This is a genomic window from Polyangium jinanense (assembly GCF_028435365.1).
In genome coordinates, this window is sequence record NZ_JAGTJJ010000070.1 from 1 (window position 1) to 52,106 (window position 52,106).

46 protein-coding genes are annotated in these 52,106 nt (G+C 67.9%); 27 read left to right on the forward strand and 19 right to left on the reverse strand.

Annotated features, from left to right (window positions below; genetic code table 11):
- The 3 genes from KEG57_RS48045 to KEG57_RS48055 all read right to left on the reverse strand — a co-directional run.
- A partial coding sequence (locus KEG57_RS48045; RefSeq protein ID WP_272459768.1) for a hypothetical protein occupies nucleotides 1-189 on the reverse strand: 189 nt, incomplete at its 3' end.
- A gap of 94 nt (nucleotides 190-283) precedes the next feature.
- Nucleotides 284-412 (reverse strand): hypothetical protein, encoded by a 129-nt coding sequence (locus KEG57_RS48050; RefSeq protein ID WP_272424543.1) that lies wholly within the window; start codon nucleotides 410-412, stop codon nucleotides 284-286.
- 468 nt (nucleotides 413-880) lie between these two features.
- Complete coding sequence (locus tag KEG57_RS48055) at nucleotides 881-1,009, reverse strand: hypothetical protein (protein WP_272424543.1); 129 nt, start codon at nucleotides 1,007-1,009, stop codon at nucleotides 881-883.
- Nucleotides 1,010-1,564: 555 nt separating this feature from the next.
- On the opposite strand from KEG57_RS48055, the gene KEG57_RS48060 reads away from it, so the two are divergent.
- The 5 genes from KEG57_RS48060 to KEG57_RS48080 all read left to right on the forward strand — a co-directional run bounded on the left by KEG57_RS48060 (nucleotide 1,565) and on the right by KEG57_RS48080 (nucleotide 6,628).
- The gene (locus KEG57_RS48060; protein ID WP_272427821.1) at nucleotides 1,565-2,443 is read left to right on the forward strand and encodes a hypothetical protein; all 879 of its coding nucleotides are present in this window, start codon (nucleotides 1,565-1,567) and stop codon (nucleotides 2,441-2,443) included.
- Between the two features lie 122 nt (nucleotides 2,444-2,565).
- Nucleotides 2,566-2,817, forward strand: a complete 252-nt coding sequence (locus KEG57_RS48065) for a hypothetical protein (RefSeq protein ID WP_272459769.1) — start codon at nucleotides 2,566-2,568, stop codon at nucleotides 2,815-2,817.
- Nucleotides 2,818-2,842: 25 nt separating this feature from the next.
- Nucleotides 2,843-3,232 (forward strand): hypothetical protein, encoded by a 390-nt coding sequence (locus KEG57_RS48070; RefSeq protein WP_272427820.1) that lies wholly within the window; start codon nucleotides 2,843-2,845, stop codon nucleotides 3,230-3,232.
- Nucleotides 3,204-4,964 carry a bifunctional DNA primase/polymerase gene (locus KEG57_RS48075; RefSeq protein WP_272427819.1) on the forward strand — a complete coding sequence of 587 codons (1,761 nt, stop codon included), beginning with the start codon at nucleotides 3,204-3,206 and terminating at the stop codon, nucleotides 4,962-4,964. Before KEG57_RS48070 ends, KEG57_RS48075 begins: the two co-directional genes overlap by 29 nt.
- A gap of 440 nt (nucleotides 4,965-5,404) precedes the next feature.
- Nucleotides 5,405-6,628, forward strand: a complete 1,224-nt coding sequence (locus tag KEG57_RS48080; protein ID WP_272459770.1) for a tyrosine-type recombinase/integrase — start codon at nucleotides 5,405-5,407, stop codon at nucleotides 6,626-6,628.
- Here KEG57_RS48080 and KEG57_RS48085 read toward each other — a convergent pair.
- On the reverse strand, nucleotides 6,549-7,691 hold the full coding sequence (locus tag KEG57_RS48085) for a hypothetical protein (protein WP_272459771.1): 1,143 nt from the start codon (nucleotides 7,689-7,691) through the stop codon (nucleotides 6,549-6,551). The two genes, KEG57_RS48080 and KEG57_RS48085, sit on opposite strands and share 80 nt — an antisense overlap.
- 218 nt (nucleotides 7,692-7,909) lie before the next feature.
- Here KEG57_RS48085 and KEG57_RS48090 point away from each other — a divergent pair, with 218 nt between their 5' ends.
- Both KEG57_RS48090 and KEG57_RS48095 read left to right on the forward strand, forming a co-directional pair.
- Nucleotides 7,910-8,596, forward strand: coding sequence for a hypothetical protein (locus tag KEG57_RS48090; protein WP_272427816.1), 687 nt, complete (start codon nucleotides 7,910-7,912; stop codon nucleotides 8,594-8,596).
- Between the two features lie 564 nt (nucleotides 8,597-9,160).
- The gene (locus KEG57_RS48095) at nucleotides 9,161-9,544 is read left to right on the forward strand and encodes a hypothetical protein (protein WP_272427815.1); all 384 of its coding nucleotides are present in this window, start codon (nucleotides 9,161-9,163) and stop codon (nucleotides 9,542-9,544) included.
- A 3-nt stretch (nucleotides 9,545-9,547) separates the two neighbouring features.
- Here the strand turns inward: KEG57_RS48095 and KEG57_RS48100 are convergent, their stop codons facing one another.
- Complete coding sequence (locus KEG57_RS48100; protein ID WP_272427814.1) at nucleotides 9,548-10,045, reverse strand: hypothetical protein; 498 nt, start codon at nucleotides 10,043-10,045, stop codon at nucleotides 9,548-9,550.
- Between the two features lie 59 nt (nucleotides 10,046-10,104).
- Between KEG57_RS48100 and prs the strand changes: the two genes are divergently transcribed.
- The 4 genes from prs to KEG57_RS48120 are packed head-to-tail and all read left to right on the forward strand — an operon-like array spanning nucleotide 10,105 to nucleotide 14,367.
- Nucleotides 10,105-11,031, forward strand: coding sequence for a ribose-phosphate diphosphokinase (gene prs, locus KEG57_RS48105; protein WP_272427813.1), 927 nt, complete (start codon nucleotides 10,105-10,107; stop codon nucleotides 11,029-11,031).
- A 56-nt stretch (nucleotides 11,032-11,087) separates the two neighbouring features.
- Nucleotides 11,088-12,791 (forward strand): ArnT family glycosyltransferase, encoded by a 1,704-nt coding sequence (locus KEG57_RS48110; RefSeq protein WP_272427812.1) that lies wholly within the window; start codon nucleotides 11,088-11,090, stop codon nucleotides 12,789-12,791.
- Nucleotides 12,788-13,594, forward strand: coding sequence for an ABC transporter ATP-binding protein (locus KEG57_RS48115; RefSeq protein ID WP_272427811.1), 807 nt, complete (start codon nucleotides 12,788-12,790; stop codon nucleotides 13,592-13,594). Before KEG57_RS48110 ends, KEG57_RS48115 begins: the two co-directional genes overlap by 4 nt.
- Nucleotides 13,591-14,367: an ABC transporter permease gene (locus KEG57_RS48120; RefSeq protein ID WP_272427810.1), complete on the forward strand. Its 777-nt coding sequence runs from the start codon at nucleotides 13,591-13,593 to the stop codon at nucleotides 14,365-14,367. Before KEG57_RS48115 ends, KEG57_RS48120 begins: the two co-directional genes overlap by 4 nt.
- Before the next feature lie 9 nt (nucleotides 14,368-14,376).
- Here KEG57_RS48120 and KEG57_RS48125 read toward each other — a convergent pair whose 3' ends face one another.
- Nucleotides 14,377-15,057, reverse strand: a complete 681-nt coding sequence (locus tag KEG57_RS48125) for a YdeI/OmpD-associated family protein (protein ID WP_272427809.1) — start codon at nucleotides 15,055-15,057, stop codon at nucleotides 14,377-14,379.
- On the opposite strand from KEG57_RS48125, the gene KEG57_RS48130 reads away from it, so the two are divergent.
- Nucleotides 15,056-15,454 carry an antibiotic biosynthesis monooxygenase family protein gene (locus KEG57_RS48130; protein ID WP_272427808.1) on the forward strand — a complete coding sequence of 133 codons (399 nt, stop codon included), beginning with the start codon at nucleotides 15,056-15,058 and terminating at the stop codon, nucleotides 15,452-15,454. The genes KEG57_RS48125 and KEG57_RS48130 overlap by 2 nt on opposite strands.
- 352 nt (nucleotides 15,455-15,806) lie before the next feature.
- Here KEG57_RS48130 and KEG57_RS48135 read toward each other — a convergent pair whose 3' ends face one another.
- Complete coding sequence (locus tag KEG57_RS48135; protein WP_272427807.1) at nucleotides 15,807-17,366, reverse strand: tetratricopeptide repeat protein; 1,560 nt, start codon at nucleotides 17,364-17,366, stop codon at nucleotides 15,807-15,809.
- 139 nt (nucleotides 17,367-17,505) lie between these two features.
- Between KEG57_RS48135 and KEG57_RS48140 the strand changes: the two genes are divergently transcribed.
- The 4 genes from KEG57_RS48140 to KEG57_RS48155 all read left to right on the forward strand — a co-directional run bounded on the left by KEG57_RS48140 (nucleotide 17,506) and on the right by KEG57_RS48155 (nucleotide 21,596).
- Complete coding sequence (locus tag KEG57_RS48140; RefSeq protein WP_272427806.1) at nucleotides 17,506-18,687, forward strand: tetratricopeptide repeat protein; 1,182 nt, start codon at nucleotides 17,506-17,508, stop codon at nucleotides 18,685-18,687.
- Between the two features lie 38 nt (nucleotides 18,688-18,725).
- The gene (locus tag KEG57_RS48145) at nucleotides 18,726-19,559 is read left to right on the forward strand and encodes an SDR family NAD(P)-dependent oxidoreductase (protein WP_272427805.1); all 834 of its coding nucleotides are present in this window, start codon (nucleotides 18,726-18,728) and stop codon (nucleotides 19,557-19,559) included.
- A gap of 423 nt (nucleotides 19,560-19,982) precedes the next feature.
- Complete coding sequence (locus KEG57_RS48150; protein WP_272427804.1) at nucleotides 19,983-21,032, forward strand: glycosyltransferase family 4 protein; 1,050 nt, start codon at nucleotides 19,983-19,985, stop codon at nucleotides 21,030-21,032.
- A 51-nt stretch (nucleotides 21,033-21,083) separates the two neighbouring features.
- Nucleotides 21,084-21,596: an AgmX/PglI C-terminal domain-containing protein gene (locus KEG57_RS48155; protein WP_272427803.1), complete on the forward strand. Its 513-nt coding sequence runs from the start codon at nucleotides 21,084-21,086 to the stop codon at nucleotides 21,594-21,596.
- Between the two features lie 203 nt (nucleotides 21,597-21,799).
- Here the strand turns inward: KEG57_RS48155 and KEG57_RS48160 are convergent, their stop codons facing one another.
- Entirely contained in the window at nucleotides 21,800-22,408 is a 609-nt protein-coding gene (locus KEG57_RS48160; RefSeq protein WP_272427802.1) for a hypothetical protein, read from the reverse strand.
- A gap of 215 nt (nucleotides 22,409-22,623) precedes the next feature.
- On the opposite strand from KEG57_RS48160, the gene KEG57_RS48165 reads away from it, so the two are divergent.
- Nucleotides 22,624-23,127 (forward strand): hypothetical protein, encoded by a 504-nt coding sequence (locus tag KEG57_RS48165; protein ID WP_272427801.1) that lies wholly within the window; start codon nucleotides 22,624-22,626, stop codon nucleotides 23,125-23,127.
- A 3-nt stretch (nucleotides 23,128-23,130) separates the two neighbouring features.
- Here KEG57_RS48165 and KEG57_RS48170 read toward each other — a convergent pair whose 3' ends face one another.
- The 9 genes from KEG57_RS48170 to KEG57_RS48210 all read right to left on the reverse strand — a co-directional run bounded on the left by KEG57_RS48170 (nucleotide 23,131) and on the right by KEG57_RS48210 (nucleotide 38,992).
- Entirely contained in the window at nucleotides 23,131-24,042 is a 912-nt protein-coding gene (locus KEG57_RS48170; protein ID WP_272427800.1) for an alpha/beta hydrolase, read from the reverse strand.
- Between the two features lie 116 nt (nucleotides 24,043-24,158).
- Complete coding sequence (locus KEG57_RS48175; protein ID WP_272427799.1) at nucleotides 24,159-24,362, reverse strand: ferredoxin; 204 nt, start codon at nucleotides 24,360-24,362, stop codon at nucleotides 24,159-24,161.
- A 33-nt stretch (nucleotides 24,363-24,395) separates the two neighbouring features.
- Nucleotides 24,396-25,046 carry a TetR/AcrR family transcriptional regulator gene (locus KEG57_RS48180; protein WP_272427798.1) on the reverse strand — a complete coding sequence of 217 codons (651 nt, stop codon included), beginning with the start codon at nucleotides 25,044-25,046 and terminating at the stop codon, nucleotides 24,396-24,398.
- Between the two features lie 2 nt (nucleotides 25,047-25,048).
- Nucleotides 25,049-26,263 (reverse strand): cytochrome P450, encoded by a 1,215-nt coding sequence (locus KEG57_RS48185; RefSeq protein WP_272427797.1) that lies wholly within the window; start codon nucleotides 26,261-26,263, stop codon nucleotides 25,049-25,051.
- Nucleotides 26,264-26,623: 360 nt separating this feature from the next.
- Nucleotides 26,624-29,377, reverse strand: coding sequence for a beta-propeller fold lactonase family protein (locus KEG57_RS48190; protein ID WP_272427796.1), 2,754 nt, complete (start codon nucleotides 29,375-29,377; stop codon nucleotides 26,624-26,626).
- Nucleotides 29,377-30,366, reverse strand: coding sequence for an STAS domain-containing protein (locus tag KEG57_RS55975; RefSeq protein WP_272427795.1), 990 nt, complete (start codon nucleotides 30,364-30,366; stop codon nucleotides 29,377-29,379). Before KEG57_RS55975 ends, KEG57_RS48190 begins: the two co-directional genes overlap by 1 nt.
- 202 nt (nucleotides 30,367-30,568) lie before the next feature.
- The gene (locus KEG57_RS48200; protein WP_272427794.1) at nucleotides 30,569-32,779 is read right to left on the reverse strand and encodes a DUF4139 domain-containing protein; all 2,211 of its coding nucleotides are present in this window, start codon (nucleotides 32,777-32,779) and stop codon (nucleotides 30,569-30,571) included.
- Between the two features lie 144 nt (nucleotides 32,780-32,923).
- Nucleotides 32,924-37,501 (reverse strand): nSTAND1 domain-containing NTPase, encoded by a 4,578-nt coding sequence (locus KEG57_RS48205; protein WP_272459772.1) that lies wholly within the window; start codon nucleotides 37,499-37,501, stop codon nucleotides 32,924-32,926.
- A gap of 108 nt (nucleotides 37,502-37,609) precedes the next feature.
- On the reverse strand, nucleotides 37,610-38,992 hold the full coding sequence (locus KEG57_RS48210; protein WP_308215667.1) for a sigma 54-interacting transcriptional regulator: 1,383 nt from the start codon (nucleotides 38,990-38,992) through the stop codon (nucleotides 37,610-37,612).
- 774 nt (nucleotides 38,993-39,766) lie between these two features.
- On the opposite strand from KEG57_RS48210, the gene KEG57_RS48215 reads away from it, so the two are divergent.
- Genes KEG57_RS48215 through KEG57_RS48225 form a run of 3 tightly spaced genes read left to right on the forward strand, consistent with a single transcriptional unit; the run spans nucleotide 39,767 to nucleotide 42,615 of the window.
- Nucleotides 39,767-40,864 carry a ferredoxin reductase gene (locus KEG57_RS48215; RefSeq protein ID WP_272427792.1) on the forward strand — a complete coding sequence of 366 codons (1,098 nt, stop codon included), beginning with the start codon at nucleotides 39,767-39,769 and terminating at the stop codon, nucleotides 40,862-40,864.
- A 16-nt stretch (nucleotides 40,865-40,880) separates the two neighbouring features.
- Nucleotides 40,881-41,954, forward strand: coding sequence for a fatty acid desaturase family protein (locus tag KEG57_RS48220; RefSeq protein WP_272427791.1), 1,074 nt, complete (start codon nucleotides 40,881-40,883; stop codon nucleotides 41,952-41,954).
- Nucleotides 41,955-41,958: 4 nt separating this feature from the next.
- A complete protein-coding gene (locus tag KEG57_RS48225) occupies nucleotides 41,959-42,615 on the forward strand; it encodes a TMEM175 family protein (protein ID WP_272427790.1) in 657 nt (218 codons plus the stop codon).
- A gap of 739 nt (nucleotides 42,616-43,354) precedes the next feature.
- Here KEG57_RS48225 and KEG57_RS48230 read toward each other — a convergent pair.
- Nucleotides 43,355-44,716 carry a hypothetical protein gene (locus KEG57_RS48230; protein WP_272427789.1) on the reverse strand — a complete coding sequence of 454 codons (1,362 nt, stop codon included), beginning with the start codon at nucleotides 44,714-44,716 and terminating at the stop codon, nucleotides 43,355-43,357.
- A 372-nt stretch (nucleotides 44,717-45,088) separates the two neighbouring features.
- On the opposite strand from KEG57_RS48230, the gene KEG57_RS48235 reads away from it, so the two are divergent.
- The 6 genes from KEG57_RS48235 (at nucleotide 45,089) to KEG57_RS48260 (ending at nucleotide 50,444) form a co-directional block, all read left to right on the forward strand.
- Nucleotides 45,089-46,144 (forward strand): hypothetical protein, encoded by a 1,056-nt coding sequence (locus KEG57_RS48235; protein ID WP_272459773.1) that lies wholly within the window; start codon nucleotides 45,089-45,091, stop codon nucleotides 46,142-46,144.
- 37 nt (nucleotides 46,145-46,181) lie between these two features.
- Entirely contained in the window at nucleotides 46,182-46,760 is a 579-nt protein-coding gene (locus tag KEG57_RS48240) for an RNA polymerase sigma factor (protein WP_272427787.1), read from the forward strand.
- The gene (locus KEG57_RS48245; protein ID WP_272427786.1) at nucleotides 46,757-47,461 is read left to right on the forward strand and encodes a hypothetical protein; all 705 of its coding nucleotides are present in this window, start codon (nucleotides 46,757-46,759) and stop codon (nucleotides 47,459-47,461) included. Before KEG57_RS48240 ends, KEG57_RS48245 begins: the two co-directional genes overlap by 4 nt.
- A gap of 83 nt (nucleotides 47,462-47,544) precedes the next feature.
- The gene (locus KEG57_RS48250) at nucleotides 47,545-48,072 is read left to right on the forward strand and encodes a hypothetical protein (protein ID WP_272427785.1); all 528 of its coding nucleotides are present in this window, start codon (nucleotides 47,545-47,547) and stop codon (nucleotides 48,070-48,072) included.
- 307 nt (nucleotides 48,073-48,379) lie between these two features.
- Nucleotides 48,380-48,604: an RNA polymerase sigma factor gene (locus tag KEG57_RS48255; protein WP_272459774.1), complete on the forward strand. Its 225-nt coding sequence runs from the start codon at nucleotides 48,380-48,382 to the stop codon at nucleotides 48,602-48,604.
- A 307-nt stretch (nucleotides 48,605-48,911) separates the two neighbouring features.
- The gene (locus KEG57_RS48260) at nucleotides 48,912-50,444 is read left to right on the forward strand and encodes an SBBP repeat-containing protein (RefSeq protein WP_272459775.1); all 1,533 of its coding nucleotides are present in this window, start codon (nucleotides 48,912-48,914) and stop codon (nucleotides 50,442-50,444) included.
- Between the two features lie 130 nt (nucleotides 50,445-50,574).
- Here KEG57_RS48260 and KEG57_RS48265 read toward each other — a convergent pair whose 3' ends face one another.
- Nucleotides 50,575-51,378 carry a hypothetical protein gene (locus tag KEG57_RS48265; protein ID WP_272459776.1) on the reverse strand — a complete coding sequence of 268 codons (804 nt, stop codon included), beginning with the start codon at nucleotides 51,376-51,378 and terminating at the stop codon, nucleotides 50,575-50,577.
- Nucleotides 51,379-51,515: 137 nt separating this feature from the next.
- Between KEG57_RS48265 and KEG57_RS48270 the strand changes: the two genes are divergently transcribed.
- The coding region (locus tag KEG57_RS48270; RefSeq protein ID WP_272427781.1) for a hypothetical protein at nucleotides 51,516-52,106 on the forward strand (591 nt) is incomplete at its 3' end.

Consider the following 52,106-nt stretch of genomic DNA (forward strand, 5'->3'; position numbering starts at 1 on the left):
TCCCGGCGTAACCCCGGCCCCGGGCCCCACCTCGCCGATGATGACGTCGGGGCCTTCGAGGTGACCGGCGCGCTCGACCCGCCGCACCTGGACGAAGGCGAGGTTCGCGCCGTGGTTCCGTGTTCCCAGGCGTTCCCCGGCCGGCAGGAACGCGAGCGGCGGCGCGAGCAGGGCGATGCCCTCGGGCACGAGGTCGACGCCACCTCGACCCCGCCGCACTCGACCGCGACGAGCTCCCGGCCGATGCCGGCGACGGCGACGAGCTCCGCCACGGCCGCGGCCCTCACGGCGACGGCGACGCCGACGAGCCCCGCCCGAGGGCCCTTCGCCCTGCCACGGGCCGCATGGCCTGCTCGAGCACGACGACGCCGACGAGCTGCGCCACGGCGGCCACGGCGACCACGGCGACCACGGCCGAGAAGAGCGGCGAGGAAGGCGTGCACGCGAGCGGCGACGCAGGCCCGGCCCCGGGCCCCGGCGACGTTCACGAGCACTTCGCGCCGATCGGGGCGCCGCGCGAAAGTCGCCTCCCTTGTGCCTCGAAGGCCCCCGCCACTGTTCGCGGCCCTCGCGATCCACGGCCCTCGCAATGGTTCGTCCCGGCGTAACCCCGGCCCCGGGCCCCACCTCGCCGATGATGACGTCGGGGCCTTCGAGGTGACCGGCGCGCTCGACCCGCCGCACCTGGACGAAGGCGAGGTTCGCGCCGTGGTTCCGTGTTCCCAGGCGTTCCCCGGCCGGCAGGAACGCGAGCGGCGGCGCGAGCAGGGCGATGCCCTCGGGCACGAGGTCGACGCCACCTCGACCCCGCCGCACTCGACCGCGACGAGCTCCCGGCCGATGCCGGCGACGGCGACGAGCTCCGCCACGGCCGCGGCCCTCACGGCGACGGCGACGCCGACGAGCCCCGCCCGAGGGCCCTTCGCCCTGCCACGGGCCGCATGGCCTGCTCGAGCACGACGACGCCGACGAGCTGCGCCACGGCGGCCACGGCGACCACGGCGACCACGGCCGAGAAGAGCGGCGAGGAAGGCGTGCACGCGAGCGGCGACGCAGGCCCGGCCCCGGGCCCCGGCGACGTTCACGAGCACTTCGCGCCGATCGGGGCGCCGCGCGAAAGTCGCCTCCCTTGTGCCTCGAAGGCCCCCGCCACTGTTCGCGGCCCCCCGTAGATCCCGCGTCTTTTGGCGCCGTGCCGCACCAACCATCACACTGTAACCCGCCTCTCTGTTTAGCCTGCTTCCGCCTCCGGTCCGGGGCTGCGTCGTGTTCCTGTGTTCCCGCCCCTTAAGGGGGCGGGGAACACGGAACACACGCCCCGGCCCTACCGGAACGCCAAGTGGATCACGCAGAACCACGGGAGAAACACGCAGGACCACACCGCCACACGAACCGAGCACCGAGCAGAAGAAAACCGACCACGTAGGGGCACACACACACGACCTTGCCGCCGTGTTCCTCGGATCACGCAGGATCACGCAGAACCACGGGAGAAACACGCAGGAACACGACCGACCGACCCTAGACCCGGGCCCCCGCGCGCCGGTAGCCTCCGCGCTCGACCATGAGCACCGACCCCGACCACGACGACGCCCCCCCGCCCGATGATGCTCCGCTCTCCCCATCGCTACGCGGCCCCGACTTTCCCCCGCCCGAGTGGGCGGCTGACTGGACGGACGAAGCGCGCGCCAAAGCTCTAGGCGTTTTCGCCGGCATTACCGACTGGTACAGCCGCGCAGCGACATCCTACGCATTCGCCCCGACCCCCCACCGGCAGCACCGTGACCGCTTCGTCAAGCTCGCGCGCATCATGCGCGCCGCGCTATTCGCCCACCTGACCGACGACAACGAGTATTTGCAGGCTTCCGCGGCGAAGGCAGCAAACTACCTAAAAGAAAAGGAGGGGGCCGACGCCCGAGGGGCCGGCCTTGTGGTCATGGGCGGCGACGTCATCCCCCATCCAGCCGATCAGAAGCGGTCCCTCTTGCAGTTCATTGCAGGCAGCATGTACCTGTGGTCGCACCATATCGACGATTACGCGGCCAACGAAGAGGACGCCGCAAAAGTGCTGGCGAGCGAGTTGGCCGCCCCCATTGTTTACAAGTTTTTTGATCTGTACGCGGACGGAATCGATCCGCAGCGCCGAGCCGACGAGAGAAGCGTGGGGGTGGTCCAAGGGGCGATCCAGGCAAAACTACTCCGGACGCCGCTCGGCGAGTGGATACGACCGCAGACAATATGCCGCCTCATATTCGACGTGCTCGAGGCATTGGGGCATAAGAACCCCAAGAGCTTCATCTCAATTCTCGAGAAAGACACCGACCCTGCCACGGTCTATTTCCACCTAGACGATGACGAACGCGCGGTGATCGTCTCCGAGGATCCGGACGGCAACGAGGGGCATGTCCTCGTCTTCGGTCCGCGCGACGAGGAAGCCGAGTAACGCGGCGCACCGTCAAGGATCGGTAGAACGGGTGAGGGCATTCTACCGACCGCGGTAGAACGGCAGGCACCGTTCCGCCGTTCAGGGCTTCTTTTCGTGCGTGGTGCTTCGCTCCGCGCACCATGCGGCAAGCACAACGCTCCACAATTCCCCGGGCCCAAGGCGTCACCCCGCCGGATGACGTGCGCCAAGCCCTCGGCGCTCTCGTGTCTGCCATCGGCGAGCGGGCGGCCCTCGATCGCCTCAACATCAGCCGCCAAACCCTGGCACGCGTGACGGGCGGCCTTCCCGTGCGGATCGGGACGCTCGTCCAGGTTCGCCAGCAGCTACAGGCGCACGCGGGGCAAGGGGGGGCCGATCATGGCGCCCGTTGACCCCCTGGTAGAAGCCGTCCGACCCTTGGCCGCTGCACTTCTCACGGCCTTTCGCGAGGAGACGGCGAAGCTCGCCAAAGGCGACGAGGGACCGCGCTACTACGACAGGAAGTCGTTCCCGTGGGGCGAACGGGCATTCGAGCGGCTCACGGGGCAAGGCAAGATCCGGAGCTTCAAGGCGCCCGACGGGAAGACGATCCTTGTCCTGCGGGAAGAGGCTCACGCGTTCATCGAAGCGCAGGAAGGCGCACGGCCCCGAGCTCCCCGCCCGCCTCCCCAGGCGCGCGACCTCGCGGCGGTAGACGTGAACGCCTTGTCACCGGCCGAGGAGCACGAGCTAGCAATGCGACGGCACGCCGAACGCAAAGACGGATCACGGAGGCGCAATGGGCCCGCAACTCGACGCAGCCCTTGATTGCGCCCGTAGAGGCTGGCCTGTCTTCCCGCTGCACGGCGTACGTGTCGACGGCGAAGAGACCTCCTGCACGTGCGACGACGGGCCGAAGTGCAAGCACAAGGGACGCCACCCGCGGCACGATGACTACCTGAAGCGGGCCACGTCCGACGAGACCGCAATTCTTGGATATTGGACGACATGGCCGGACGCCCCGATCGGCCTTCCTACCGGCGCAGCGTCCCGAATCGTGGCGCTGGAGATCAACATCGGCCAAGGGGGCGATCAGGCGTTCCTCGCTGCGGTGGAGGAGCACGGTTCGTTTCCCGACGTCCCGCGGATCGACACGACAGACGGCATACTGTTCCTATTCAGCGCGCCACAAGAACCGATCCCGAAGCGTGCCAAGGTGGATCATGGCCTCTACGTGCGTGGTGATGGCTCGTTCGTCGTGCTGCCGCCATACCGAAGCGCGGACGGGGCGCCGTGTGAATGGCCTACGAGCGCCGACCCAGATGCACTGGCCCCCGCGCCGTTGCCGCCGTGGATGCTCCACAAGGCAATGGGACGAGCACCGACCCCACCGGAGCCGATGACAGCACAGCGCGCGGAGCCTGCCCGCGCGGAGGTGGCGAGCGCGCCAGAAGGCCCCCGGATCCAGTGGCTCGACACGCCGGACATCTTCGCGCCGTTGCCTCCGATCAAGTGGATATGCGAAAAAATGCAATGGGCTCCCGGCCGGCCGCCGTTACTCGCAGCCTACGGGGCATCGGGCAAGACGATGATCATGCAGGACGCCCTCGTCTCGCTCGCGGCGGGACGCCCGCTATGGGACGCGGTAGACTTCACGGTTCCGGGGCCTCTACGGGTCGGACACCTCGATTACGACCAGGGCGCCTGGGCGACACGGAGGCGCTATCAGCGTCTCTGCGCTGGCAAGGGCATTGATCCCAGGGACATTGCTTATCGTCTGCGTGTGTCGTCGCTTGCTCGGATACCGCTGACACACGCGAAAGCGGTGGATATCTTCTGCCGTGCGCTCGATGGCCTGGACTTCGTTCTCATCGACGCCCTGCGGGGCCTGATCGCTGGCGTCGACGAAAACGACTCCCGCGTGCGCGATGAGATCGACAAGCTCACCCTGATATCGGAGAAAACCGGCGCGGCGATCGTCTTGATCCACCACCAAGGCAAACCGCGCGATAACGACAACGGAGACGCGCGGCTCGGGCTGCGTGGTTCGTCTGGGATCTTCGACGCGTGCGGCTCCGTGTTCACGTTGCAGAGCAAGCCCGACGAGCCGGCCCGAAGGCTCGTCCACGTCAAGCCCGCGGCCGAGTCCACCGGAGGGCTGATCGAGCCCTTCTACCTCCAGTTTGAGGACGTCGCGATCGGCAACGATCCCAAGGGAGGCGTGCGGGTCGTGTACCGGAGCGCGGAGCAGGACCAGAAACAGAAACAGAAGCACGATCCGAAGTTGGAACGCCTGATGCGCAAGGTCCTGGCATTCGTGAAAGACCATGATGGATGCTCCGCGCGGACGCTTGTGGCCGGCGTCGAAGGCAGTAGTGAGAAAGTCTACGGCGCCCGTGACGAACTGAGGCGGCGCGAATATCTGCGGGTCGACAGACCGAACGAAAAGAACAAGCCCGTCTGTCACTACATAACCCCTGCCGGCCTCGCGTGGTTGGCGGGTGAGGCTCCACCGGCCACGCCAGGCCCCGCAGACGCACCCGAACGCGAGCCCATGTAGCAGGCGAGCGGCCCGCACGCGGCCCCAGGACGCCCGTGGACGCGTCCGGGCAACGAGCGACGCGCGGACATGCTCCCCAGGCTCGCGAGGCTCACGACGGGCGAACCACGCGGCGAGGAAGGCCCTACGGGTCCGGCCCCCTCGTCAGGCACCTTGACGCCGGCCCTCGCTTGTGTTCGCCTGTACGGGCAGTAACAAAAAGCGGGGCCCGCCCGGTGCTGAACACGCCGAACGGACCCCTGAGCCGAACCCCGACTGAGACGAGGTTTGACCTATGGGCACCATAGCGCCCACGTGGGCGAGATCCAGCGTTTTTCCATGCGCGGAGGTCCTGTAATATGGGCCGCCGTCGCACTGGTAATGTTTTGCTCGAGGGCAATCGCTACGTTGCGCGCGTCCTTCTGGACGGTCGCTACGTGCGGATCCACCTCTCCCCAGGCATGTCCGAAGCGCGCGCCCGTGAGTCTGCGCAGTTCTACACAGACAATCCCGACCGGGCACGCGCGCGTCTTGAAGAGCAGGCGCGCGAGCGTAGCAGCGCTGCGCCCATTCCGAAGGGCGAGACCTTCGCAGAGTACCTCGAACGGTGGCTGAAAGACCGCGACGAGCGCGGCTACTCGAACGTAGGAAGCGACCGTTCGGCGTTCAAGCTGCACGTCCTGCCGCACATCGGCACAAAGCCGATTACAGCGATCACGCGTGGAGACCTTGAAAAGCTCGTGCAAGCCCTCGACGGGCAGATCGCCCGAAAAGAGTATTCATGGCAGAGCGTGTCGAAGCTATGGCTTGCCGTCGGAAAGCTCTTCAAGGATGCGTCTGCCTCCAAAAACCTCGCGCTGCGCGTGCGCGCGGATAACCCGGCGCTTGGCATCACGCCCCCCGACCGGGGGACCGAAAAATCCAAAGCCTACCTCTACCCGGACGAGTTCCTGAAACTCGCATCGTGCGAAGGGGTAGACCTGGAATTGCGGCGCCTCTACGCGCTCGCGATATACCTCTATTGCCGCGTCTCGGAAGTGCTGCAACTGAGGTGGACAGACATCGATCTCGATCACGGCGTCGCGCACATCCGGCGCAGCTACGATCGCCAGCGGAAGCAGGAGAAGGGCACGAAGGGCAAGCGCCCGCGCGGCTTCAGGATCGAGCCGAACCTGCTCCCCTTGCTGCGCGTGCTCTACGCGGAGCGCGATGACAGCGGGTTCGTGATACGCGTCCGAAATTGGGCGATGGCCCGGCGCTTCCGCAAGGCCCTGACGAGGGCCGGAATCACCCGGCCGGACCTCTTCATCGCCGACGAGCTCCACAAGCGGATCACCTTCCACGACTTGCGGGCTACGGGATGCACTTGGATGGCGCTCCGCGGCGACACGCCGCACGTCATCATGCAGCGCGCGGGGCATCGAAACTTCGAGACGACGATGCTCTACATTCGCGAGGCGGAGTCGGTGACGGGCAACGTCGGCGAGCCCTTCCCGCCGTTGCCCGCCTCCCTGCTGGGCTCGACCGTGGAGCGCCCGCGGACGAGCGGGAATTTGTCGGGGAATCTGTCGAGGGTTCCGCGCAGCGTGCGCGAAACCGCTGGGATCATAGGGCAAGGGAAGCTCGGCCTATATCCTTTTCCAGGATGTGATGCGCCTGGTAGGACCCTTCTAACCCCCGCGTGAACTCGCGCATCACCTCATAAGCGCCGATCGCGCCGTTCTGCTCCAGCCCGTGCGCGATGTCCACGCCGTACCGCTGGGCAAGGAGCTCCGCCGTCTCCTTGGACAGCTTCTCCGCCCCCTCGATGATGAGCGGCGCCTTCTTCGCGCACGCCTCTTCCAGCTTCTTGGCGAACTTCTCGGCCTGCCCGACGAGCACCGCGGACGCGACCTGCGTGAGGGCCGCCGCGGCCTGGACAATGGCGCTATCGACGCCGTCCTCATCGTCGCCGCCGATGATGCCGAACCGCTTGCCGTCCTTGCGCGCGAGGTCGTGGTTGAACTCGCCGTTGAGCATCGCGGAGGCGATCGTCAGCTCGCGGACCATCCGCTCGATCGGCGTCAGGGGCTTCGCCTTGCCTTTCCCGTTCCCGTTGCACCCCTCCTTCGTCTGCGCGCACGGGACCGCGCTCACGAGCGGTCGCCCTTGCCCGTGCTGAAGCTCGGGCAGCGCTCCGCCCCGATCCACCAGCGTGCAATGCTCGTCCACGCACTTCGGCGGATGCACCTCGTCCCGCTTCGGCAAGGTGGACGTTGACGGCAAGAGCGGCTCGTTCGACAGCACGCCTTCGGGCGGAGGCGGCGCGGGCCGCGGCTTCTCTGGCGGGCGCTCTGGCATCTTCTTCACGCCCGGCGGCACGGCCTCGACTTGTTCATCCTTCGTCGGCGGAGGCTTCGGCGTCTCCGAGGCTTCGGCGGATGTGGAGGCTCCCGCCTTGTTCTCCTCGGCCGAGGCCTTGGGCGGGTCCTTCGCCGGAGCTGGCTTCGGTCGCGGCGGCGGCGCGGGACACTTCAGCTTGTTGTACGGAGGCGGCAGAAACCGTACGTTTCCAGGCGGCGCATAAGGGTCGTAGGCGAAGGTCGTGAGGCCGTTGGTCTTGGCCGTGAAGACCTGCCAGCTCTGGGTCATCACGGTCGCGCTCCCCGACAGGGCCCACTGGTCCATCTTCGGGTGCCCTGGGAGCCGTACACAGACGCGGATCTCCGCGCGGGCGACCGTCGGCACGCACAGAACGAGAAGGGTCAACGGCAAGCACCAGGCGAAGACGCGAGGAAGCATCGGCAGTTCCCGAGGTGAACGCGCCCTCCCAAACCACCCCTGCGGTGATGATCGGGCATGCTCTGGTAGGCCGGCAATGGTGCCGAATGCATGGCAAAGGCGTCAATTTCTCCTCGTATCCCTGCACCGCACGAGGCCCCCTTCCCCCTTGACACGTCCCCCGCCGCCTCGGTTACGTTCCCCACATGGCTACACATCTACGCCCGAATACATCCGCCCAACCTGCCGCCGACATCTGCGCCGCGATCGCGGACGGCCTCGCGAGCGACGAAGCCACGAAGCACCTCGCGCCTCTGTGGGAATCGCTCACGGCCAAGGGCGACGCGCTCGCGGCGGAGGGCCGCAAGCAGGAGCGCGCGCTCGGCCGCGCGCGGGCGCGGCTCGCCGTTGCGGATGCGCAATGGGATCCCGAGGTCGCGTCGTTTGGCAGGGACGTCGTCGACAAGACGGGCGGCCGCCGAGATGTGCCGCCCTATACGCGGTTTTTCAAGGACGTCTCGCCGTCGGCGGCGCAGGCGTTCGGAATTGATCGCGAGGTGAAGCAAGGTCGCGAATGGCTCGACGAGCTCGGGCGGAACCCGGACGAGCCGCTCGCATTGAAATGGTCGCCGCGGCTCGGGACGGTGACGGACAAGCTCGACGACACCGCGAAGGAGCGCGCGAATGGGCTGCGCGCGCTGGCCTTGCAGGGCACGTCGGAGGAGCTTTACGTGGAGGACATCAACCTGGAGCTCGACCGGCTCGAAGGTGACCTGAAGAAGCTCTTCCCGGGGCAACCGAAGCGCGTCGCGGCCTTCCTGGAGCCAACGCGGCCGAAGCGGAAGCGTGAAGCGGGTGACGCGGACGAGGGTCCGGAGGGCGAGGATTCGTGAGGTAGACTGCGCAACTGGGTCGATCGAGGTGTCGAGCGACCCGGTTGCGTGAGGCGCGAGGGGCGATCGAGGTCTCGATCGACCTGGTTGCGTGAGGTGCGAGGGGCGATCGAGGTCTCGATCCACTTGGTTGCGTGAGGTGCGAGGGTCGATCGAGGTGTCGAGCGACCCGGTTGCGTGAGGCGCGAGGGGCGATCGAGGTCTCGATCCACCCGGTTGCGCGGCGCGCGAGGGGCGATCCAGGCGGGGAAAGCGGTTGACGCGTCGGCTGAGGGCCGGCAGGCTCGGGTGAGGTCGTACGATGCGTGGGGCTCCGGTGTTGTTCCTTCTGGCAAGCTGGCTCACGGCCTGTGGAGGGTCCAATGTGACTGCGACCCAGTGCAGAGCCCCCGAGTGGTGTGAGGAGCAGACCCCTCTTTGTCACAACAGTTGCGACCACAAGGGTGCCCAGCGTAGTTGCAACGATTGCTGCATTGAGATGCGTCGTAAGTGCCTCGACTGTGCGCCCAAAGAAGAGATAAATTTCGCTACCTGTGATCGACGCCTCTATCCCAGGAATTGATTATGCGATTCTCGTTCTTCATGATTGCCGCCCTGGTCCTCGCCTCCTGCGGGCGTGCCGAACCCTCCGAGGTCACGCTCGAACTCAAACAGCCCACGCGCGTGAATGGCTGCAACGTCTTCTTGCACCACGCGCTCGGCGGGGAGCCGCTCGGTGCAGATATCACCTACGTCTGCGACGTCCCCGAATCGTTCATCAACGAAAAGAATTGGTGGGGGGACGGCATGCAACCCCCGGCAACCGGCCTGTTGCTGGGTGACTGCCTACGCCTGGGCAATCGATTCTACTGCATGGAGAAGATCGAGCCCGGGAAAGCGGCCACGCTCAAAGCCACCTACGAGATCCTCCACGACCGCCGAATCGACCACCTCCGCCCCATCCGCTAGCCCTCAAAACGCCCCCCGCACCACCACCCCGCCAAACCCCGCCGAAACCACCGGCACCACCGCCACCCCCTTCCTCTCCCCCGCCCTCCCACTCGTCGCGACCAAATAAATCCCCGCCAGCGCCGACCCCACGTGCAGCCCGTACATCACGTATTGCAGCGTGTTGTACGTATTCCCCCGCGCACACGTCTCCCGCATCACCCCCGCCCCCACATCCGCCGACGTCTCCGCCGCCACGCACACGTTTTGCGCATCCGTGAACCTCGCCGCGAACGCGCTCGTTCGGATGGCCTCATTCACCTCGTACACCTGATACGTCGACAGAATCCCGAACCCCAGCGACACCGCGGACACGCCGAGCGCGCTCATCCCCACGACGAACCGTCCATCCCATCCCGCCTTCGCGGGCTCGTCCGCGCGCGCCATGCCCGGGACGACGGTCAGCGTGATGAGCGTGACGAAGGCGGATGCGACCGGGCCGGGCAACGCGATTTTTCTCATGGGCTCCTCCTTCGAGACGTGACAACGGCGCCAAGATGGGCGAGGAGAACCCGGGTTCCATGGCAAGAAAGCTCCTCTTCACGATCTCCTCGTACGCCTACCTCGAGCCCCGGTTCCTCGCGGCCGGCGAACTCGATCGCGGCGAGATCGTGCACAAGACCTTCCCCGACGGCGAGCGGTACCTCCGCGTCGCCGAGGACCCGTGGGGCCGCGACGTCGTGCTGCTCGGCGGCACCCCCACCGACCTCGACTGGCTCGAGCTCTACGACCTCGGCTGCGCCATCAGCACCGGCGGCGCCCGCTCCCTCTCCATCGTCATGCCGTATTTCGGCTACGCGACCATGGAGCGCGCCGTCCTGCCCGGCGAGGTCGTCACGGCCAAGACCCGCGCCCGCCTCATCTCGGCCATCCCCCCCTGCGAGGGCGGCACGCGCGTCTACCTCTTCGACCTCCACACCGACGGCATCCCCTACTACTTCGGCGACAGCCACGTCACCCACCACCTCTACGGCGCCCCCCTCGTCACGAAGCTCATCCAGCGCACGATGGACGGCCGCTCGTACCTGCTCGGCGCCACCGACGCCGGCCGCGCCAAGTGGGTCCAGAGCCTCGCGCGTGACCTCGATGTCGAGCCCGCGTTCGTCTACAAACGCCGCGATCCCGACACCGGCAAGCTCGCCGTCACGGGCGTCAACGCCGACGTGCGCGGCCGCGAGGTCGTCATCTACGACGACATGATCCGCACGGGATCCTCGCTCATCCAGGCCGCCGCGGCCTACCTCGCCGCCGGCGCCACGCGGTGCCACGCCGTCGCGAGCCACCTCGTCCTGCCCCCCGGCGCGCGCGAAAAACTCCAGGCGAGTGGCATGTTCGAGCACATTCTCGGCACCGACTCGCACCCGGGCAGCCAGCAGCTCGCGCCCTCCGCCATCGAGTCCGTCGCGCCGCTCTTCGTCCACGCGATCGAGCGGACGTACCGCATCTGAGAGGCGGGCCCAAATAGGTTGGAGCCTCCGCCGGTTCCGACTAGAACGTCGCCCCGGTGACTCTCGCTGCCGACGAACCGGAAGCCGCCCCCGAGCGGGCCACGCCGCCCCCCGTATCCGCGACCCCGACGCGCTTCGCGAACCTCGCAGAACGCGCGCTCGTCGCCTTGTGCCTCGGGATCATGGCGGTCTTGTTCCTCGACATGCTCACGTTCGGCCACGGGCGCGACCAGGGCATCTACACCCTCGTCGCGCGCGCCGTGGTCGAAGGCGGCATGCCTTACCGCGACGCCTGGGACTTCAAGCCCCCCGGCATCTTCCTGATCTACGCCCTCGCCCGGCTCCTGTTCGGCTCGGCCGAGTGGGGCATCCGCGTGGTGGAGATCGTGGGCCTCTCGCTCATGTCGTTCGGCATGGTCCGGCTCACGCGCAGGTTCTGGGGAAGTGGCCTCATCGGCCTCGTGGCCGCGACGATCGCCGTCTTCATCCACGCGCAGCTCGAGTTCTGGCACACGGCGCAGCCCGAGTCCTTCGGCGGCATGCTCACGATCGCCGCCCTGCTCTGCGTCCCGGCCCTCGGCCCTTCGGGACTGCCCTCGCACGCGGTGACGAAGGCGCGCTCGTATCTCGTCGCCGGGTTCCTCTTCGGGTTCGCCTTCCTCCTCAAGCCGCCGCTCGTGGGCGGCGCGGCGATCCTCGCGCTCCTGCCCGCGTGGTGGGATACGGACGCCGAACAGCCCACGATCGAGCGCCTCAAAGCTGCCGCGCAGAACCTGGTCCGCCCCTCGCTCCTGCTCGCGGCGGGCGGGGCGATCCCGATCGCGCTCTGCATTGCGTGGTTCGCCGCGCGTGGCGCGCTCGGCGATCTTCACCGCGTCCTTTTCGTCTTCACGCCCCATTATACGGCGCTCGGCTGGCACGGCGCGACCGTGACGGGCATGCTGTATTACGCGTTCACGGAGTGGCTCCAGCAATACGGCAGCGTCCCGACCGTGGGATTGCTCCTCGCGCTCGGCTTCGGCATCGGCGCAAAGGAGCGGCCGCTCGTCCTGCTCTCGCTCGGCATCGTGGTCATCCACCTCGTCGGCGTGGCCATGCAGGGGAAGTTTTTCCCGTACCATTACGGCGCCACGTGGCCGCTCACCGCCCTCTGCGCCGCGCTCGGGTATCACGCGCTCTTCCAATGGGCGCGGGCGCGCGGCGCCCTCGGCCTCGCGGGGTTTGCTCTTTTCGTCCTGTTCGTCCCGTTCGGCCGATCGGCCACGAAGGACGTCCCCGGCTCGTTCCTCGTGCGCTCGCAGAAGCGCCTCGCCATCGTGGCCGAGGGGTTCCGTGACCAGCGTGGGCTCGACGAGCTGAATAGCCTCTGCGACGTGAACATCGTGGCGCTGCGGGAGGTCTCGAATCTCCTCCGCCAGGAGGTCCCCACGAATCGCCCCATCTTCGTCTGGGGCTTCGTGCCGAACCTCTACGACATGGCGGATCGCGCCTCCTCGACGCGGTACATCTACGACATCCCGCAACGCGTGCCCTGGGCCAAGGAAGAGCACCGGCGTATTCTCATGGAGGATCTCCGCCATCGCCCGCCCGCCGCGATCGTCGTCCAGCATTACGACATCGTCGCCATGGTCACGGGAGACGGAATGGGCTCGGCCGACGCGCTCACGAGCTTCCCCGAGCTCCAGGCGCTCCTCGAGAATCAATACACGCTCGTCCGGACGATCGACGGATTCGACGTCTACCGGGAAATCGCCCGATGACGGCCCTGGTCCTCGAACCCGGCATCGCGGCGGAGGCGCCTTCCTCGGGCGGGGTGCGGGTCGTCGTCGAGCGCGCGCGGCGCGTCTTTGCCGGGAGCGGCGTGGTGCTCGACGGCCTCGACCTCGACGTCGCGGCCGGCACCTTCGTCGCCCTGCTCGGCCCCTCCGGTTGCGGCAAATCCACGCTCCTCCGCCTCGTCGCCGGCCTCGACCAGGCCGACGGGGGTTCGGTCCGGCTCGTCTCTCCGGACGGCGCCACGCGTCCGCGCATCGCATACGTGTTTCAAGACGCCCACCTGCTCCCCTGGCGCGACGTTCTCGACAACGCAGCCTTGCCGCTCGAACTGTCGGGCGTTTCTCGCGAGGAGAGGCGCGAGCAGGCGCTCGCCGCGCTCCAGCAGGTCGGTCTCGGCGACGCGGCGGCGCGGTATCCGGCGGAGCTGTCGGGCGGCATGAAGATGCGCGTCTCGCTTGCCCGCGCCCTCGTCACGCGCCCGAGCATCCTGCTCCTCGACGAGCCCTTCGCCGCCCTCGACGAGCTCACGCGCCAGAGGCTCGACGATCAACTCCGCGCGCTCTGGCTCGACCTCGGCATGACCGTCCTCTTCGTCACGCATTCGAACGCCGAGGCCGCTTACCTCGCCGAGCGTTGCATCGTCTTCTCCCGCCGCCCAGCGCGTATCCTCCTCGACGCCCCGATCGACCTGCCCCGCGAGCGCGCCGCCTCCCTGCGCAGCGATCCGCGCTTCGCCCGCGTGCTCGGCCCGCTCCAGGACGCGCTCCTCGCCGGGGAGGCGCCATGAAAAGGTCCCTCGCCGCCGCGGCCCCGCCGGTTCTCTCGCTCGTCCTCATGCTCGGCGTCTGGGAGGTGCTCGTGCGCGTCCTCGCGGTGCCGGCGTATCTCCTGCCCCCGCCGAGCCAGATCGCCGCCGCGTTCGCCGCCGACGCGACCACGCTCGCGCTCGCGACCTTGACCACGGCAAAAAGCGCGCTCCTCGGATTTGTGCTCTCCGGCGTGATCGGCGTCCTCGTGGCCGTCGCGCTCTCCGCCTCGCGCCTGCTCGAACGCGCGTTTTACCCCTACGCCGTCTTCCTGCAGACCGTGCCGATCGTGGCCATCGCGCCGCTGCTCGTGTTGTGGTTCGGGCCGGGCGAGCGCGCGGTCAGCGTGTCGGCGTTCATCGTGAGCGTGTTTCCGGTGGTGGCGAACGCGCTCTCCGGGCTGCGATCGGTGGAGCCCGCGCTGCGCGATCTGTTCCGCCTCTACGGCGCGGGCAAGCTCCGCACGCTCGTGCTCTTGAGCTTGCCCTCGTCCTTGCCGAGCATCGTCACAGGCCTGCGCATCGCAGGCGGGCTCGCGGTGATCGGGGCGATCGTGGGTGAATTCGTGGCGGGCTTCGCCGAGGGCACGCCCGGGCTCGGCATCCTCATCATGAGCGCGCCGCGGCAGCTCCGAACCGACCTGCTCTTCGCAGCCGTGCTCTGCGCCTCGGCGCTCGGGCTCGGCTTGTTCGGCGCGACGAACCTCGGCGGCTGGCTCTTGCTCCGGCGGTGGCATCCGTCGGAGAAGAACTGATGCGAGCGCTCAGCGCGCGTACTTGGCGTTCCGGTCCCTGATACCGGCCGCCAACATCTCGACCGCCGACGAGATCCGACGCGCGCGCGTCTCAGGCTTCTTCGCCTCCTCGATCCAGCCGACGTACTCCTTGCGATGCGACGGCGCGAGCGCATCCCAGGTCATGCTCGCCGTGCTGCTCTTCGCAAGCGCCGCCGCCAGATCCGCCGGCGCCGGCACGTTCGCCGTCTTCTTCGCCGCGCCCGCGCGCTTCTTCATCGCACCCGGCGCCGCAGCCGAGTTCTCCTTGCGTGCAACGGTCGCCTCAGGCTTGAAGCGCAGCGCCGACCAAGTCTCGTCGATCGCGACCTGCGCAACCCCACCCCAGCCAGCCTCCTCGATCACGTTCCAGCCGACGTCCCGCGTGAGATCCGTCTCCACCTTGGAGCTCTTCTTCGGATAAGCAATCCAGAGGACGCCGCCCTGGCGCACCGCAGAGATCGCCTTCAATCCGCCCTTCTCGAGCTCCTTCGCCTTCTCGACGAACAACACGACGACGTCAAACGACCCACGCGCCGCCGTCGACACGCTCGCGCCCTCGGGCAACGGTTCGAGCAGGTCCGCGCGTCCGTCTGGGGCGCCGAGGAGAAGGACGCGTGTGTCCGGTTTGATCTGGAGTTTCTTGGAGAGGGGGCTCGAGGTGGTGGTCATGGCAAACGCTCTCGCGCCCATGCTACAGGCATTTCCGCGTTCGGGGTGGAACACGGTTTGCCCCGACGTGCTCGCGCCACGCGCGCTCTGCCTCGAAGGAGTCACCCCCATGTACATCGTGGTCAACACCATCCGGGCCCCCGAGCACGAGCTTTCACGGATCAAACGAGCCTTCCGCGACACAGCGCACGACCTCGACCAGTTCGAGGGCTTTCTCGGCATCGAGCTCTGGCAAGACGACGGCGCCCTGCTCGCAGTCTCCCGCTGGTCCACACGCGAAGCATTCCTCGCCTACCCGCGCTCCGAGCTGTTCCGCAAGCACCACAAGGGTCTGCGCGGCGAGAAGGCAATGACCGCCGCGCAGATCAAGATGTACGAGGCCGAAGCGATCGCCTGAGGCAAGCAGCCACGTTGAGGCGCCGCGCTGGGGCGTTGCCCCAGACCCCACCAGGGGCTGTCCGCCCCTGGACCCGGACCAGCGCAAGCGCTGGACTCGGGGTCGATGAACTGCGCGATGCGCAGTTCATCGAACGAGCCGGGTCAAGACCGGCGACGATGTTGCCAACCAAGGCAGCAGCGCTGACGTCGACAGCTTGGAGAAGACCTTTACGGTCTTGCCACCGGCCTGCTGGAAAAACTGCGCGTAGCGCAGTTTTTCCACCTGAGGTCCAGGGCTTGCCCTGGTTCGGGTCGAGGGGCGAATAGCCCCCGCGGGGCCCGGGGCAGCGCCCCGGCGAAGCGGCCCCACGTCACTCCCGCGGCGCTGGCGGCAGCGACTTCAGCGTGAGGCGCCGGATTTGCTCGCGCACGATCGGATCGTGCGGGCGCATCTCGCGTGCTCGCTCGAAGAGCAGACGTGCGCGTGCTGGTTTGTCTGCTTCGCCTTCCCAGCGTGCGGCGAACTCGATGAGTCGCTCGAACCGCATCGTGTCGCTCGGCAGCGCTGCGATCAGACGTTCCTCGGCGCTCATCACGCCGCGCCAGTCGCGCTCCGATGCGCAGAGCTGGAGCAGCGATTCGAGTGCGGGGAGGTGCCCCGGCCGGAGTGCGAGTGCCTTCTCGAAGTCCGAGATCGCGTCTTCGGGTTGGCCGTGCCGCGACCGGAGCTCGCCGATGCGCACGTACATCTCGGCGCGCGAGTGCGGATCACCTCCTGGCCCGAGCACCGAAAGCGCCTTGCGGAATGCGTTGATCGCGCCGTTCACTTCGCCCTGCGACGCGAGCAGCTCGCCCTCGACGGTGTACCGCGCGAAGGGAGAGATCTCGCGGCCTGAGATCGGGCTCGAGATCGGGCCATCTCTGCCGATGCTCGAGGAGCTGCTGCTCGTCATCGGTGGGGGCGGCAGCGAGGCGCCTGGCGGCGCGGCGAGTGGACGCGCGAGTGGGATGACGCGCGGGATGCTGCCCCAGTCCTCGCTCTCGCCGGTCCAGGTGAGATCGACGTCGGCAGGCGGCGGCGGCGGGTGGAACGTGCGCGGCGGGCGCGGCAGCGCGAGCGAGACCTCGGCAGGCGGCGGCGGCAGCACGGGCGGCAGCGCGGGCGGCGGCGGCGCCGGCGGAATCACGGGCGGCGGCGCGGGCGTCACGCTGCGCGGGAGCACGTCGAGACGCGGCGCGGGCATCGTGGAGGTCGAGTCGCGCCGGCCTGGTTTGCCAGGGGCGAGCTCGAAGCTCACCTTCGCCCGCGCGTGGTGCAAGCACGGCACCGACTCGCGCAGCTTGCTCGCGAGCCGATCGAAGAGACCACGTGAGGTCAAGGCCCGTCCGCTCGGCAGCGCGTCGAGCTCGGCGACGATCGCCTGCGCGAGCGGCAAGCTTGCGGTGTCGGCCGTGCGCGGGCGCGCGCCGAGGAGCAGCTCGACGCCGCTCGTTGTCGGATCGGTTGCTGCTTCGGCTGCGCGCACGAGCACCTCGGCGCGTGTGGGATCGAGGCCGAGCTTCGTGTCGGCGAGCTCGAGCACGACGAGCTTTGGTCCGGGCGCGCCGTCGCGCAGCACGGCCACGACGTCCGCGAGTGCGTCGCCGACGGTGGGGTTCTGCGGATCGAGGGACAGGAAGAGCTCGCCGTCGATGGAGAGCAGCGCAGGGCACGCCACGTAGAGCATCACGGGGTCGCGGAAGCTCGGCCCGCGCTCGGCGAGCAGGGCCTCGATCTGCTCGGCCAGGTCGCGGCCGGGATCGGCCTCCACGACCTCGAACGCGGCGTCGTCGCGACCGAGGCGGCTTCGGAGCTGCCCTGCGCCCGTAGCCGCAAGGGACGCGCTCGTGGCGCCTTCCTGCGCAGAAATCGCGGTGATCAAGAGTCGCATCGGGCCCGTGTCCTCGGGGTTGGTCGCTGTGGATGGCGAATTTACCAGGGATCGGCTCGGATCTCTCGATTTCAAAGAGAGCACGGGAACGGCAGCCTCGGAGCCGCGGGCGCTGGTAAGATGGGCCGCGGGTCCCGTCATGCACCACGCCGTCGAGCTCTTCGTGTCTTCCGCCCCCGGGGATCAGGCGATCCGCGAGGAGCTCTGCGCGCGGCTCGCGGCCTTCGTCGACGCCGGGATCGTACGGGAATCCGTACCGGCGGCCCCCCCGCCGGACACGCGCACCCTCCTCCACACGGCCGACGTCATCGTGGTGCTCGTGAGCCCCGAGGCCTTCACGTCCGGCTCGATCGTGGAGGCGACGCTACGCGAGGGGCTCACGATGGAGCGTGACAAGCGGGCCGTGGTGATCCCGCTCCGCGCCCGCGCGGGCGCTCCGGAGCAAGCCGGCCTGCTTGCGGATCGCACCATCTACCCGCGTGATGGACGCGCCCTCGACGACCCCGAGCACCGCGACGAGATCTTCCGCGAGGCCATTGCCGGTGTGCTCACGGGCGTCACCCTCTGCCACGTCATGGTCGGAGATTACCTGCTCGAAGACGAGCGCGAGGCCGCGGCCGCGGCCTCCTTCCAGCGCGGGATGACGCTCGCCGAGCGCCTCGCCGGGGACGCGCCCGACGATCAGGATCATCGCACCCTCGTCGCGATCACCCGTGACCGCTACGCCGACGCGCTGCTCGCGGCCGGCGACGGCCACGGCGCGCTCGCGGCGTACAAGGAGGCCCTCGTCGTGCGGGATCGGCTGGCGCACGACGCGCCGGACGACATCGCCCGCCGCCGCGCGCTCGCGCGCTGTCACGAGAGCATCGGCGAGGTGCTGCGCGCGATGGGCGAGAAGCCCGACGCGCTCGCGGCCTACCGCGCCTGCCTCGCGCTGCGCGAGGACCTCGCCGACGCCACGTACGACGACGAGGCGCGGCGTGACCTCTACGCGACGTATGGCCGCATCGGCCACGTCCTCCGCGCGATGGGGGATCTGCGTGGCGCGCTCGACGCGTTCCGCACCGGCCTCAAGCTCGCCGCGCGGCTCGCGGCCGAGCAGCCGGACATGGCGGCGATCCAGGGGGATCACGCGCTCTTTTGCTTCCGCGCGGCCACGGTGCTCGCGGAGGGCACGTCGGCCGAGCGACTGGAGGCGCGCTCGCTCTTGCGCCGCGCGCTCGCGATTTACCGCGTCCTCGAAGAACGAGAGCTCCTCACGGAGGCGCAGGCGATCTGGCCGCCGGCCGTCGAGGCGCTGCTCATCACGCTCGGCACATGACTTGACGCCCGCGCCCCGGGGCGCTTCCGTCGATGCTCATGAGCACCGGACGTTTTGCGGGCAAGGTTGTCCTCGTGACGGGGGCGGGCAGCGGCATCGGGCGGGCGACGGCGGTCGCGTTCGCGAAGGAGGGCGCGGACCTCGTGCTCTGCGACGTCAACGAGGCGACGCTCGACGAGGCTGCCGCCGCCGTGCGCGCGCAGGGCCGGAGCGTGCTCACGCGCAAGGTCGACGTGTCGAGCGCCGCGGCCATGCAGAGCTTCGCGGACGAGGTGCACGCTTCGTTTCCTGCGGTCGACGTGCTCGTCAACAACGCTGGCGTCGCGGTCACGGGCGGCCTGCGCGACACCACGCTCGAGGACTGGAACTGGGTGATGGGCATCAACGTGATGGGCGTCGTGCACGGCTGTCACTTCTTCGTGCCGCGCATGATCGAGCGCGGCCGTGGCGGCCACGTCGTCAACATCGCCTCGGCCGCGGGCCTCGCGGGCAGCCGCCTGCTCGTCGCGTACTCCACGACGAAGTTCGCCGTCGTCGGCTTCTCCGAGTCGCTACGCGCCGACCTGCGCCGCCACCGCATCGGCGTCACTGCGATCTGCCCCGGGTTCATCCGGACGAACATCAACGAGGCGGGCCGCCGCCGCGGCCGCTGGGCCGAGCCTGCGGCGGTGGAGCGCTCGCGCCGCTTGATGGAGCGCGGCGCCTCGCCGGAGCTCGTGGCCGAGAAGATCCTGAACGCCGTCGAACGCGACCAGGGCCTCGTCCCTGTGACGAAGGAGGCGCACCTCATTTATGCGCTCAAACGTTCGTCGCCGGCGCTCCTCGCCGCCGTTTGGCGTCGCCTCGAAGCCTGGCAAGCGCCCGAGCTCTGAGGACGGGTCTCTTCTCGAGGCCGCCGCGCCGGGGCTCCGCCCCGGGCCCCGCGGGGGCTGTTCGCCCCTCGACCCGAACCAGGGCAAGCCCTGGACTCGGGTGGAAGAACTGCGCATCGCGCAGTTCTTCCAACGGGCCCGTGGGAAGGCGTTGCCGCTTGAAACGGCAGGGCTGCTGTCTCGAGTGGCAGGGTCGCTCCTGGTCTTGACTCGGCCTGTTCGATGAACTGCGCATCGCGCAGTTCATCGACCTCGGGTCCAGCGCTTGCGCTGGTCCGGGTCCAGGGGCGGATAGCCCCGGTGGGGCCTGGGGCAACGCCCCAGCGAAGCGGCCCCCGATGAGACCACGCCTGGCACGCCACGTGTAGCGTTGGTCTCTCGCGCGCAACTGGGGGCGAATGCGCGCGGGAGGCACGGTCAGTCATGCGCATCGCGATGATCTCGACTCCATTCATCCGCATGCCGCCCATCGGCTACGGCGGGACCGAGCTCTTCTGCTACGAGCTCGCCGAAGAACTCGAAACACGCGGCCACGCGGTCACGGTGTTCACGACGGGCGACTCCATCACGAGTTGCCACAAGCGCGCGCTCTACCATCGCCCCGTCTGGCCTCCCACGGCCGCCGACGAGCTCAACCACGTCGCGTGGGCGTTCTCCGAGATCGCGCGCAGCCACTTCGACGTCGTCCACCTGAACAGCCCGCTCGGCGTCACGCTCTCGGCCTTCGTGAGTGTGCCGATCGTGTACACGCTGCACCATCACCGCGAAGAATCTTTCTCCCGGATCTTCGCCTCGCACCCGCAGATCTCCTACGTGGCGATCAGCCAGCGTCAGCTCGACCTCGAGGTCCCGCTGCTCCGCGCGCGCGTCATCCACCACGGCGTCTCGCCGGGCCGGTACCCGCCGAGCCTCCACGACCACGGCTACCTCGCGCACATCGGACGCTACTGCGAGGAGAAAGGCACGCACCTCGCGCTCGACGTCGCGCGCCTCGCGCGCATGCCCATCCACCTCGGAGGCCGCACGCATCCGCAGGATCGAGCGTTCTTCGAGGAGCAGATCGCGCCGCGGCTCGATCTCCCGGGCGTCGTCGACCATGGAGAAGTCGACCACGAGCAGAAAGTTCGGCTGCTATCGGGCGCGCGTGCGCTCGTCTGTCCTCTCCTCTGGGAGGAGCCGTTTGGCCTCGTCGCCGTCGAGGCCATGCTCTCTGGCACGCCCGTGATCGGCTTTGCGCGCGGGTCCTTCCCCGAAATCATCGACGAGGGCGTCACCGGCTTCCTCGTCCCTCCGGACGACCTCGAGGCCCTCGCCCACATCGCTCGTTCGCCCGAGCTCGCGCGCTTCGACCGGGCCCGGTGCGCGAGCCACGCCCGCGACCGCTTCACCACCTCGGTCATGACGACCGCGTACGAGTCCGTTTACCGCCGTGCCGCCAGGGGCGGAAGCGCCGCGCGCGCGCGTGTCGCATGAGTGGTACGTTCCCGGTGGACAACGAGGCGCATCTCGACTGAAGTCGCATGCATGCGCTGGTTCGTCACTCCAATCGTTTGCGTCGTCCTCGCGGGCTGCGGGGCGACGCCACCTGCAGGCGGGTCGGGACCGAACGAGCCCACGACGGGGCCCGTGACCACGGGAGAGCCAACGTCCTCCGAAGCGAAGCCGGCGGAAGCGAAGCCGGCGGAGGGCATACCGAAGGCCCCGGACCCGGACACCGTCCCGCTCTCGGGCACGCTCACGAACGAGCAGATCCAGGCGGCGGTGAACGAGAACGTGAAGGCGTTCGACGGCTGTTACTCGCTCGGCGTGGACAAGGAAGGCAAGCTCGCCGGCACGGTCACGATACAAGCGACCGTCGGTCCGCTCGGCACGGTGAACGAGGCGAGCGTGAAGAACTCGACCGTGAAGAACCCGAAGGTCGAGGATTGCGTGCGCAAGGCGTTCAAGACGACCAAGTTCCCGCGCCCGGCCGGCGGCGGAACGGTGATGATCACCTACCCGATGACGTTCGGCGGCGAGACCGTCATCAAGAAGTGAGCGGGTCCGCGCCTAGAGCATCGACCGGTTCGATGCTCGGAAGATCGCGAAGCGATCTTCCCTCGGGGGGTGAATCGTCCGGGCTTTGCCCGGACGAGAGGGGGACGCGAGGCGTCCCCCTCGGGACAAGAGAGCTAGAACATCGAGCGGTTGCAAACCGATCGATGTTCTAGCAGCGCGGACAAGGCCCTCCTCGGCGTTCCTCAGAAGCAAGGACAGCCGGCGAGATTGGCCACGCACGTGCACATGACCTGACAATGCGGGGCCGCGAGGTCGAGGCTCACGGCGCGCCCGTCGATCGTCGCCTCGACATGCGCCTCGAGCGTCGACGCGTCGCTCTGCGTGACGACCACCTCGCCGCTGTCCGCGATCAGATCTTCCTTGCCAGCCGCCGAGAAGCGCCGTGTGCGCACCACGGCGACGCAGCTCCCGTCGTGCGGAACAGGCGGGAGGTCCGGACCGGAGCTGATCTTGCAGGTCCCGGGGAGCTCGCCCAAAAGCTCCACCTTCAGGAACGAGACCGGCGTCCCATTCTCCTCGAGCACGTTCTCCACCTCGAGGAAGTACGAGCATGAATCGGGTTCCGCGAAGCCGATGATCGAATACCCGTCGGGCTTCTCCACTTGCTCGATATAAATCCCGCCGAAGGCAGACGAGGCGACGCAGAGCTCCCCCTCCTCTGCCACAGGCAGCGTCGCGCAGCTATCGGCCCCGCCCGCTCCGCTTGTCACGCCCTTTTCCGGCTCGCTTTCACACCCCATCACGATCGCGACGGCAACGATCGCAAGCCCAAGATACGCATTGAATGCCATGCGCGCGCCGCTTTGCACGAGGCGTGCCCACAAAAAGACGGCGGTTTTTCCAGTTCGAGCCCACGGTCTCCCCCTGACAACGCTGTCCGTGCCCTGACGGTGCTGTCAGGGGCCCCTGGTTCCCTGGGAACCACGATTTGCCGAGGAACATCCCGGGAAACGTGCGCGGCCGAGCGTCATAGGATAAGAAGGTCGCCGAACCTCTGGAGCCTCTCATGCGTTCTCTCTCGCTCACGCTCGTGTCGTTTGCTCTCCTCGCCTGTGGTGGCGCGTCGTCGTCCACGCCGCCTGCCTCTTCCTCGCAGGAAGGGTCCGCCGTGGTCATTGCGGGCAGCCCTCCGGCATCCGACGCGCTCGTGGCGGCCATCCGCTCGGCGAAGATCCCGCCCGGCGAGTGTAGTGGCATGCAGCAAGCGACGCTGGGCGCGGAGTACGCCGCGCAGGCGAACGTGATGAAAGAGCTCGCGCAGAGCCTCTCGGTGCCCTTCCTGGAGCAAGGCGAATGCAAGCCCGCGCAGGAAGAGGATACCGCGCGCCTCGCCGTCCCCGTCGCGGGCGCCGCCTGGTACTGCGTGGTGCACGCAAGCCCGGACTGGCGCAAGGCGCCCGAGCCGAAGGAGGGCGAAGAGGAGGGCGGCTCGAACTTCGCGATTGGCTTTGCGCTCGATGAAAAGGGGAAGTTGCTGCCGGAATCGATCCACTGTGTCGCCGCGGGCTGACGGTCAGACGAGCGCGCGGCGCAGCGCCTCGATTTGACGCGCGCGGAAGGTCTTCACGACGTTCGCGCGCCGCAACACATCGAAGCCGTGAAAGGCACCCGGGACGATTTCGAGCTCGACGGGGACGCCGGCGGCTTCGAGTCGCTTCGCGTATTCGACGTCTTCGTCATGGAAGAGGTCGAAGGTCCCCACGCCAATCCAGGTGGGCGGCAAACCTGCGAGAGATTCGGCGCGCGCGGGCGCGGCGTACACCGGCACGTCCGCCCCGCCGGGCTCGCGCCCGAGGTACGACGTCCATCCGAAGCGGTTGCTCCCCGCATTCCAGAGCCGATGATTCGTGCCGTCGATGGTCTTGCCCACCGTCCGGTCGTCGAGCATCGGATACACGAGGAGCTGGAATGCGACGGGGATCTCCTTCCGGTCACGCGCGAGGAGCGTGAGCCCGGCCGCGAGTCCACCACCGGCGCTCGCGCCCGCAATGACGATGCGGTCCGTACGCACGCCGAGGGCCGGAGCGTTCGCGTGAATCCACGCGAGCGCCGCATACAGGTCGTCCAGAGCGGCGGGAAAGGGATGCTCCGGTGCGAGGCGATACGACGGCGCGACGACGGTCATCCCGAGCTCACGCGCGAACGTCGCCGCCCCCTCGTCGTCCTGCGCGGGCGAGCCCATGATGAAGCCGCCGCCGTGAATCCACAGCATCGCCGGCATGGGCTGCGTGACGCCTTCGGGCACGAAGACACGCGCCGTGCGGGCGCCCGGAATGTCACGAAGGAACGCGCGCACGCCCGGCGTGCTGCGCGGCGCGCCCGTGTCTCGAGCGAGCCGGCGCACGACCTTCAAAAGCCGAGGGCCGGCGGTGATGCGGGGCAAAAAGCGCGCGACGAGGGCCAGGTCAGGATGGAAGTTGCTCATGGCGTTTCCTCGTTTACCTCACAATCGGCCATCGGCGCCGGGCACCGGTGCGTGGATGGCGAATCCCTCCGTGCAAGGGGGATCGCCATCCACGCCGTGGGAAAGAACGGGCAGCGTTACGCGCTCTCTTCGAGCCGCAGCGCCGCGCCCGGACAAACGGTGACCGCTTCCTGCACCGCCTTGTATTGCTCCGGCGGCGGCGTCTCGTCGAGCAGCACCACGATCCCGTCGTCACGCTGATCGAAGACCTTCGGCGCGACCATCACGCACTGCCCCGCGCCACAGCATTTTTCGTATTCCACGAGCACGCGCATTCCCATGACAAACCTTCTTTCGTTTTTTTTTCCGAACGCTCATTTCGCTGGCGTGAACGGCGCCATCCACAACCCGGCGAGCGCGTCCACGAGCCCCACGCCCGCGGCCTCCCAGGAGGCGCGCGGCGTGGGTGTCCCCGCGTGCAACGCTCGCTCTCGCTCGGCGCACATGTGCACGATGATCTGCCGGCTCATGTCGGCCCGCTCCTCGCGCACCTCCGCAGGTAAGATCGGCAAGAGCCGCTCGAAGACTTTCGTCGTCTCCCGCATCGACGGCGAGGCAACCGTCTCGTCGTGCACGAGCTTCCACAACGCCGGATCCGTGGTCACCTGCGCGAGAAACCGCGCATGCCAGCTCGCAGGGCCCAGCGACGCGAGGTGCTCCGTGATCGGCAAGACGAGGCAAGCAAGCCCATCACGGAGCTCCAAGGAACCCTTGAACTTCGCCAGCATCTCCTCGCGCCGCCGCTCGATGGGTGGGGCATGCCGACGCACGATCGCGAGTACGAGGTCGTTCTTCGTCCCGAAGTGATACCCGACCGCGAAGTTGTTCGCCTGTCCGGCCGCCTCGCTCACCTGACGATTCGAGACCGCCGCCACGCCGTGCTCCGCAAAGAGCTTCTCCGCCGCGGCCAGGATGACCTCGCGCGTCTCGCTCCCGTGCGTCTGCCTCACCCTCGAGCCGGCCATGCTCACCAGCGTACCAGAACCTTCTCGATCCCGCCGACAAGAAGCCCTTCACGCCGCGGCAGCTCCTCCGGTTTCACCGCGAGATCGAGCGTCGGCAGCCGCTTGAGGAGCACCTGCAGCGTGGTCTGGAGCTCCGTCCGCGCGAGCGCCTGCCCCAGGCACGAATGCGCGCCCGCGCCGAAGGTGATGTGCGCGTTCGGCGTACGATCGAGCTTCATTTCGCTCGCGCCTTCGAAGAACGACTCGTCGCGGTTCGCCGAGGACATGCTGCAGATCACGGTCGTCCCGCGCGGGAGCGGCTGGCCCGCGACCTCGGTGTCCTCCGAGATGAACCGAGGCAAACCGAAGCCCATGTTCGCGTCGAAGCGCAGCGATTCCTCCACGGCCGTGCGGATGAGCGAGGGATTTGCGAGGAGTCGCTCCCAGCGGCTCCGATCCGAGAGCAGCATCGACATCATCTTCCCGATCATGTTCGAGGTCGTCTCGTGCCCGGCCACCAGGATCCCCTGGGCCGTCATGATCAGCTCGCGCTCGGTGAGCACGTCCTCCTTGTCCGTGGCCGTGATGAGCTCGCTCAAGAGGTCATCGCCGGGGTTTGCCCGCTTCGCGGCAATGTGGCCCATGAGGAAATGGGCAAACTCCATCTGGGCCTGGTTGACCTCCTCCTGGGTGAACTGCGTCATGGTGAGCATCGCATTGGACCAGTACGCGAGTTTCTCGCGGTCGGTCACGGCGATGCCGAGCAGATCGGCGATGACCCAGACGGGAAGCGGGAACGCGAAGTCGCTCACGAGATCCGCCGGCGGGCCTTTTTTGACCATCTCGTCGACGAGGTGGTTGGCCATCGTCTCGATCTTCGTCTGCAGCGCCTGAATCCGCTTCACCGTGAACGCGCGGTTGATGAGCCGCCGCCACCGTTGATGCGACTCGCCACCCGCCAAGGACGCCGCCTCGGGGTTTTCGAAGACGCTCCCTCCCTCGTTCGTCGTGATCCGCGCCGCGCCGTCCTGCGCGAGGTTGCGGGAAAACCGCGGGTCCGAGAGCACCTGGCGGACATCGTTGTACCGCGTGAGCAACACCGCCTTGTCCCCGCTCGGCAGCCGGACGTGGGCCACCGGGCACCCCTGCCGCAAACGATCCCACTCCGCAGGCGGCTCCAGAGCCGACGGCGCACGGAGAGGATAATCCAAGACCTGATCGCTGCTTTCGCTGCTCATGGGAAGATAACCTCCGCGTTCGGTTCTAAGGCACGCGACTTAGGAAGTCAAGTGACTTAACGCGAGGCCAGGAAACCGCCGCGCCGGGGCGCTGCCCCGGGCCCCGCGGGGGCTGTTCGCCCCTCGACCCGAACCAGGGCAAGCCCTGGACCTCAGGGGGAAGAACTGCGCGATGCGCAGTTCTTCCCACAGCAGCGCTGCGGTTTTGGTCGGCAGGGTCATCGTGGCCTGTTCGCAGAACTGCGCATCGTGCAGTTCTGCGACCCCGGGTCCAGCGCTTGCGCTGGTCCGGGTCCAGGGGTGGACAACCCCTGGTCGGGGTCCGGGGTGAAACCCCGGCGCTACGCTGCGGCCCGCCTCTCAAGGCGTGCTGCTGGGATCCGCCGGATCGCTCCCGGCGTCGTGCTCGTCGCCGTCGCGGAACCCGTCCTCGTCGCGGTCGAGCCCCAGACGCTCGCCCGAGCCGGGCGGCGTGCAGGTATAGGTCAGCGGCAGGTCGAGCAGGAAGGACACGAGGCGGAGCGTCGCGTCCGCCATCGGGGGAGAGCTCGCGCGATTGCTCGTGAACAGACCGCCGCCGGCGTAGAGGTAGCCGACTTCGCTGCCGAGCAGGTGTCCCTTCACGACGAGATCACATTCCCCGGCCTCGGCGCGGCTGCGCAGCAGATTGAGACGGGCGTGCACGGCTGCGTTGCTCGCGTGGGACAACGTCACCTGCTGCCCGACGATCGGCGCCATGTTGGAATCGAAGGCGAGCAGGAACGACTCGACCTGCCGGCGCAAGAGCTGGCCGCTCGGACCGACCGGGAATCCCTCGGGGTTGAATTCGCTCTCGCCGAAGCCGAAATGCATGAATCGGAAGATCGTGTCGATCATGCCGTCGTGCAGATAGCCGAAGCCGCGCACCTGATCGCCCATGAAACCATTGTCGCCCGGCTCGATCCCTGGCGCCTCGGCCATGCCGAACATCCCGACCTTCTGGTAGAGATTGCGGAAATGGGGGACCTTCATCGTCTGCGGCGTCCCCTCGAAGGTGCTCAGGCCCATCGTGCCGAAGAAACCGGGCGCCTCGCTTCCCGGATTGCCGGTGGGATCGAGGGTGTGGCATCCCTCGCAGCTATGCGTGACGTCGGACAGGGGGCCGGTGAAGAACGCCTTCCCCGCTTGCTGGTCCGGGGTGAGGGAGTTGTCGAGGTTGCGGATCGGATTCGGCGGATAGGTGATGCGCAGGACGAAATCCGTGAATGCGTCCATGTCCGCCTCGGAGAGCTCGGTGTCGCGCCCGAGCAGCTCCACGAAGGCGGGGTTGAATTTCTTGAATGCCGCGAACTCGTCGAAGATCCCGCTGTCTGGCTGGACCGACGGGGCGTCGTTCCCGCCGGTGCGGTCGCCGCGCCAGTGCATCGGGCCGTGGTTTGCCATGCCGCGTAGGCTCTGGGTGGTCATGGGGCCCTTCAGCGGACGATAGTTGGGATTGCCGGGATCCTCGACGAGGAAGGGCCCCGGGTTCGTCACGGTGACCGCGTCGGGATTACCCAGGTCCCAGGCCAGGCTATCGAAATCGCCGAATACGTGGCAGCTCGCGCAGGACGAATCCCCGTGGCTGGAGGAGAATTTTGCGTCATAGAGGAACCTCCGGCCATGGGTGATGCTGGGCGGCTCGGGGTTGTGCATCGGCAGGTGGGCCGCCTCGGCGCGCGCGACGGTGTCGATGACGGAGATTGCGTTGTCGAAGGAGGTCAGCGCATAGAGACGGCCGCGCGCTTGATCGAGCACGAGCCCCGTGGGCCCCCCGCCCGAGACGGGGATATGGTCCGCTGCCGAGGGCGTGAACGTGTCGTTCTCCAGGGCCGCGGTATTGAAAATGCCGATCTTGCCGGAGCCCAGGGCGGCCACGTAGAGCGTCGCGCCATTGCTAGTGATGGCCATGCTCTGCGGGAGCGCGAGGCTCCGCTCGTTCTCCGTGCTCGGCAAGGGCGCGCAGCAGGTCGCGTAATCGACGTGCTTGTTGAGGTGCCGCGGGGCCACGCCGCCCGGGCCAAGCACCGTGATACGGCTCTCGTGCAGGTGTCCGCGCAGCGTCTCGCCCGCATAGATCCCCGGGCCCTCGAACCGCTTGTCGTTCTGCGCGTCGGTGTTGGTGACGTAGACCTTCCCGTTTACCGGGTTGACGATCATGTTGTAGAGAATGGTGCCGACGCCGGTATAAAATCCCGACGAACCTGCCAGTTGTGCCGGGGGATTGGCGAGGGCGTCGATGACGAAAACGTCCTTGTCGGGCAGCGAGAAGCGCACCTCGTCGTCCCAGGTGCGGCCGATCGAATCGACCCAGTTGGCGCCGTTGTGCTTGACGATGACGCTGGTCTCGGGCTGCGGGAGGCCCTCGAAGTTCGTATTGGGCGCGGGCACGCCTCCGGCCGATTCACCTCCGTCGGGCACCAGGAGGTCGCTGACGACCGTGGTTCGGTTGCCGGAGTGGAAGGCGGCCGCATATACCTTGGAACCGTCGGGGGAGACGGCGAGCGCGCGCGGCGTGTCGCTGAAGAGGGTCAGGATGGTGAGCGGCGTCCCGCCGAGGGGCGCGCCCAGCGCATTGGCATCGAATACCCAGACGTCGGCGCGGCCGACGCCGGGCGTGGCGAGCTGGGGATCGCTCGGGCGATTCTGGCCCCGGTGGGCCGTCGTGATGAACGCGCGCCGGCGGCCTGGCCCTCCGAAGACGATATCGCGAGGCTCGTCCCCCACGAGCAACGTTCGCACCACCCGCCCGTGCGCCGGATCGCTCACGTCGACGACGCTGACGCTATCCGAGAGATGATTGACGACCCACACCTCGTTATCGTTCCTCGCCGCGACGGCGACGGGCTCGAGTCCCACGGGCACCGAGCCGACGTGTGATAGGCCGCTCATTTGGACGCGGAAGATCTCCAGGCGACCATCCGGGGTATTGACCGCGAAGAGGTGTTTGCCATCGGCCGAAAGCGCGAGGGGACGCACTTGACCGCTTTCAAAAAGTGTGTACGACGGGGCGGCGTGGGCGAGGGTGGAGGCGGCGAGGGGGACGGCGAGCCCGGCAATCGCGAGGGCTTTGCGCAGCAATCCAGATCCAGTCATCACCTTTTCCTTGCGAGTGTCGCGGGGCGGACCCCGGCGCTGCGCCGGAGCGCGTGCTCGACTCCGCTCTGCAGCGTGCTACGGGTGACGAGGCCACGCAAATCGGTCCCGAGCTCGACGAGCGTGCGCGCGATTTCCGGCCGGATGCCAGTGAGCACGACCTCCGCCCCGAGGAGCGAAACGGCCTGCGCGGCCTGGAGCAGCCCATTGGCGACCTCCGCATCCACCACGGGGACGCCGGTCACGTCGAGGATGGCGACCGCCGCTCGATGCGCCATCACCCCCTCGAGCAATGTCTCGATGACCTGCTGCGCGCGCTTACTGTTCACGGTACCGATAAGCGGCATGACCACCACGCTTTCGGCGATGGGGATGAGCGGCGTCGACAGGGCACGCAGGGTCTCCTCCTGCATGCGAATGATCTCCGCCTGGAGGCGCATGTTCTCGGCCTCGGCGCGCTGCGTCTGCTCAATGGCCTGCTTTGCCCGCAGCTGCGAGGTGACGTCGATGTTGAACTCGACCACGTACTCGGTGCCGTCGTCGCCCGGGATCGGGATATAGGTGGTCTCGGTCCACACCACGCGATCGTCGACGGTCGCCAGGGTGGACCCCGAGGTATCGTAGGAAGTCGGCGGCATCGTGATGTTCGTGTGCTCGGCAGCCGCCTGCTCGAAATTGGCGACGAATCCCATCGATATCGATGCCGGATCGGTCAGGATGTTGAACTTCCCGATGATCTCGTCCTTCACACCCCCGATGACGTCCAGGGAATTGCGGTTCATCGCCACCGACAGGCCATCCCGCCGGTAGACGCCCAGGCCCACGGGGATGGCTTCGAAGATCTTACGATACGGAACGCGGCGCTCGTGCTCGGTGAGGGTATCCTCCAGCACCTCGCGCTCGGCGAGCGCACGTTCGAGCACGTTCACCCGCGCGCGCAGGGCCGCGTTCTCGGCTCGTAGGGCTTCGTAGGTCGGCTCGTCGTTCACGCTCGTCCTCTCTCCATGGCAGTCACGGCCAACATGCTCGGTTGGACCTGCATAGGGCCAGACTTCGGCAACGTACAGTATCCGAAATCAATGCTGGCGAGAAAGGAGATCTGCGCGGGCGGGACGAATGCAAAGCGACAAACGATTGACGCTCACACGTGGCGTCTGGTTTCCCGGAATTCTGGGTGTGCTCACGCTCCCGCTAGAGCGACAGCTCTGCCACCCCGTCCTGGAACCTTATCCTTGCGAGCATCAGCTTCTCTTGCAGCGCCACGAGATCAATCGTCGCCTTCGAGATCCGATCACTCACCTCCTGCATTTTCTTCTCCAAGTTCTGCATCAGGGGTCCCCCGCTCTTCACCATCTTCAGCGTCACGACCTGCGCGTGCAGCTCGTCCAATCGCTGCCGATACTCGGCGAGCTGCTCGCGGGTCGTCGTGATCCGCTGCTCCAGGTTCGCCATTTCCTTGTGCAGCTCCAGGAGCGCCCCCACGCTCTCCTTCAGCTTCCCGCTCGCCGCCGGGCCCGACAGATACACCCGCACCATCTCCATCCCCACCTCGTTGCGCAGATCCGTCGTCCGGAAGACCGGCGTCTCCTCGTCGATATCGACGTCCACCTTCTGGCCCGGCTCGATCTCCACTTTGAACAGATACGACTCGCCCATCCGCTCCTGCGAAGGCGGCGCCTTGGCCAATGTATACCCCTTCGCCACGGTATGCCGCACGTACACCGTCGCCTTGTCCTGCGACCGGTTCGTCATGACGAGCGTCTTTCTCCGCGTATGTTTCACCTCCGTCGAAAACACGCCCCGCTGCACCGAAAGGATCCGCGTGATCGCGTCGGCCTCGTCGTCCTTTCGCTCCACCACGATCTGCCGGTCGAGCGCGAAGGGGATGAATGCGAACGAGCGCGCCGGGATCGGATCACTCATGCCCTCGCCGATGAACCGGCCTTCGCCGAACACCGTCACCGGCCCGCTCTCCAGCACCGAATCCGTCGGGTTCTTCAGGCGCACCGCCTTGAACGGGAACGTCGCATTGCCGCGCGTGCTCTCCGGATCGTAGAAATACACGAAGCCGCCGTCGGTCTCCGTGCTCAGGATCGAGACCATCGCGCTCGTCGTGCGGGGCACGGTCATCGGTATGGTCGATTCGAAGTGCGCCGTGCCGATCGGCTCGGCGCTCGCCTCCTCGGCCGGCGATAGGCTTGCCGTCTTCTGCATTTGCGCCTCGGTGTCGACCGACTCCACGATGCTCACGCCGCCCTTGCGCCCCTCCTGCAGCCCATTGCCCACCGCCGCAATCTGCGAAGCCGGCAGCCCCGCACGGATGAGCTGCTCGCGCGCTCGGTTTGCCCGCTGGAGCGAGGCGGCCTGTTTGTCGGCATCCTTCGCGTCGGCATATCCCTCCACGACGATCTGCTTCTTGTTGCTCCGATATTTGGCCGCGAGCTGCTCGATCTGGATCTGCTCCATCGTCTTCGGCGGCGGAGGAGGCGGCGGCTGCGCCGGCTCCGCGGGCGCGGCCTGCGCCCCGGGCGCGACGCCGGCGAGCGACTCGAACGAGCGGGTGGGAATGCTCCTCGTGAAATCCGAGCTGGCCGCGGTGCGGCTGCTCCCCACATCGATCGTCGGCGGCCTCCCGGCCACGACGACCTCCTCGCTCGCGCTCAACCCGTCGACGACGTAGCCACTCTCGGGACTCGTACTCCCCCCGACATTCGCGACATTCGCGAGCTTCGTGTCGTCGAGATTCGCGAGAATGCGCTTCCCAGGCTGCCCCGGCTGCCCCCCGTGCGTCGCCCCGCCCATCGGAGGCGCCTGCGCGAAGAGGCCGTCCGATTGCAACGTTTCTCGCTCGACCACGCGGATCGTTCGCAGATCGAAGCGGAACGAGAGCGCCGAGCTCGACCCGACCCCGAGCTTGACCTGATTCCAGTCCTCACCCGAGGTGTTGTCGACGACGGCCCACGCATCGACCTTCATCTTCCCGTCCTTGCCGACGGAGATGCGATAACTCGGCTTCCACGAGGGCGCCTCGGTCACGTACGAGAGCCGGAGCTTGTGCGGCCGCGCGCCCTGGAGCTGGATCTCCATGTTGACGAGGTTTCCCCCCTGCCCATCGTATTGCTGCCCGGCATACCCCGATCCCACGGTCGGATACGCGATCGGCGCGGGTTTGCCCGTGGTCGCGTCGATCACGGTGAGCGATTTCAAGAAATCGTCGACCTTGTCGTCGGGCACGCTGAGGCGGAGCGAATCCCCGTCGATCTCCGCGTACCGCTCGAAGTACGCGACGCCATTGCGGTACACGACGACACGCCCGAGCGTGGTGTCGCTCCGGACGAAGCTCGTGGCATTGCTACAGCCGAGAAGGCAAAAGAGCGAGAGGGGGGCGAGAACGTTGCGCATCGGGACACCTCGGTCGAGACGGTTGCGGGGGCCCTCAGCAGCGATCGTGCCATCCCGCTCTCCCGCGCGATCACGACGGTTTCTCGCCGCGTCCTCCACGGGCGTGGACCCGCGGTCGACAGGTGTGGACTCGTTGTCGACAGATCAGCGGGGCGGCCCGGAGACGCGGCGCTCGCAGGCCTCTTGCTCGGCCCGCGCCGTGGCTTCCGGCACGTTGAGAAGCGCGATCCGCCGCTCGACCGACATGCAGTACGTCGTCGCCGACCACAACTTCGGATCGAGGGCGCCGGTCAGCGGCTCGAGGTCGGTCCACACCCACGCGGCCTTGTCGTCCGAAGCCGTGACGAGCCGCTTCCCGTCGGGGCTGAACACCGCCGAATTCAGCACGAAATCGGATCCCCGCAACACGAGCGGCTCGCCGCTCCCGTCCGCATTCCAGATCCGTACCGTCTTGTCCTGCGAGGCCGTGACGATCCGCTTCCCATCCGGACTCCACTCGGCCGAATTGACCCAGTGCTGATGCCCTTCGAGGACGAGCGGCGTCCCCGTCCCATCGGCATTCCAGACCCGCGCCGTCCGGTCGTGCGAGGCCGTGACGATCCGCGTCCCATCCGGGCTAAACACCGCGCTCCGCACGTTCCCCTGGTGGTCGAGCAAGAGCAGCGGCTCACCGCTTCCATCCGCGTAAAACACCCGAACAGCCTTGTCGCGGGACGCCGTCACGACGCGCTGGCCGTCGGGGCTCCACGACGCCACATTGACTGCGGCCTGATGGCCCTGCAAAACGAGCGGCGCGCCGCTCCCGTCGGCATTCCAGATCCGCGCCGTCTTGTCCTCGGAAGCCGTGACGATACGTTTCCCGTCCGGGCTCCACGAGGCGGATTTCACCGTGGCCAGATGGCCCCGAAGCACGAACGGCTCGCCGCTGCCATCGGCATTCCAGATCCGCGCCGTCTTGTCCTCGGAGGCCGTGACGATACGTTTCCCATCCGGGCTCCATTCCGCCCAGTGGACCACATTTTCATGGCCGCGCAAAACCAGGGGTTTGCCCGCGCCGTCCGCATTCCATACCCGGGCCGTGTTGTCCCACGAGGCCGTCACGATATGCCGGCCGTCGGGGCTGAAGGACGCCCGGTAGACCATACGCTGGTGCCCTTTGAGCAGCAATGGTCTGCCCGCGCCGTCCGCGCTCCAGACCCGCGCCGTCTTGTCCGAGGAGACGGTCACGACGAACTGGCCATCGGGGCTGTACGAGGCCCTTTGAATGGCGTCCTCGTGGCCACGGAACACCAGCGGATCCCCCGAGTTCTCCGCGGTCATGAGGCGCAGGCCCTCATTCTGGAAGGCCGTGAGGATCCGCTCGCCCTCGGAGGTGAACGCGAGTGCATACACGCCGTCCTTCTGGCCCGTGAGCACCTGGGGCTCGCCCGAGCCGTCCGCATTCCACACCCGAAGGGTCCTGTCCCACGAGGCCGTGACGATGTGCTCGCCGTCGGGCCGGAATGTCGCCGAATTGACCGCCGCGAGGTGGCCCCGAAACACCACGGGTTCGCCCGAGCCGTCCGCATTCCAGACCCGCGCCGTCCTGTCCTCGGAGGCCGTGACGACACGCGCGCCGTCGGGGCTGAAGGCCGCGGAGCGCAAGCTTTGCTCGTGCCCGCGGAGGATCACGGGCTCGCCCGTACCGTCGCTCCGCCAGATGCGCGCCGTCCGGTCCCGCGACGCCGAGACGAGCCGCGTGCCGTCGGGGCTCCACGTCACGGTTCGGACCGCGTCCTCGTGGCCCAAAAGGGTCATCGGGCGGCCCGAGCCGTCGGCATTCCAGATCCGTATGGTCTTGTCCCACGATGCCCCCGCGATGCGGCGGCCGTCGGGACTCCATGCGACCGATTGCACGGTTTCCTGGCCCCGCAGCAGCAAGGGCTCGCCGCGGCCGTCGGCATTCCACACGCGAACGATTCCGTCCTCCGACGCGGTGGCGATCCGTTTGCCATCGGGGCTGTAGGCCGCGGACATGACGAGGGCCGGATGCACGAGCACCACGCGGGCCGGTCCGCTCTGGAGCGCCCAGCGCGCGAGCTCCGAAAAGCCACGTGGCACCTCGGGCGGCTCGACCTCGCGCAAAAGGGCGAGCACCGTCGTCGGATCCCCCGAGAGCTCGCGCGCCGCGGCGATACGCGTCGCATTCCGCGCCTGCCTCGCCTCGGCCTGCGCGCGCGCCGCCTCCGCGTCCGCGTGCGACGCCTGCTGATCGGCGCGCCGTGCATGCTCCCCGGCGCGGAGGGCCAGGTACGATACGACGACCGTGATCGCGCAGAGCGCCGCAATGGCGCCCATTGCCACCCGCCGCCGCAAGCTCCGCTCGCGATCCGCCAGCGCCACGACGGCGAGGAGATATCGCTCCTCGCGCCGGCCGAGCCGGAACGGCGCGCCCGCTCCCTGCGCGGCGCGGCGGCGCGCGAGCCATTGCCTCGCTTCCTCGGCAGCTCTATCCCGCCAAACGAGCCCTTCGGCCTCTGCGCTCGCGTCCCATTGCTGGGCCGCGGCGCGCAGGCGCGAAAGGAATTGCGCGTCCTTCTCGTTCTCGTCGAGCCAGTGCCGGAGCTTTGCCCACCGCTCGACCAGCGATTCGTGGACGATCTCGACCGTCGACCCCTCCCAATCGCCGCCCGTCTCGATGACGAGGAGCCGCGCGGCGGCGAGGTGCTGCACGACCTGCTCCGTGGCATCGGCGCCCTCGGACAGCTCACGAAGCTCGGCCAAGCTCACGAGCGCGCGCGTGCGCTCGGGCGTAACGAGCCGCAGCAGAATCGACCGGGCGAGCGCCTGCTCCGGCCCTGAAAGCGTCGCGAGCACCGCATCCGCGTGTGTGGAAAGCGCCCCCGCGACGCCGCCGAGCGCGCGATAACTCTCGCGGGACAGAAGCTTGTGCTCGCGATCCCGCGCCTCCCACAACTTCGTCGCCGTGAACTGCAAAAGGGGCAAGGCGCTCCGCGTGTTCTCCAGGGTATCGAGCATCTGCTCGACGAGCTCGTCTCCCTCGAATCGATACCCCGCCGCCTCGATGGGCTTCGTGAGCGCCGCGCGCAGCCCCTCACGGCCGAGCTGTGGCAAGAAGACGAGCCCGCGCGTCACCTCGGTCATGAAAGGGCGATTGTCGACGAGCCGATCCAGAAAATCCGAACGCATGGCGAGCACCACGCGCAGCGGCGAGGATGCGTCGTCGGCCGCGCCTTCGAGGCAGGCGATGAACCCCTTCCATTCGTCCGAGCTCGCGCCGAGGGTATAAAGCTCCTCGAATTGATCGACAAAAAGCAGAATGTGATGGTCCTGCCCCGCGCGGCGGCACCGCGCGCGAAGCCGGGCGCCGAAGTAGCCGGGGCGGCTGCGGAGCATCGCCGCGAGCTCCTCGGCGTCGGTGGTGGGGGGCACGCTCCCTCGAAGGTCGATGGGCGGGTCGGCGATCTGGACCAGCACATCGGCGAGCGCGGTGAGCGGCTTTCGACCTGGGCGCAGAATGAAGGCTTCCCAGGTGCCCCCCGAGCGCTTCAATGCAGGGAGGATCCCGGCCCGCACGAACGACGATTTGCCCGCGCCGGAGGGCCCGGCCACGACCACGAGCTGCTGGTTGCGCAGGCGCCCGAGCACACCCGCGATGTCGCGCTCACGCCCGAAAAACCGCGCGGCATCCGACTCCTGAAACGCCGAAAGGCCGGCGAACGGATTGTCGTCGTCGGACAGCACCACCGTGGTTGGCTCGTCGACGAGGGATTCGAGCGCCGTGAGCAGCTCCCGCGCCGAACCGATACGCTCCGTTTTGCGTTTCTTCAGACATCGATCGATGAGCGTGCCGAGGGCCCCGAGGTCCGGGCGTGATTCCAGCACGCTCGGCATCGGCAATTCGAGGACCTGGACGCCGACGAGCCGCGCCATGCTCACCGGCGCGAGCGGGTGCGCGCCCGTGACGAGCTCGTGCAGGATGACCCCGGCGGCCCAGACGTCGCATTGTGGATCGACGTCGAGCCCCAGCCATTGCTCGGGCGACATGTACGGCGGCGTGCCGACCACGCTCCCGTCCTCCGTCGTCGTGAGATCATCGCCCGGACGCGGCGGCGCGATCTTCATCGTCCCGGTATTGTCGAGCGTGAAGCGCTTGGCGATTCCGAAATCGAGCACCTTCACCTGCCCGCCCTCGGTCAGGAGGATGTTCTCCGGTTTGAGATCCCGGTGCACGATGCCCATTTCATGCGCGCAGACGAGCGCGCGCAGGACGGGAATCATGAGCTCCGCCGCGACGCTCGGCGAGACCCCGCTCGAACGCTCGCGCCCCGTCATCCACGCCCGGAGCGTGCGGCCTTCGAGGTATTCGAGCACCATGTAGGGATATCCCTCGAGCTCGTCGACCTCGTACACGACCACGATGCTCTCGTGCTTGCAGCGCGCCGTGGCTCGCGCCTCGGCCAGAAACCTCCCGGCGCGTTTGCCCGTGTACCCCACGAGCAGCTTGATCGCGCAGAGCCGCGCGAGCCTCGTATCACGCGCCAAAAACACCCGCCCCATGCCGCCCTGGCCGAGCTCGCGGATGATCTCGTACTGCTTGATGACGCTGCCCGGCTGGAGCGACAGCGACTCCACCGGAATCGCGGGCGCGCCGAAAGCGATCGGCGGCGACGTCGCCGAGACCGTCGAGCGGGAGGGCGGCTCCGGATTGGGGCCGGTCATGGCCCGTGCGGTCCGGGCGAACGCGGGATCGGCCTCCGGCTCCCTCTTGGGAGCTTCTCCCGAGCGACCGCGCTGGCTCTCCGGATGGCCCTCCATGCGATCCGTCCCCTAAGGCTCGATCCCGTGGCGCCGGAGCAGCCGATACAGATACGTCCGATCCATCCCCGCCGCGCCCGCGGCCCGCGCGACCTTGCCATCGTGCAACCGCAAAAGCGCCGTGAAATACCGCCGCTCGAAATCGGCCATGGCCCGCTCCCGCTCCGACGCATACGGCGCCGTCGGGTCCACGACGAACCCCTCCTCCGTCGCGCCCGAGGGCTCGATGGCCGGCTCGATCGTGCGGAGAATCAAGCAACGCTCGACGTAATTGCGCAGCTCGCGCACGTTGCCGGGCCAGGCGCCATTGCGGAGCTGCGCCATGAACTCGGGCGTGCGGAGCTGCTCGGCCGCGCCCTCGGGCGCGCGCAAGGACGCGATGATTTCCTCGGCCAGCGCCGGGATGTCCTCGGGCCGCCGGCGCAGGGGCGGCATTCCGATCGTCACCACCGCCAGGCGAAAATACAGATCGGCGCGGAATCGGCCGACGTTCACGTCCGTCCGCAGATCGCGGTTCGTCGCGGCAATCACGCGCACGTCGACCGGCCGGTACGCATTCGACCCCACGCGGCGAACCTCCCGCGCCTCCAGTGCGCGGAGCAGTTTTGGTTGCAGGTCGACGGGCAGCTCGCCGACCTCGTCGAGGAACAACGTCCCGCCCGACGCCTCCTCGAATGCCCCGACCCGCCGCTCCATGGCCCCGGTGAACGCGCCTTTTTCGTGCCCGAAGAGCTCGCTTTCGAGCAGGTTTCCGTGGATGGCCCCGCAATCGACGATGACGAACGGCCCCTCGCTGCGTGCGCTCTTCTTGTGAATCGAGTGCGCCGCCTGGCTCTTGCCCGTGCCGGTCTCGCCTTCGAGCAGCACCGTCACGTCGCTCTCCGCCGCCCGCGCGAGCATGGCGAACGTCGCGCGCATGGCCGGCGAGACACCCGCGAGCGAGCCGAAGCGTGTCTCCTCCGAGACCGAGAGCCGGTTCGTCTCGGCGGCGAGCTCGAAGCGGATCACCGTCTTTCCAAGCCGGAGGAGGCTACCGACGCGCAGGAACGCTTCCAGGACCGCGACGCCGTCGAGCACGGTGCCGTTGCGGCTCTTGAGGTCGCGAACGCGCACGCCGCCCTCGTCGACCACGATCTCGCAGTGGAACCGGGAGACCGTGGGGTCGTCGACGATGAGGTCGTTGCGGTGGTGGGAGCCGACCGAGCAGCGGTCGCCCGTGGACTGCCAGCCGAGCCCGCGCGCCGGCCCTTCGACGACGGTGAGGCGGAAGCGGCGGACCGTGCCTCTCGTGGAGGCCTGGCCGTCGGCCTGCGTCAGCGTCGTGGAGGGAGCGGCGCCCTCGGGGATGTTCCGGTCGCTTTGCTCTTGCCCCGCGGCGCGGCCTCGGATCGACACGGCTCACGTTCCTACCACAGGCGAGGCGCGGCTCACACGACAAACGCGGGCACGGGAGCGGAAGGGGGGGACGGGGGCGGCGCAGGCTGCGCCGCCCCGACGATGGGAGCGGTCTTTCGGATCAGGAATCGTAGCCGTAATTGCCGTCGAGGACGAGCACCACGCCGCTCTGCGGGTAGTAGAGCACCACGCGCGCAATGTTGTCGGTGCAGTTGTGGCACGACACCTGCTCGCTGTAGGACCACGCCTCGATGTCGCCGCCGCCCGCGAAGGCGTCGATCGCGGCGAGCAGGAAGTCGTTTTGGCCCTGGGCTGCGTCGAGGTGACGAATGGCCGCATCGTTGAGCTTTCGCCAAACGCACCCAGCGGGGCCCGGAATGCAGGATCTCCCAGATATCGAAGCCGCCGTGACTGTCCGACTTCGGCCGGGAATGGATCGGCACCGCCGAGGATCCGTCGGACGCTGACCGGCTGCTCCTTCGCGGAGGAGGCTCGCCTGATGACCGATCGACAGCAGCCTTTCGGGCGCTTCGAGCGTGGGAAGCCCGGAGCCGCCTGCCGTTTGCGTCTCGTCCCACCGTTTGCCGACGAGCGCCGCTCGCTGTGGCGGGTAGGCCGGCAGAGCGGCCGAGCCACACGAGGAAAACAGGCGCTCGACCCATTCCTGAACGAATCGTGACGCATCGCATCTTGTCCACGTACCTGCGGGGGCGTAGGTTTATCGGCAGGGTGGCAGGGTGGACGTGTAGGACCAGCGCCCATCGAGGAGTGCAGATGAACACGCTCGCGACAAGCGCGCCGCGCGTGGCGCGTACGGCTTCGTTCGCCCTTCGGGCCGCGCAGCGCGTCAGCCGCGCGTTGCTCCTCGACCGTTCGTTCCGGTTCTGGGTCGACGAGTTCGCTCCGGTCGCCTCGCGTGCCGAGCTTCGCGCACGCGTCCTTTCGGTGGCCGACGTGACCCACGACGTGAAAACGTTCGTGCTCGCACCCCGGGTATGGCCCGGTCACCTGCCAGGGCAATGGGTACCGGTCGAAATCGAGGTGGACGGCATACGCCTCCGTCGTTGTTATTCGATCTCCTCCCCACCGAACGACCCCCACGTCGAGATCACCGTCAAGAGAGTCCCCGACGGCCGCGTCTCGAACTGGATGCATACGCATCTGCACGCAGGCGACTTCGTTCGCCTCGGCGCGCCCTCAGGCGACTTCGTCCTCCCCGAGGCGACGCCCGCGAAACTCCTCCTCCTGAGCGGCGGCAGCGGGGCTACACCGCTGATCGCGATCCTCCGCGACCTTGCCCATCGGCGCGCGCTAAAGGACGTGACTTATCTCCACGCCGCGCGTTCGCAACGAGACGTACTCTTCGCCCGCGATCTCGCGCGCCTTTCGGCGTTGTACCCCGGGCTCCGGGTGGTGCTCCACCTCGACGACGAATCGCCACGACTCGATGCCACACAGCTCTGGGTGTTGGTCCCCGACCTCGCCCACCGCGAGACGTTCCTTTGTGGTCCGACCGGCATGATGGACGCCGTCGCGCCCGCGTTCCTGGGTTTCGAAAGACGTTTGCATCACGAGCGATTCGTCGCGGCCAAACCTGCGGCAGCGGCGCCCGGCGCAGGTGCGCTGATTCATCTCGGTCGCTCGAAACGAACCATCACCACCACGGGCCGCGGGACACTGCTCGACGAACTGGAGCAGGCCGGTGAACGCCTCGAATACGGCTGCCGCATGGGCATCTGCAACACCTGCCGGTGCGCCAAGCGGAGCGGGGTGGTCGAAAACGTCCTGACCGGCGCGATCTCCAGCGAACCCGACGACGACATCCGCCTTTGCGTGTCCGTCGCCCGCTCCGATCTCACGCTCGCCCTCTGATCCGACAGGACCTCCGATGAACCGCATCCTCACCCCCCACGAAATCGACGCCTTCGGCCGCGAGCTCGATGCAATCCGCCAAGAAGTTCTCGACCAGCGCGGACAACGCGATGTCGATCACATTCGCAGCGTCGTGCGCACCATGCGTTACGCGGAGGCCGCCGGCCGGTTGCTCCTCCACGTCGGGATCGATCCCGTCACCTTCGCGCTCGGCAGCGGAGCACTCGGCCTGGCCAAGATCCTCGAGAACATGGAGGTCGGGCACAACGTGATGCACGGCCAGTACGATTGGACGCACGATCCCGAGCTCGACGGCGAAACCTATGATTGGGACATGGCCTGCGCCGCCCACCAGTGGCGCGAGTACCACAACTTCGAGCACCACACGTTCACCAACATCCTCGGTCGCGACCGCGACGTCGGCTACGGCTTTCTTCGGGTGACGTCGGAACAGCCGTGGAATCCGGCCCATATCATCCAGCCGTTCGTCGCGGTGGGGCTCGCATTCCTGTTCCAGTGGGGCATCGGGGCTCATGCGCTGCGCCTCGACGAGACCATCGCCGGCCGCCAGTCCGTCGCCGAGCTCTGGACCCGTGCGCGGCCATTCCTGGCCAAGGGCTCGCGACAACTGTTCAAGGACTACGTGTTCTTTCCGGCATTGGCGCTGGCGAATGCGCCACGGGTCGCGCTCGGAAACTTCATCGCCAATGGGATCCGCAACGTGTGGGCCTTCGCCATCATCTTCTGCGGGCACTTCCCGGAAGGGGTGCGCATGTACCACGAGCAGGAAATCCAGGACGAACCACGCGGTGCCTGGTACCTGCGCCAGATCCACGGGTCGGCCAACATCGAAGGAGGTCGCCTGTTCCACGTGTTGAGTGGCCACCTCAGCCACCAGATCGAACACCACCTGTTCCCCGATCTCCCCGCCTGCCGCTACCCGGAGATCGCGCCGCGTGTGCGCGCGATCTGCGAACGGTACGGGCAGAGCTACAACACCGGTAGCTTCCGGGCGCAGCTCACGAGCGTGGCCAGACAGATCCTCGAAAACGCACTCCCCTCGCGCGCGCGTCCGGCTCGAATACACTGACCCAATGGCGCTTCCACCCGTCCCGCACGAATTCGCGTCGAGCCTCCGGACCAGTCGGATCGAGGCCCTGAGCGATGCGGTCTTCGGCATCGTCATGACGATCCTCGTCCTCGAGATACCAGTACCGGAGATCGAGCATCCTACAGCCCAGGACATACCCCGCGCGCTGCTCCGCTTGTGGCCGATGTTCCTTGGCTATTTCGTCAGCTTCATCGTGCTGGGGATGTCCTGGGTGGCGCAGCACGAGCAATTTCATTTCGTCAAGCGCGCCGATCAAGCCCTCTTGTGGATGACCATGCTGTTCCTCATGCTCATCGCGACCGTCCCCTTCACCACGACGTTGCTCGGCCGGTACCTGGATCAGCAGGCGGTCGTGGTGCTCTACGGCGCACACCTCCTGGCCATCAGCCTCGTCCACCATGCGACGTGGCGTTACGCGACCAGGAACCGGCGGCTGGTCGATCCCCACATTGATCTCGAGGACGTCAAAATCCATCTACGCCGCTCGCTCGCCACACCGGTGATCTATCTGATCGCGATAGGGCTCTCGTTCATGAGCACCGTCCTCAGTGTTGTGGTCTATGCATTCGTGCCGCTCGTGTACGGCGTGTTGCCGAGCATCTACGCCAAGCGGGAGGGTTCTCGCCCTCGCAAGAGCTGATTCTTCCGAAGCAAGAGGCGAGGCGCGCTCGGCTGCGCCGTGCCAGGTCCTCGCGCCCCGAGGACCGCGTCGAAGGGTTGCGCTCGTCCCCTCGTCTACGTCGTAGCCGTCGTCGGGGTCTTTCCGACGCACCCGCCAGAGGCACGTGTGAGCCCAAACATGTGAACGTCCCAGGGCAAACGCGAGGCGACGAGCGACCAAGCCCCTGCACCTCTCAGGGGTCGATCGGTGGTCGTCACGTCCCCGAACGACGGCGCCGGTCGTAGTGCCCCGGCAGATACCGAGGGCTCTCGGTGATGTGGTGCGCGCCCGTCACCCCTGCGGCCGAAGGCGCGGCGCTTCCGACGGGCGGATAGGCTGCGGGGCGATCGGGGGGGCCGTCCGGAAACCGGTGCGCGGGGTCCTTCGGTCGGTCGGCGGGCTCCTTCGCTCGGGGGGTGGGGGCCCCTGCGTCGGGGTGGCCTCTGCGGAGGAAGGGCGGCGGGGCGGTTCGAGCGGGAGGCGCGCCGCGGGCGAAGAGGCACGGGGCGCTCGTGACCAGGAGGCGGCGCGCGTCGTGGCGAGCGTGGGGCGCTTCGCGAGGGCGGGGAGGTCGAGCGTGATCGCGCAGGGGTCCGGTGGGAGATCGGGCTTTTCGCGGCGCACGCCTTTCTTGCGCCGCGCAGGCGTTTGCCTGGAATGGGTGGGCTGTCCAGTCTTCGGGTATGCCGAGCGCGACAGCTACAAGCGGTCTTTCGGATCAGGAGTCGTAGCCGTAATTGCCGTCGAGGACGAGCACCACGCCGCTCTGCGGGTAGTAGAGCACCACGCGCGCAATGTTGTCGGTGCAGTTGTGGCACGACACCTGCTCGCTGTAGGACCACGCCTCGATGTCGCCGCCGCCCGCGAAGGCGTCGATCGCGGCGAGCAGGGCGCTGCCGCCGCTCGATCCGAAGAACGTGGTCGAAGCGAGGCCGGCGCGATCGGTGAACGTGCCGTATTCGGCGGCCGGCTGGTTCTGATCCGTGGAGGCGATCTCGTCGACGATGCTCGTGATCGTGACCGGCGCCTCCGGACACTCCGGCGTATCGTAGGCGGCGATGGGCTGGATGTTGCGCCAGTTGTAGCCGGTCGATCCCTGGTTCCACGCCGCGCGCGCGGGCTCGAGCGAGGAAGCATCAATCGCGGAGAGCGAGAGGGGCTCCTGGGCCACGTCGCACGCGTTCGCATAAACACAGCGCTGCACCTGGCGGTAGGTGCCACACGCCGCGAAGTCGGTCGTGCCCGCGGGCTGGCTGTGGTAGCAGCTATAAACCGCCGGCTCACACGGAGGCGTCGGCCATACGTTGTAGGGGTCGCCGGAGGTGAGGGCGAGGCCCGTCACGCGCGCGACGAGGCGCGCCGTCTTGTTCGCAATGGTGCCGTCGGGACGCGTCGCGCTGAAGGAGAAGGCCTGCGTGTGCGGATCGATGGCGTCGTGCAGATTCGCGTACGACCAGTCGAGGCGATAGCTATCCGCATCGACGGGGAAGACCGTCGGCGCGCCATCGGGCGCCGTGACGGTGAGCGGGTTTCCGAGCACGTTGACGCCACCGCGATAGACGATGTTATCGGTGCCGTTGACGACGTAGGAAGGCTTCACGGCCTCGTCGATCCAGAGGTCGCTTGCCCCGAGGAAATCGTAAAAACGCGCCGAGATCTCGACGCGAGCCGTGTACTGGTTGGGCGAGCCCGTGAAGGTGTTGATGGAGACGAAGAGCGGTAGGCCCGAAAGCAAGGTATTCAGCTCGTGGCCCTCGTGGATCACGACTTCGAGCCGGCGCTCGCTGATGATGTTGGCCTGCGCGAAAGCGTCATCGGGCACGAAGCTGAAGACGTTCTGCAGGTATCGGTTCGCGGTGCCGCGGAAGATGAGGGCGCGGACGCCGTCGCGCTCCTCGAAGGTGCCGAGCGTCTCGAAGGAGAAGTCGAGGTCTCCCTCCGAGGCATAGATCCGGGTCGCCGTGGCGGCGGAGGCGGCCGATTCTGTTTCCTCGGGGAGCGTAGAATCCTGCGCAGCGCAGGCGGGGACGGAAAGGGCAGCAAGGAGACCGATTGCAAGGAAGCGCGATTTGTTCACCATGGTATCTCCAGCGAGGGGTGGCGACCCTTTATTGCTCAGGAACGTCAGCCTGGCAAGGGCGCCGGGGATATTGACAAGTGTGTTACGGGTGTATGACAAGGCAGCCGTGCGCGAGATGCCTCTTTGCGCCACAGGCCACAGATGTCGTAATGACCTCGCGGACCGTCGTAGAGGGGATCGGCAATCGCCATATTAAAAGTACGCGCCTCACCCCCGGCCCCTCTCCCTCTGGGAGAGGGGTGACAGATGGCGTTTCTCCCCTCTCCCGGGAGGGAGCGGGGATGGGGGTGAGGGAATCGTTCTTCGACGAGCTTCGGTCCCAGGACACCAGCCACCTGGTCGATCGGCCTGCACTGAGCGATGCTCCCGGCCGTGCGCTCCCCTCCCCGACCCATCGCTTCCTCTTCCCTCTGCGCGGGCGCGACCGCGCTTGCCTTCGCGCTCCTCGCGCCGCACGCGGGGGCGGAGACCGAGTCGGTGCGCTTCGCTTGGGTGCGGGGGCAGGGCGCGGACGCATGCTCCAGCCAGCAGCAAATCGCCGACCTGGTAACGGCGCGGCTGGGGAGGAGCCCGTTCACAGCCGATGCCGAACGCTCCATCGAGGCCATCATCTCGCGCGCAGACCGCGGCTTCCGCGCCGAGATCTACGTGCGGGGCCGCGACGGGGCGCTCGCCGGCGTGCGCGATCTGACGAGCGAGGCGACCAACTGCGGCCCGATCGAGGCTGCGATCGTGCTTGCCGTCGCCCTCGTCATCGATCCCGATGCCGGCCTGCTCCCTCCGCCTCCGCCGCCGCCTCCGCCGCCGCCTCCGCCGCCGCCTCCGCCTCCGCCGCCGCCTCCGCCGCCGCCCCCGCCTCCGCCTCCGCTGCCCTCTGCCACACCGCCCGTCCCCGCCCCCGCGCCCACGCCGCCGGAGGCGCTCGGGGCCTCGGGGATCGCCCTGCGGGGCGGGATCGGCCTCGGCCTGTTGCCGAAGGCGGCGCCGGGCGTCGGGCTTTCAGGCCACGTGGCCGTCGCGCCGCGCGTGCAGCTCACCGGCGAGATGTTGTGGCTGCCGGAGGCGCGGACGGAAGACGGGCACTTCGGCTTCGGGCTGTCGACGCTCGCGCTCGGGGCGTGCGTCGACGTGGCGCGGACCAGCGCGGCGGATCTGGCCGCTTGTGGGTCGTTCTGGGCGGGGGCGCTGCACGCCGTCGTCTACGACCTCGAGCCGGCCGAGCCCGGGGACTGGTTCTGGGCGGCCGCGGCGATCACGCCGCGGCTTCGCGTGCGTCTCGCACCGCGCCTGCACGCGGAGATGGGCGTGCACGTGATCGTGCCGATCACACAGCGCCCGTTCGAGGTGAACGGGTGGACGCAGCCCATCTTCGAGCAAGCGCCGGTGACCGGGCTGCCCTTCGTGGGATTGGGGGCGAATTTTCCGTGAAGGTCCGGCGCACCTCCGCGCATTCACGGCCAGCCGCGTGATCTTCGCCGCCCTCGCCCCCCGCACCGCCACCGCGCCCTCCTCCGCCACGAACGAGCTCGACGTGCTCGCCGTGCACGAGGCGCAGGCCGACTTCGTGTGGCGCTCGCTCCAGCGGCTCGGCATCCGGCCGGCCGATCTGGAGGACGTCTTCCAGGAGGTGTTCGTCGTCGTGCACAAACGCCTGCACACCTTCGACGGGAGCTCGGCCCTGACGACGTGGCTCTTCGGCGTGTGCCTGCGGGTCGCAGCGGCGCACCGGCGGCGCGCGTGGTTCCGCCGCGAGGTGCCGACCGACAACGTCGCGGCGACCTTCGAGGCGCCCACGGGTGAGTCCCCCGACGCCGCCCTGGAGGCGCGCCGCGCGCGGGCGGCGCTCGACCGCGTGCTCGACGAGATGGATCTCGACAAGCGCGCGGTCTTCGTGATGTTCGAGCTGGACGAGCTGCCATCGGAGGAGATCGCGGCGATCCTCGGCGTCCCCGTCGGCACGGTGTGGTCGCGGCTCAGCGCCGCGCGCAAGCAGTTCCAGAAGATCGTGGCGCGCCACAAGGCGCGCGGAGGGAGCCTCGAATGAGCGAGCCGACCCGCCTTCGCGATGACGGTCCCGACGACGTGCGCGCGCTTCTCCGCGCCGGATCGAAGGCACGCCCGATGACGAAGGCCGAGCGCGCCCGCACCAGCGCGCGCCTCGGGCGGTACGCCGCCGCCGCCGTCGTGGCGGGAGGAATCTCATGGCTGCCGGCCGCCGCGCTCTGCGCCGGCCTCGGCGCCGGGACCGCGCTCGTCGCCTGGGGCGTGCATGCCCTCATTGCGCCCGCGCCGCCCCCATCCGCGCCGCCGCCCTCGCCTCCCGCCGCGCTCACCGTGGCGCAGCCCCCGCCTCCAGCCGCGCCGCCCGCGCCGTCGCCGTCCTCCACGGCCACCCCGCCCCCGCCTGCGCCGCGCGCCCCAATCTCCGCCGCGCCCGCGCCGTCGCTCAGTGCATCCGCCGAAGCCCCCGCGCCCGATCCGCTGGCCGAGGAGGCCGCCCTGCTCGAGCGCGCCCGCGCCGCACTCAACACAAGCCCCGCCGAGGCACTCTCCCTCGCCGAGGCGCACGCCGCCCGCTTCCCCACCGGCAAGCTCGGAATGGAGCGCGAAATCGTGATCATCGACGCGCTCCGTCGTCTCGGCCGCACCGACGAGGCCCGCACCCGCGGCGAGGCCCTCCTCAGCCGAGCACGCGGGAGCCTATACGAGGAGCGCGTGCGCAAGCGCCTCGAAGGGGCGCGGTGAGGGGCTCGAAAAAAAGATTCTCCCTGTCGATTCTCCGAAGGTCCCGCCTCCCCCCCCGCATTCACGTCGCAAGGAGGCCCAACATGATGCTTCGTCTTGCTTCATTCTCATTCATCGCCCTCGCCACCACGCTCGCAATCGCCGCCTGCACGCCCGCCACAATCGCCAACGGAGGCAGCGGAGGTAGCGGCGGCACCGGCAGCACCGGCAGCACCGGCAGCACCGGCAGCACCGGCAGCGCGGGTGGTACCGCCGGCGCAGGCGGCGCGGGTGGTACCGCCGGCGCAGGCGGCGCAGGCGGCGGCAACGCCTGCACCGACGCCGGCGGCATCTGCACCGAGAGCGCGCCCGGCGCCTGCCTCAACGGCAAGTGGCTCGACGCCAACACCTACCCGTGCGGCTCGGGAATCGGCGTCGGCTGCTGCGTGCAGATCGACCCGCTCCCGGAGCAGTGCAACACCGACGAGGAATGCGGCTGCGGCAGCGTCTGCATCAACACCGAGTGCCACTCCGCCGGCGGTCTCCCGCCAAACTGCACAGTCGACGCAGATTGCGGCCAGCCCTGTCTCGGCTACGTCTGCATCGCGGGGATGTGCGAGAAGCCCATGTAGTCGAAGGCGGGTCGCTGGGGCTTTGCCCCAGACCCCACCGGGGCTATCCGCCCCTGGACCCGGGGCCTGCGCAAGCGCTGGACCCGGGGTCGATGAACTGCGCGATGCGCAGTTCATCGAACAGGCCGAATCAAGACCGCAAGCGGTCCTGCCAAGAGCAACGGGGTGGTTCCCCCGGGACGAACCAATTCAACTTTTATCGTTGAGTTCGTCCCCGATTCGTGGGACAAAACAAGCGACGCTGGTCGGTGCTGCAACACCGACCAGCGTCTCACCCACAACCCCGACGCCACGGAGCCATGAGCTAATGCTCACCCTACTCCTCCATCCTCCGCCGGCAAACTTTTCGGCATCGCACGCCTTGCTCGGCCGCCTCTACCTCGAACACCGCGCTTTCCTGCGCCGCCTTCTTCTCGTCCAGGCCATCCCTCTCAGCGACGTGGACGATGTCCTGCAAGACGTCTTCATCACGGTATGGCACGGTCGCCTGCGTCTCGCCCGAAAGCGTTTGCAGATGCTCGCGCCCGCGTAAGTCCCGCCTCCGCTCCCGCTTCCGCTACCAAACCCGCTCCCGTATACGTATCCGTTCCTGCGCCCGCCTCGCTCCCAGTTCGCGCGGCACCATCCTACGAGCCCGTGACGAGCCGCGTTCCATCCCGGTTCAGGCCGCCACGACGTCGGGGCTGACACGTCAGCGGTCCCGTCGACGTCACCCGCGCGCAATTGACGCGCCAGCCGCCCTTCGCAGCCAAACCCGCTCGAGCTTTTACCCCCCATTCCCACCGCCCGAGCGTTGGCCCGGTTCCTGCAAATGCTGCCTCCGACACCGGAGGCATACGATGAATCCTGCGCATACCTTGGGCAAAGCGATGATGACGACGGGCCGATGGACGGCAGCGGGGCTCTGCTTGGCCTGCCTCGCGCCGGCGATGCTGGGTTGCGGGCCCGTGGACGAGATGGTCGTCGAGGAATGGGAAGAGATCGAGGTACGCGGCGGCTCCGACGTGGTGAGCGAAGAGGAGAACGTCGCCGAGGCGACGGAGGCGCTCACCTCGGTGGGTTTCTCGACGTTCGTCGGAGGAACAGGAGGCATCTCGGGCGGCATACCGGCGGTGGACCCGGCGGGGAACGTGTACGTGGCGGGCACGGCGTCGATCATCAATAGCAGCAACCTTGATATCTTCGTCGCCAAATACAGCCCCAGCGGCGCGCTCTTGTGGACGGCGACATTCGGCGCCTCCTACAATGAGAGTGTCCGGGATATCGCGGTGGACAACGCGGGATGCGTGTACGTGCTCGCGAAGACCTATGCGCACCCGTCGCAGACGATCATCGTCGCGAAGCTCAACGCCGCGGGCAACGCGCTCGCCTACTACAGCCGGTTTGGCGGCAGCGGAGAAGACCGGCCGTACGGAATCGCCGTGGATCCCGCTGGAAATGCTTACGTGGCAGGTAGTACGCTTTCGGCCGATTTCCCTGTGACGCCCGGGGCAATACAGCAAACGCTCCGCGGGGACATGGATGCATTCGTCACGAAGCTGAATGCGGCGGGCTCGAGCCTCGTGTACTCGACCTACCTCGGAGGTAGCGGCTCCGACGACGGCATGGACATCGCCGTCGATGCGGCCGGTTATGCATACGTCGCCGGGGCCACGTACCCTCCGCCGAATGGCGTCGGGCTCCCCTTCCCGACGACACCCGGCGCATATCAAAGGACCTACGGTGACCCCACGTTTGGCGGGGATGTTTTCGTCACCGAGCTGATTCCCAGCGGTTCGGCGTTTTATTACTCGACCATGATCGGAGGCAGCGGCTCCGACGTCGGGTACAGAATCGGGGTGGACAGCGCTTACAACGCATACGTGGTTGGGATTTCGGACTCCACCCATTTCCCCACGACGCCGGGCGCGTTCCGCGGGGTCAAGAAGGGGCTTGCCGATGAATTCGACGTATTCGTGACGAAGGTCAACGAGCCTGGCAGCGCTATTTCGTACTCCACCTGGGTGGGGAGCGGCCCGGGCCGCGAGATTCCCTTCATCGCCGTGAGCAGCAGCGGAAAGGCGTACGTCTCGGGTATGACGACCTCGTCTAGCCTCCCCGTGACGGCGAACGCGCTTCAGAAGACGTACCGCGGCGGCTCCGCCGACGGATTCTTGATGGAGCTGAATGTCTGGGGATCGGCGGCGGCGTACTCGACGTATTTGGGCGGGAGCGGCCACGATTCTCTGTACGGCGTCGCCGTCGATAAGTATGGAAACGCCGTCGTGGCTGGTTGGACGGATTCCGCGAATTTCCCCGTCTATAACGCCGCGCAGCCGACCCCGCCCGGCGCCCCCTGGGGCGGCTTTCTCACGAAGTTCCTAGGCCCCTGACGCTCCAACGAGCAGCCGTTCGGCGAGTTTCCGCAACAGCGGTACACAATCAGATCCCGATTACCGTTTCCGCGACCGCCACCGCTGCCGCTTTGCATCGAGGAATGTTGATCCGTGGGAGCTTACGCCTTCATAGGATGAAACGATCGATTTCCGCTGCCGTAAAGGGTTCGCCCGTAAAAGGGTTGAGCCCTGGAGGCGGCAGCGGCGGGATCTCGGGCGAACCGGGCCACGTGATGCCCACCTTTTGAAGCTTGCGTTGCGCGTGAAGCAATTGCTTCGGATCGGGCGGCTTGGGAAGCAGCGTCGCGAGCTCGTCCGTCGTCAGCTCCGTAGGGCCAACCAGAGCGCGGGCGGTCACTGCGTCCACAATCGCGTGGATGGAGGCGGCGTTCGTTCGGTTGTACTCCGCCACATCGGCGTGATGAACGGGCAGCAGCCGACCACCTCGGAGCAAGCCCCACGCGGCCAGCCGGTCGGCGCCACAGAGCGTCGGGTCGTCGAACAGCGTGCCGGCGACGCGATCGCCGTAGAGCCAGAAGCCGACCCCTGCCAGCTTCTCCCCCTGATTTCCCTCTCCGAGCATGCGGACGGCCATCACGAGGGCCGGCAAAAGCTCGGCGGGGAGCCCCGGCACGGCCCCGCGCACATCGTCCGGGCCACCGGTCACCGCGTCTTCTGACAGGCCGAAGTGCTCGATCGGCCCGAACCCCAGCTCGTACGCAAGGCCAACGACGCCCGCCTCGGTCCAGGCCACGACGTCGTTGTCTCCTTCTCCATTGGCGTTGTCGAAGGCGCCTCGCCCGAGGTCGCCCAGCCAACGCGGATAGAAGGAGGCGGTGGCGAACGAGGGGTATTGGAGCGGGTAGCCTGCGAGGACGGCTTCGACGTAAGCGCGTAACGCGGCGCGGACGATAGCGTCGCGTTCGAACACGAGGTGTCCGAAACGATGGTTCCGCTCGACGTAGCCCATCATCGACCGGTTCCACACCTTCCCCCTTGACATCTCCCCTACCTTTGTAGCATGGTGCCCGCCCATACGCCTTTACACACATAAAGGGGGCATTTCCCATGGGAGAAGTCATCTCCGCGACGGCGGCCATCGAGCGCATCGACGAGGACGTCCATTCTGCATACGAGACCGCCATTGGGCGCGGGGGCGAGGTCGCCGAGACGGCTGTCGCCCGGCTCCAGCCGGGCGTCACGGCGCTCGACAACGCGAAGGCGATCCATGAGGCCGCGAAAAAGGCAGAGTCCCTCGCGTGGGCCACCGTGGCCGGCATTGATCACGACGCGGATGGCCTCATTGGCAGCGTCCGCGACGAGATGTGGAATGCCCTCGGCCGGCCCCAGCAGAGCACGCACATGGACGGCGTCTATCCCGAGGGCATCGGCACGTATACCGCGGGCGACCCGCTCGGGCAGCCCTTGCTCATGGAGGTCCTAAGGACCCGCATCCTCGCCGCCAACGCGCCGCAATGGCCCGAGAACAAGCGCAATGCCTGGGCCTCAGCCATCGAGGCGAAGGGCGAGGCGTACGACGTCGCCGTGAAAGCGTATCGACCCTTCGAGGCGGCCCGCGTCGTCGCCGAGGCCGGGTATCGCGCCGCCGTGCGTGGCGCGCACACGCGCCTCAAGAACTTCAAGCGCGACCTGAAGAAC

Excerpts from the sequence above, each read along its gene's own strand:
- KEG57_RS48060 (WP_272427821.1), top strand. The coding sequence starts at position 1,565 with ATGAGCACCGACCCCGACCACGACGACGCCCCCCCGCCCGATGATGCT.
- KEG57_RS48065 (WP_272459769.1), top strand. The coding sequence starts at position 2,566 with ATGCGGCAAGCACAACGCTCCACAATTCCCCGGGCCCAAGGCGTCACC.
- KEG57_RS48075 (WP_272427819.1), top strand. The coding sequence starts at position 3,204 with ATGGGCCCGCAACTCGACGCAGCCCTTGATTGCGCCCGTAGAGGCTGG.
- KEG57_RS48080 (WP_272459770.1), top strand. The coding sequence starts at position 5,405 with ATGTCCGAAGCGCGCGCCCGTGAGTCTGCGCAGTTCTACACAGACAAT.
- KEG57_RS48090 (WP_272427816.1), top strand. The coding sequence starts at position 7,910 with ATGGCTACACATCTACGCCCGAATACATCCGCCCAACCTGCCGCCGAC.
- KEG57_RS48095 (WP_272427815.1), top strand. The coding sequence starts at position 9,161 with ATGCGATTCTCGTTCTTCATGATTGCCGCCCTGGTCCTCGCCTCCTGC.
- KEG57_RS48100 (WP_272427814.1), bottom strand. The coding sequence starts at position 10,045 with ATGAGAAAAATCGCGTTGCCCGGCCCGGTCGCATCCGCCTTCGTCACG.
- prs (WP_272427813.1), top strand. The coding sequence starts at position 10,105 with ATGGCAAGAAAGCTCCTCTTCACGATCTCCTCGTACGCCTACCTCGAG.
- KEG57_RS48115 (WP_272427811.1), top strand. The coding sequence starts at position 12,788 with ATGACGGCCCTGGTCCTCGAACCCGGCATCGCGGCGGAGGCGCCTTCC.
- KEG57_RS48120 (WP_272427810.1), top strand. The coding sequence starts at position 13,591 with ATGAAAAGGTCCCTCGCCGCCGCGGCCCCGCCGGTTCTCTCGCTCGTC.
- KEG57_RS48130 (WP_272427808.1), top strand. The coding sequence starts at position 15,056 with ATGGCAAACGCTCTCGCGCCCATGCTACAGGCATTTCCGCGTTCGGGG.
- KEG57_RS48125 (WP_272427809.1), bottom strand. The coding sequence starts at position 15,057 with ATGACCACCACCTCGAGCCCCCTCTCCAAGAAACTCCAGATCAAACCG.
- KEG57_RS48135 (WP_272427807.1), bottom strand. The coding sequence starts at position 17,366 with ATGCGACTCTTGATCACCGCGATTTCTGCGCAGGAAGGCGCCACGAGC.
- KEG57_RS48140 (WP_272427806.1), top strand. The coding sequence starts at position 17,506 with ATGCACCACGCCGTCGAGCTCTTCGTGTCTTCCGCCCCCGGGGATCAG.
- KEG57_RS48145 (WP_272427805.1), top strand. The coding sequence starts at position 18,726 with ATGAGCACCGGACGTTTTGCGGGCAAGGTTGTCCTCGTGACGGGGGCG.
- KEG57_RS48150 (WP_272427804.1), top strand. The coding sequence starts at position 19,983 with ATGCGCATCGCGATGATCTCGACTCCATTCATCCGCATGCCGCCCATC.
- KEG57_RS48155 (WP_272427803.1), top strand. The coding sequence starts at position 21,084 with ATGCGCTGGTTCGTCACTCCAATCGTTTGCGTCGTCCTCGCGGGCTGC.
- KEG57_RS48160 (WP_272427802.1), bottom strand. The coding sequence starts at position 22,408 with ATGGCATTCAATGCGTATCTTGGGCTTGCGATCGTTGCCGTCGCGATC.
- KEG57_RS48165 (WP_272427801.1), top strand. The coding sequence starts at position 22,624 with ATGCGTTCTCTCTCGCTCACGCTCGTGTCGTTTGCTCTCCTCGCCTGT.
- KEG57_RS48170 (WP_272427800.1), bottom strand. The coding sequence starts at position 24,042 with ATGAGCAACTTCCATCCTGACCTGGCCCTCGTCGCGCGCTTTTTGCCC.
- KEG57_RS48175 (WP_272427799.1), bottom strand. The coding sequence starts at position 24,362 with ATGGGAATGCGCGTGCTCGTGGAATACGAAAAATGCTGTGGCGCGGGG.
- KEG57_RS48180 (WP_272427798.1), bottom strand. The coding sequence starts at position 25,046 with ATGGCCGGCTCGAGGGTGAGGCAGACGCACGGGAGCGAGACGCGCGAG.
- KEG57_RS48185 (WP_272427797.1), bottom strand. The coding sequence starts at position 26,263 with ATGAGCAGCGAAAGCAGCGATCAGGTCTTGGATTATCCTCTCCGTGCG.
- KEG57_RS48190 (WP_272427796.1), bottom strand. The coding sequence starts at position 29,377 with ATGACTGGATCTGGATTGCTGCGCAAAGCCCTCGCGATTGCCGGGCTC.
- KEG57_RS48200 (WP_272427794.1), bottom strand. The coding sequence starts at position 32,779 with ATGCGCAACGTTCTCGCCCCCCTCTCGCTCTTTTGCCTTCTCGGCTGT.
- KEG57_RS48205 (WP_272459772.1), bottom strand. The coding sequence starts at position 37,501 with ATGACCGGCCCCAATCCGGAGCCGCCCTCCCGCTCGACGGTCTCGGCG.
- KEG57_RS48215 (WP_272427792.1), top strand. The coding sequence starts at position 39,767 with ATGAACACGCTCGCGACAAGCGCGCCGCGCGTGGCGCGTACGGCTTCG.
- KEG57_RS48220 (WP_272427791.1), top strand. The coding sequence starts at position 40,881 with ATGAACCGCATCCTCACCCCCCACGAAATCGACGCCTTCGGCCGCGAG.
- KEG57_RS48225 (WP_272427790.1), top strand. The coding sequence starts at position 41,959 with ATGGCGCTTCCACCCGTCCCGCACGAATTCGCGTCGAGCCTCCGGACC.
- KEG57_RS48230 (WP_272427789.1), bottom strand. The coding sequence starts at position 44,716 with ATGGTGAACAAATCGCGCTTCCTTGCAATCGGTCTCCTTGCTGCCCTT.
- KEG57_RS48245 (WP_272427786.1), top strand. The coding sequence starts at position 46,757 with ATGAGCGAGCCGACCCGCCTTCGCGATGACGGTCCCGACGACGTGCGC.
- KEG57_RS48250 (WP_272427785.1), top strand. The coding sequence starts at position 47,545 with ATGATGCTTCGTCTTGCTTCATTCTCATTCATCGCCCTCGCCACCACG.
- KEG57_RS48255 (WP_272459774.1), top strand. The coding sequence starts at position 48,380 with ATGCTCACCCTACTCCTCCATCCTCCGCCGGCAAACTTTTCGGCATCG.
- KEG57_RS48260 (WP_272459775.1), top strand. The coding sequence starts at position 48,912 with ATGAATCCTGCGCATACCTTGGGCAAAGCGATGATGACGACGGGCCGA.